The 57,517-nt window shown below is 70.2% G+C and carries 47 protein-coding genes, 1 tRNA gene and 1 pseudogene (1 of these 49 cut by a window edge); 31 read left to right on the forward strand and 18 right to left on the reverse strand.

The window, feature by feature from the left end; all coding sequences use genetic code 11:
• Positions 1-153: 153 nt before the first annotated feature.
• The gene (locus ABZW18_RS13965) at positions 154-1,275 is read right to left on the reverse strand and encodes a glycosyl hydrolase (protein ID WP_356186648.1); all 1,122 of its coding nucleotides are present in this window, start codon (positions 1,273-1,275) and stop codon (positions 154-156) included.
• Positions 1,276-1,478: 203 nt separating this feature from the next.
• On the opposite strand from ABZW18_RS13965, the gene ABZW18_RS13970 reads away from it, so the two are divergent.
• Positions 1,479-2,708 (forward strand): ATP-grasp domain-containing protein, encoded by a 1,230-nt coding sequence (locus ABZW18_RS13970; protein WP_356186651.1) that lies wholly within the window; start codon positions 1,479-1,481, stop codon positions 2,706-2,708.
• Positions 2,709-2,761: 53 nt separating this feature from the next.
• Entirely contained in the window at positions 2,762-3,967 is a 1,206-nt protein-coding gene (locus ABZW18_RS13975; RefSeq protein ID WP_356186653.1) for an NAD(P)-binding domain-containing protein, read from the forward strand.
• A gap of 101 nt (positions 3,968-4,068) precedes the next feature.
• Here the strand turns inward: ABZW18_RS13975 and ABZW18_RS13980 are convergent, their stop codons facing one another.
• Positions 4,069-5,037 (reverse strand): multicopper oxidase domain-containing protein, encoded by a 969-nt coding sequence (locus tag ABZW18_RS13980; protein WP_356186656.1) that lies wholly within the window; start codon positions 5,035-5,037, stop codon positions 4,069-4,071.
• A gap of 261 nt (positions 5,038-5,298) precedes the next feature.
• On the opposite strand from ABZW18_RS13980, the gene ABZW18_RS13985 reads away from it, so the two are divergent.
• Positions 5,299-7,863 (forward strand): ThuA domain-containing protein, encoded by a 2,565-nt coding sequence (locus tag ABZW18_RS13985; RefSeq protein ID WP_356186659.1) that lies wholly within the window; start codon positions 5,299-5,301, stop codon positions 7,861-7,863.
• A gap of 8 nt (positions 7,864-7,871) precedes the next feature.
• Positions 7,872-9,773, forward strand: coding sequence for a family 16 glycoside hydrolase (locus tag ABZW18_RS13990; RefSeq protein ID WP_356186814.1), 1,902 nt, complete (start codon positions 7,872-7,874; stop codon positions 9,771-9,773).
• 215 nt (positions 9,774-9,988) lie between these two features.
• Here ABZW18_RS13990 and ABZW18_RS13995 read toward each other — a convergent pair.
• A tRNA-Leu gene (locus ABZW18_RS13995) sits at positions 9,989-10,076 on the reverse strand.
• Between the two features lie 241 nt (positions 10,077-10,317).
• Here ABZW18_RS13995 and ABZW18_RS14000 point away from each other — a divergent pair.
• From ABZW18_RS14000 to ABZW18_RS14010, 3 genes and pseudogenes are all read left to right on the forward strand, one after another.
• Positions 10,318-11,643: a M20/M25/M40 family metallo-hydrolase gene (locus ABZW18_RS14000; RefSeq protein WP_356186661.1), complete on the forward strand. Its 1,326-nt coding sequence runs from the start codon at positions 10,318-10,320 to the stop codon at positions 11,641-11,643.
• Between the two features lie 196 nt (positions 11,644-11,839).
• Positions 11,840-11,968: pseudogene (locus tag ABZW18_RS14005) on the forward strand (chaplin); the annotation flags it as partial.
• A gap of 197 nt (positions 11,969-12,165) precedes the next feature.
• Complete coding sequence (locus ABZW18_RS14010; RefSeq protein WP_356186663.1) at positions 12,166-12,942, forward strand: chaplin family protein; 777 nt, start codon at positions 12,166-12,168, stop codon at positions 12,940-12,942.
• A 76-nt stretch (positions 12,943-13,018) separates the two neighbouring features.
• On the opposite strand, the gene ABZW18_RS14015 is transcribed toward ABZW18_RS14010, so the two are convergent.
• Positions 13,019-13,207, reverse strand: coding sequence for a DUF5703 family protein (locus tag ABZW18_RS14015; RefSeq protein WP_356186666.1), 189 nt, complete (start codon positions 13,205-13,207; stop codon positions 13,019-13,021).
• Positions 13,208-13,254: 47 nt separating this feature from the next.
• Between ABZW18_RS14015 and ABZW18_RS14020 the strand changes: the two genes are divergently transcribed.
• Positions 13,255-13,935, forward strand: coding sequence for a hypothetical protein (locus ABZW18_RS14020; protein ID WP_356186669.1), 681 nt, complete (start codon positions 13,255-13,257; stop codon positions 13,933-13,935).
• Positions 13,936-13,998: 63 nt separating this feature from the next.
• Here ABZW18_RS14020 and ABZW18_RS14025 read toward each other — a convergent pair whose 3' ends face one another.
• Together ABZW18_RS14025 and ABZW18_RS14030 are read right to left on the reverse strand one after the other, a co-directional pair.
• Positions 13,999-16,497, reverse strand: a complete 2,499-nt coding sequence (locus tag ABZW18_RS14025; RefSeq protein ID WP_356186671.1) for a helix-hairpin-helix domain-containing protein — start codon at positions 16,495-16,497, stop codon at positions 13,999-14,001.
• Entirely contained in the window at positions 16,494-17,477 is a 984-nt protein-coding gene (locus tag ABZW18_RS14030; RefSeq protein WP_356186674.1) for an aldo/keto reductase, read from the reverse strand. Before ABZW18_RS14030 ends, ABZW18_RS14025 begins: the two co-directional genes overlap by 4 nt.
• Before the next feature lie 126 nt (positions 17,478-17,603).
• Between ABZW18_RS14030 and ABZW18_RS14035 the strand changes: the two genes are divergently transcribed.
• Positions 17,604-18,656 (forward strand): LLM class F420-dependent oxidoreductase, encoded by a 1,053-nt coding sequence (locus ABZW18_RS14035; protein WP_356186676.1) that lies wholly within the window; start codon positions 17,604-17,606, stop codon positions 18,654-18,656.
• 56 nt (positions 18,657-18,712) lie between these two features.
• Here ABZW18_RS14035 and ABZW18_RS14040 read toward each other — a convergent pair whose 3' ends face one another.
• Entirely contained in the window at positions 18,713-19,339 is a 627-nt protein-coding gene (locus ABZW18_RS14040; protein WP_356186678.1) for a hypothetical protein, read from the reverse strand.
• 261 nt (positions 19,340-19,600) lie between these two features.
• Between ABZW18_RS14040 and ABZW18_RS14045 the strand changes: the two genes are divergently transcribed.
• The gene (locus ABZW18_RS14045) at positions 19,601-20,389 is read left to right on the forward strand and encodes a ferritin-like domain-containing protein (RefSeq protein ID WP_356186680.1); all 789 of its coding nucleotides are present in this window, start codon (positions 19,601-19,603) and stop codon (positions 20,387-20,389) included.
• A gap of 101 nt (positions 20,390-20,490) precedes the next feature.
• On the opposite strand, the gene corA is transcribed toward ABZW18_RS14045, so the two are convergent.
• Positions 20,491-21,483: a magnesium/cobalt transporter CorA gene (gene corA / locus ABZW18_RS14050; RefSeq protein WP_356186817.1), complete on the reverse strand. Its 993-nt coding sequence runs from the start codon at positions 21,481-21,483 to the stop codon at positions 20,491-20,493.
• Between the two features lie 64 nt (positions 21,484-21,547).
• Here corA and ABZW18_RS14055 point away from each other — a divergent pair, with 64 nt between their 5' ends.
• The 4 genes from ABZW18_RS14055 (at position 21,548) to mshC (ending at position 25,300) form a co-directional block, all read left to right on the forward strand.
• The gene (locus tag ABZW18_RS14055) at positions 21,548-22,249 is read left to right on the forward strand and encodes a histidine phosphatase family protein (protein WP_356186682.1); all 702 of its coding nucleotides are present in this window, start codon (positions 21,548-21,550) and stop codon (positions 22,247-22,249) included.
• Positions 22,250-22,359: 110 nt separating this feature from the next.
• Entirely contained in the window at positions 22,360-22,950 is a 591-nt protein-coding gene (locus ABZW18_RS14060) for a DUF3090 domain-containing protein (RefSeq protein WP_356186685.1), read from the forward strand.
• Positions 22,947-23,828 carry an SCO1664 family protein gene (locus tag ABZW18_RS14065; protein ID WP_356186687.1) on the forward strand — a complete coding sequence of 294 codons (882 nt, stop codon included), beginning with the start codon at positions 22,947-22,949 and terminating at the stop codon, positions 23,826-23,828. The genes ABZW18_RS14060 and ABZW18_RS14065 overlap by 4 nt, the downstream gene beginning before the upstream one ends.
• A gap of 242 nt (positions 23,829-24,070) precedes the next feature.
• The gene (mshC, locus tag ABZW18_RS14070; protein ID WP_356186690.1) at positions 24,071-25,300 is read left to right on the forward strand and encodes a cysteine--1-D-myo-inosityl 2-amino-2-deoxy-alpha-D-glucopyranoside ligase; all 1,230 of its coding nucleotides are present in this window, start codon (positions 24,071-24,073) and stop codon (positions 25,298-25,300) included.
• 148 nt (positions 25,301-25,448) lie between these two features.
• Here mshC and ABZW18_RS14075 read toward each other — a convergent pair whose 3' ends face one another.
• The 6 genes from ABZW18_RS14075 to ABZW18_RS14100 form a co-directional block, all read right to left on the reverse strand.
• Complete coding sequence (locus ABZW18_RS14075; protein WP_356186693.1) at positions 25,449-26,615, reverse strand: PAC2 family protein; 1,167 nt, start codon at positions 26,613-26,615, stop codon at positions 25,449-25,451.
• A 222-nt stretch (positions 26,616-26,837) separates the two neighbouring features.
• The gene (locus ABZW18_RS14080; RefSeq protein WP_356186696.1) at positions 26,838-27,521 is read right to left on the reverse strand and encodes a FadR/GntR family transcriptional regulator; all 684 of its coding nucleotides are present in this window, start codon (positions 27,519-27,521) and stop codon (positions 26,838-26,840) included.
• A 281-nt stretch (positions 27,522-27,802) separates the two neighbouring features.
• A complete protein-coding gene (locus tag ABZW18_RS14085) occupies positions 27,803-29,422 on the reverse strand; it encodes a glycerol-3-phosphate dehydrogenase/oxidase (protein ID WP_356186698.1) in 1,620 nt (539 codons plus the stop codon).
• Between the two features lie 2 nt (positions 29,423-29,424).
• Entirely contained in the window at positions 29,425-30,948 is a 1,524-nt protein-coding gene (glpK, locus tag ABZW18_RS14090) for a glycerol kinase GlpK (protein ID WP_356186701.1), read from the reverse strand.
• A gap of 38 nt (positions 30,949-30,986) precedes the next feature.
• Positions 30,987-31,769, reverse strand: coding sequence for an MIP/aquaporin family protein (locus ABZW18_RS14095; protein ID WP_356186704.1), 783 nt, complete (start codon positions 31,767-31,769; stop codon positions 30,987-30,989).
• Positions 31,770-32,036: 267 nt separating this feature from the next.
• Positions 32,037-32,801 carry an IclR family transcriptional regulator gene (locus tag ABZW18_RS14100; RefSeq protein ID WP_356186706.1) on the reverse strand — a complete coding sequence of 255 codons (765 nt, stop codon included), beginning with the start codon at positions 32,799-32,801 and terminating at the stop codon, positions 32,037-32,039.
• Between the two features lie 245 nt (positions 32,802-33,046).
• Here ABZW18_RS14100 and metH point away from each other — a divergent pair, with 245 nt between their 5' ends.
• From metH to ABZW18_RS14115, 3 genes are all read left to right on the forward strand, one after another.
• Positions 33,047-36,556 carry a methionine synthase gene (gene metH, locus ABZW18_RS14105; protein WP_356186708.1) on the forward strand — a complete coding sequence of 1,170 codons (3,510 nt, stop codon included), beginning with the start codon at positions 33,047-33,049 and terminating at the stop codon, positions 36,554-36,556.
• Between the two features lie 109 nt (positions 36,557-36,665).
• Positions 36,666-37,367 carry an HAD family phosphatase gene (locus tag ABZW18_RS14110; protein ID WP_356186710.1) on the forward strand — a complete coding sequence of 234 codons (702 nt, stop codon included), beginning with the start codon at positions 36,666-36,668 and terminating at the stop codon, positions 37,365-37,367.
• A 425-nt stretch (positions 37,368-37,792) separates the two neighbouring features.
• Positions 37,793-39,397, forward strand: coding sequence for an ABC transporter substrate-binding protein (locus ABZW18_RS14115; RefSeq protein ID WP_356186713.1), 1,605 nt, complete (start codon positions 37,793-37,795; stop codon positions 39,395-39,397).
• Positions 39,398-39,430: 33 nt separating this feature from the next.
• Here ABZW18_RS14115 and ABZW18_RS14120 read toward each other — a convergent pair whose 3' ends face one another.
• Together ABZW18_RS14120 and ABZW18_RS14125 are read right to left on the reverse strand one after the other, a co-directional pair.
• Positions 39,431-40,102 (reverse strand): response regulator transcription factor, encoded by a 672-nt coding sequence (locus tag ABZW18_RS14120; protein WP_356186715.1) that lies wholly within the window; start codon positions 40,100-40,102, stop codon positions 39,431-39,433.
• 13 nt (positions 40,103-40,115) lie between these two features.
• Positions 40,116-41,090, reverse strand: coding sequence for a PD-(D/E)XK nuclease family protein (locus tag ABZW18_RS14125; protein WP_356186717.1), 975 nt, complete (start codon positions 41,088-41,090; stop codon positions 40,116-40,118).
• 124 nt (positions 41,091-41,214) lie between these two features.
• On the opposite strand from ABZW18_RS14125, the gene ABZW18_RS14130 reads away from it, so the two are divergent.
• The 3 genes from ABZW18_RS14130 (at position 41,215) to ABZW18_RS14140 (ending at position 44,284) form a co-directional block, all read left to right on the forward strand.
• Complete coding sequence (locus tag ABZW18_RS14130; protein WP_356186719.1) at positions 41,215-42,438, forward strand: site-2 protease family protein; 1,224 nt, start codon at positions 41,215-41,217, stop codon at positions 42,436-42,438.
• A 44-nt stretch (positions 42,439-42,482) separates the two neighbouring features.
• Entirely contained in the window at positions 42,483-43,463 is a 981-nt protein-coding gene (locus tag ABZW18_RS14135) for a tRNA (adenine-N1)-methyltransferase (RefSeq protein WP_356186722.1), read from the forward strand.
• Positions 43,464-43,630: 167 nt separating this feature from the next.
• Positions 43,631-44,284 carry a hypothetical protein gene (locus ABZW18_RS14140; protein WP_356186724.1) on the forward strand — a complete coding sequence of 218 codons (654 nt, stop codon included), beginning with the start codon at positions 43,631-43,633 and terminating at the stop codon, positions 44,282-44,284.
• Between the two features lie 4 nt (positions 44,285-44,288).
• Here the strand turns inward: ABZW18_RS14140 and ABZW18_RS14145 are convergent, their stop codons facing one another.
• Positions 44,289-44,591 (reverse strand): ferredoxin, encoded by a 303-nt coding sequence (locus tag ABZW18_RS14145; protein ID WP_356186726.1) that lies wholly within the window; start codon positions 44,589-44,591, stop codon positions 44,289-44,291.
• Between the two features lie 241 nt (positions 44,592-44,832).
• Here ABZW18_RS14145 and arc point away from each other — a divergent pair, with 241 nt between their 5' ends.
• The 6 genes from arc (at position 44,833) to prcA (ending at position 50,980) form a co-directional block, all read left to right on the forward strand.
• On the forward strand, positions 44,833-46,599 hold the full coding sequence (gene arc, locus ABZW18_RS14150; RefSeq protein WP_356186729.1) for a proteasome ATPase: 1,767 nt from the start codon (positions 44,833-44,835) through the stop codon (positions 46,597-46,599).
• A 237-nt stretch (positions 46,600-46,836) separates the two neighbouring features.
• Complete coding sequence (gene dop, locus ABZW18_RS14155) at positions 46,837-48,348, forward strand: depupylase/deamidase Dop (RefSeq protein WP_356186732.1); 1,512 nt, start codon at positions 46,837-46,839, stop codon at positions 48,346-48,348.
• Between the two features lie 134 nt (positions 48,349-48,482).
• Complete coding sequence (locus tag ABZW18_RS14160) at positions 48,483-48,701, forward strand: ubiquitin-like protein Pup (RefSeq protein ID WP_356186735.1); 219 nt, start codon at positions 48,483-48,485, stop codon at positions 48,699-48,701.
• A gap of 7 nt (positions 48,702-48,708) precedes the next feature.
• Positions 48,709-49,293 carry an endonuclease VII domain-containing protein gene (locus tag ABZW18_RS14165; RefSeq protein WP_356186738.1) on the forward strand — a complete coding sequence of 195 codons (585 nt, stop codon included), beginning with the start codon at positions 48,709-48,711 and terminating at the stop codon, positions 49,291-49,293.
• A complete protein-coding gene (prcB, locus tag ABZW18_RS14170) occupies positions 49,245-50,090 on the forward strand; it encodes a proteasome subunit beta (RefSeq protein ID WP_356186740.1) in 846 nt (281 codons plus the stop codon). The genes ABZW18_RS14165 and prcB overlap by 49 nt, the downstream gene beginning before the upstream one ends.
• Before the next feature lie 80 nt (positions 50,091-50,170).
• Entirely contained in the window at positions 50,171-50,980 is an 810-nt protein-coding gene (gene prcA, locus ABZW18_RS14175; protein WP_356186743.1) for a proteasome subunit alpha, read from the forward strand.
• A 132-nt stretch (positions 50,981-51,112) separates the two neighbouring features.
• Here the strand turns inward: prcA and ABZW18_RS14180 are convergent, their stop codons facing one another.
• The gene (locus ABZW18_RS14180) at positions 51,113-52,111 is read right to left on the reverse strand and encodes a LacI family DNA-binding transcriptional regulator (protein ID WP_356186820.1); all 999 of its coding nucleotides are present in this window, start codon (positions 52,109-52,111) and stop codon (positions 51,113-51,115) included.
• 337 nt (positions 52,112-52,448) lie between these two features.
• Here ABZW18_RS14180 and ABZW18_RS14185 point away from each other — a divergent pair, with 337 nt between their 5' ends.
• The 5 genes from ABZW18_RS14185 to ABZW18_RS14205 all read left to right on the forward strand — a co-directional run.
• A complete protein-coding gene (locus ABZW18_RS14185; RefSeq protein ID WP_356186746.1) occupies positions 52,449-53,708 on the forward strand; it encodes an MFS transporter in 1,260 nt (419 codons plus the stop codon).
• Between the two features lie 9 nt (positions 53,709-53,717).
• Entirely contained in the window at positions 53,718-55,079 is a 1,362-nt protein-coding gene (pafA, locus tag ABZW18_RS14190; RefSeq protein ID WP_356186749.1) for a Pup--protein ligase, read from the forward strand.
• A 137-nt stretch (positions 55,080-55,216) separates the two neighbouring features.
• Positions 55,217-56,233, forward strand: a complete 1,017-nt coding sequence (locus ABZW18_RS14195) for an FKBP-type peptidyl-prolyl cis-trans isomerase (protein ID WP_356186750.1) — start codon at positions 55,217-55,219, stop codon at positions 56,231-56,233.
• Between the two features lie 64 nt (positions 56,234-56,297).
• Positions 56,298-56,669 (forward strand): FKBP-type peptidyl-prolyl cis-trans isomerase, encoded by a 372-nt coding sequence (locus ABZW18_RS14200; RefSeq protein WP_356186751.1) that lies wholly within the window; start codon positions 56,298-56,300, stop codon positions 56,667-56,669.
• A 285-nt stretch (positions 56,670-56,954) separates the two neighbouring features.
• On the forward strand, positions 56,955-57,517 hold the 5' portion of the coding sequence (locus ABZW18_RS14205) for a WYL domain-containing protein (protein WP_356186753.1). It continues 391 nt past the right edge of the window; 563 of the gene's 954 nt are visible here — the first part of the coding sequence; its start codon is at positions 56,955-56,957; its stop codon lies off the right edge, out of view.

Consider the following 57,517-nt stretch of genomic DNA (forward strand, 5'->3'; position numbering starts at 1 on the left):
TTTCTTTTTTTTTTTGTTTGTTGTTTTTTTTTTCTGTGTTTTTTTTGGTGGGTGTGGTGGTGGGGGGGGGGGGGGGGGGGGGGGGCCCCGCCCCCCCCCCCCCCCCCCCCCGCGCCGACGCCCACTCCCTCGGCGCCGGCCGTCCCGTCCTTGTCAGCCCTCCCGCCAGCTGAAGCGGATGCACAGCCGGCGGCTGCCGAAGAGCGACTCGATCCACGGGCCCAGATCCAGCGTCAGGCAGTCGGCCTGCTGCGGTGACCCGGGCTCCGGCAGGGGCCGGGCGGACTGCACCTCGCGGAACACCTTTGAGGATTCAGGGTTTTCGTGGCAGTCCCACACTCCGTGCGGGCAATAGTCCGTGATGGTGTGGTAGGCGGGCGGATGCTCCTCGATCCACTCCAGCATCCGGCGCATGTATTCAGCGTTGTCGCCGTTGCGGAACAGTCCCCATTCCGGGTACGAGATCGGCTTCTTGTGCTCCTTGGCGAAATCTACCTGGTGCTGAAGCCCGAACGGCTGGTCGATCTGCTCGTCGAAATTGTGCCCGGGCGGTTGATCGTACGAATCCATGCCGATGATGTCCACCACGTCGTCGCCCGGATAGCACTCCGTCCAGCCGATCGCGTCCTGTCCGCGGCTGGGCGCGAAATCGAAGCGGAATTTCTGTCCCGGAATCGAGCGCATGACGCCGACGATCCGCCGCCAGTACGCCTTCCACGCCTCCGGTTTCGGGGCGCAACGACCGGTGTACGTCGTGCCGTTCATCTCCCAACCGAGCACGATCACCGTATCCGGCACACCCAGTGCGACCAGCCGGTCGGCGAGTGTGCGGAAAGCGTCGTCGTACTCACCTGCCGCTCCCTTGTCCAGCAGTCGGGCGACCTCCTCGTCCGGCACGTTGTCCTCGTTGCGGTCGGACATGGGGACATTCAGCACGAAGAGCCGGTCGGCTGCCCCGCGCCGCCACTCGGCCCACGGCTGGAGCAGAAAGGGGTCGCCCTCGATGTCGGACCAGTGGTTGCCCGGCAGGTAGGTGTGCCCCACCTGTATCGGCGTTCCGCCGAGCCAGTCCTGCATCTGAGCGATCCGCTCCACGCCTTCGGGCCCCGAGCCGAGGAACGCACCCCAGGGCACCCCCCGAGCGGGGGCGGGAAGTGGGGTGTGCACTGCGCCCCGTTCGCTGTCCACGGTCGCTATGGCCGTGCCCGTGAGCAGGCTTCCTGCGGTGACCGCTCCGAGGCAGATGGCGGCCAGGTTGCTGGGACGGTGGGACATGGCTACTCCTTCCGGCGTGCCAACCCCCACATTGTGCATATCCCCTGACATGAATTGGGACGTATTTCGCACCAGAGCATCAAATTTCATTCCGATGGTCCGTCCGGGAATTCGTAGCCCGCACGGTTCAATTGATCCGAAGGGGAGCTGTGCACCACGACTCCGCGGCTCACCCCGCTGCGAGCCCGAGGTTCGACACCGGTGTGCCGGCACTACTGATCCGCCTCGACCACAATCCTTTTCACCACGGCACCCTGGGCGCCGTCAGATCCCTCGGCCGGGCCGGAATCGAGGTCCATACCCTCGTCGAATCCCCGGCCAGCCCGGTCAACCGCTCCCGCTATCTGCACCGCGCGCACGAGTGGCCGTCGGGCGGCCCGTCCGCGGCCCTGCTGTTCGAGACGCTCCGTCGGACCGCCGAGCGCATCGGGCGGCCCGCCGTCCTCATCCCCATGGACGATGTGAGTGCCATCGCGGCCGGGGAACTCGCGGGCCGGCTGTCCGGCGCGTTTCTGATGCCGCATCAGCAGCCGGACCTGCCCCAGGAAGTGGCCGACAAGGCGCAGCTCGCGGAGGTGTGCCGGAGCGCGGGCGTACCCCATCCGCTGACGGTGATCCCGGGCAGCGGGGCGGAGGCGGCGGCTGCCGCACAGGACTTGGGCCTGCCCGTCATCGCGAAGTGGAGCCGGCCCTGGCTGCTGCCACGTGCCACCGCGCTGCGCAGTACCACCCTCGTCCGTACCGCCGACGCGGCCCGGCTGCTGTACGAGCAGACCGCGCAGGCCGGCAGTCCGCTGCTGCTCCAGCGGCGTCTGTCCGGTGGGCGCGGCACCGACTGGTTCTTCCACGGCTACTTCGGCGCGGATCCCGGCTGTCTCGTCGGCGGGTCGGGCCGCAAGGAGCTGTCCTGGCCGGTCGGAGCCGGGCTGACGGCGGTCGGCACGTGGCTGCCCAACCTCGAAGTGGAGGCCGCGGCCCGGCAACTGGCCGAACGGCTGGACTACCGCGGGATCCTCGACCTCGACTTCCGGCGCGACACCGCGACCGGCACCTACCACCTGCTGGACTTCAATCCGCGCCCCGGCGCCCAGTTCCGCCTGTTCACCGACCGGACCGGGCTGGACGTCGTCAGGGCCCTCCACCTCGACCTCACGGGCCGGCCGGTCGCCGCGACGCGGCCCGTCCCCGGCCGGATCTTCGTGGTGGAGAACTACGCCCTGCTGTCCGGTCTGGCGGCCGCGGCCGCGGCCCGGCCGTGGACGGCGGAGCGCCCGCCCCGTACCGGCGTCCGGTACCGGAACGCGGAGACCGCCTGGTTCGCCGCCGACGACCCGGCTCCCTTCTCGGCCATGGCCGCGGCCTGGCTGGGACAGGGCGGGCGGAAAGGTCTGCGCCGGCTGCGGCCGTTGCTCCGGCCCGCACCCGCCCGCTGAGGACCGGCGAACCCCTCAGCGCACCATCCTCGAACGAGAGAACGGGATCACCCATGTACGACCTGGTAGTCGTCGGCGCCGGTCCTTACGGACTGTCGATCGCCGCACATGCCGCCGCGGCCGGACTGCGGCTGCGCGTACTCGGCCGCCCCATGGCCTCCTGGCGGGACCATATGCCCGGAGGCATGTTCCTCAAGTCGGAGCCCTGGTCCTCGAATCTGTCGGACCCCCGTGGGGACCGCACCCTGTCCGCGTACTGCGCCTCCCGTGGCCTGCCCGCCGAGCACGGCAACCCGATGTCCATCGATCACTTCACCGACTACGGGATGTGGTTCGCCGAGCAGGCGGTGCCGCGTATCGACGAGCAGACCGTGACGGCCGTACGACCCCGCCGGCAGGGCTTCCTCGTCGACACGGGCGACGGCGAGACGATCCCCGCCCGGACCGTGGCGCTCGCCGTCGGGGTCATGCCGTTCGTCCACCGCCCGGAGCCGCTGGAAGTCCTGCCCGACGGACTCGCCTCGCACAGCAGCGACCACCGCGACCTGTCGCGCTTCAAGGGCAAGGACGTCACGGTGATCGGCGCCGGGCAGGCGGCGCTCGAGACGGCCGCGCTGCTGGCCGAGGAAGGCGCCACGGCCCGGGTCATCGCCCGCGCGGACCGGCTGAACTGGAACACCCGGCCGCAGCCCCTGGACCGCAGCGTTCTGAGATCCCTGCGCGACCCGCACTGCGGTCTGGGCACCGGCTGGCCCAGCTGGGTCTGGTCCGAGGTCCCGTGGGCGGTCCGCCGGCTGCCGGCCGCCACCCGGGTCCGTATCGCGGCGACCGCGCTCGGCCCGGCCGGCGCGTGGTGGCTGCGCGACCGCTTCGAGAGCGGTGTGCCGGTCCTGCTCGGCCACCGGCTGCGGGCCGCGTCACCGGCCGCGGGGGGCGTACGGCTGGACCTCGCCACGCCCGCGGGCGCGAGGACCGCCATCGAGACGGAGCACGTCGTCGCCGCCACCGGCTTCGTCCCCGACCTCGCGCGGCTGCCGCTCCTCGACCGGACGGTGAGTGACGGGCTGTCAAGGGTGGGCGGCGGCCGGGCTCCCCGGCTGAACAGCCGGTTCGAGTCCTCGCACCCCGGTCTCTTCTTCGCGGGTCTGCTGACCGCGCCGTCCTTCGGGCCGTCCATGCGCTTCGTCTACGGAGCGGGCTTCACCGCGGACCGTCTGATCCGCGGGGTGCAGCGGCGGCTCGCGAGACGACCGCACTGACGCAACTGACGCAATTGACGTAACTGACGGACCCACGGCGAGCAGGGTCGCGGTACGGGGCGCCCCCCTTCCGCGGCCCCGCCGACCCGCGGCCAGCGCCCCTACGGGTGCTCGTGCCCCGGCGGGTGGTGCGGGTCGTGGCCGGGGATCGTGCCGTCCGCCTTGGCGACCAGGAAGAGGCCGGCCATGCCCATGTCGGAGTGGCTCTGCACATGGCAGTGGTACATCCAGGCCCCGGCGCCGACGTTTTCTCCGGCGATCACCTGGAAGCCGAAGGAGTCGGCGGGCCCGGTTATCTTGGTGTCGATGACGCGGCTGGGGTCGTCCGGGCCCTGGAGGAGCCCCGTACGGTTGTCCGCCCAGCGGTGACCGTGCACATGGAACGTGTGGTAGTACTCGCCGTGCGTGATCATGATGATCTCCACCCGGTCGCCGACCGTCGCCGTGAAGTCCGGCGTATGTCCCGCAGTTCTGTTGTTGATCGTCATGTCGTTGAAGACGATGGTGAACTGCTTGTCCGGCAGGATGTCGCCCTTCCTGCGCACCACGACGGGCCCGTACAGGCCGTTGCGGATGCCGCCGGTGCCGTGCTCGGTGCCGACCACGTGGTCGTGGTAGTGCCAGTAACCCGCGCTCCCCGGCCGCCAGGTGCCGTCCGTGCGCCTGCCCGGGGCGTGGGTGCGCCACGTGTACGTACGCTTCCCGCCCGGCTCCACCGTGCTCCCGTTGAGCTTGGTGCCGTCGCTGGCGATGTCGTAGTCCACCCCGTGCACATGCAGACTCGCCGCGACGTCCATGGTGTTCTCGAACTCGATGTGCAGGGTGTCGCCCTCGGTCAGCTCGATCAGCGGGCCGGGTATCGAGGCCTTGCCCTTCTGCGCCCCGTAGCCCATCTGCCCGTTGGGCAGCTTCTCCGCGTACAGCTTCAGATGGCGGACCTCGCCCTCGCCCTCCGCCCGTCCCGGCGGTCCCTTCGCCGCCGTGGCGGGGGAGGCCAGTGCCACCGGTCCGAGTGCCGCGGCGGCCGCCCCGCCGGCCAGAAGCCGTCGACTGAAGCTGCGTCTGGGCATGTTTGGGGCTGCCTCGGTCATGGTTCTCCCATCGGGCGGTGGCGGCCTGGTGGCGGCGTCTGCGGTACGAACTCGCCGCGCCCCGGCGGAGACCGGCGGGTCCGGGCGTACCCGGGATCGGCCACACGGTAGCCCTACGATCTTCGTTCATCCACATCCTGGACAAAGTTTGTTGTGTCACGGTCATAGCTCTTGGCGCACTGCGAAAAGAGGTCTAGCTTCATCGGCTGTTCCTGTGACCGGAGAGGGGGCGGGTGCACCATGAGGCAGACACCGCATCACATACCGTCGGCGAGAGCAGGGTTGAGCACCCGGCGGCTGAGCAGACTGCCGCGGCTGGGACTGCGAGGACCGAGGCGCCGGGCGGCGGGGCTGCGCAGCGGTCCGGTAGCCGCCTTACTGGCCGGAGCCCTCGCCGCGGCCGTGCTCGGCGGCACACCGGCCGCGGCCCGGCCCGAGCCGGTCCCGCGACCGGCGCTGGACCTTCCGTCCCCTCCCGGCGGGGAAGCCGTACGGGTCCTGGTCTTCCACGCATCCGCGGGCGAGGAGTCGCCGTCGGTGGACGCGGGCATCGAGGCCATCGAACGGATCGGCGGACAAGGCCCGAGTGCGGAGCACTTCACGGTCGACGCGACGGACGACCCCGTGATCTTCACTCAGGAGAAGCTCGGCGGGTACAACGCGGTCGTCTTCCTCACCGGCGGCGGCGATGTGCTGGACCCGGAGCAGGAGAGCGGCCTGGAGAGCTACATGGAGGCCGGCGGCGGCTTCCTGGGCATCCATGACGCGGCCCGTACGGAGCCGTACTCGACGTGGTTCACGGGCCTCGTCGGCGCACGGCCCGCGGCAGCCGGCGGCTCCGAGAACGTCCAGCGCGCCGTCGTCGAGGTCGGCGACCGGGCCCATCCGGCCACCAAGGACCTGCCGCTCCAGTGGAAGCGCCCGGACAAGTGGATCAACTGGGCGCCCAGCCCCTCCGGCGAAGTCCACACCGTCGCCCGGGTCAGGGAGAACTCCTACAAGCCCGGCGAGGGCGCCAACGGCTGGGACCACCCCGTTTCCTGGTGCCGTGACTACGACGGCGGCCGGTCCTTCTACACCGGCATGGGCGGCACCGCGGACAGCTTCCAGGAAGCGGACTTCCGCTCCCATCTGCGGGGCGCGCTGCTGTGGACGACGCGTCTCGCCCGGGCCGACTGCCAGGCGGCCATCACCGCCAACTACCGGGCGGAGCGCGTCACCCGGCCCAACCAGCCGGGCCAGTCCGACCAGATCGGGGAGCCCCACGGCCTCGTCACCGCCAAGGACGGCCGGGTTTTCTACATCGGCCGTGGCGGCGGCGACGGCGACAGCCCGGTGTCGACCGACTGGAACGACCCCGGCATCGGCAAAGGCCAGGGCACCGTTCACATCTGGGACCCGGCGACCAGGAAGGTCACCTTCGCGGGCGCCGTGACGGTTTTCGGCAACAAGGGCGGCGGCGATGAGCTGATCAAGAACGAGGAGGGCCTGGTCGGTATCGAGCTGGACCCGGACTTCCTCGACAACGGCTGGGTCTACCTCCACTACACCCCGCACGCGCAGATCAACCGCGATACGCACATGGCCGAGCGCCGGGTCTCCCGCTTCACCCTCGACCCGAACACCGACAAGCTCGACCTCGCCTCCGAGAAGGTCCTCCTGAAGTGGCCCGTCCAGATCCACAGTTGCTGCCACGCGGGTGGCGGCATGGCCTGGGACTCCAAGGACAACCTCTACATCGCCACGGGTGACAACAACTCCTCGGGGTTCAGCGGCGGTTACTCCGGCAACAACCCGGAGCCCGACTTCAAGGGCGTCTCCTACGCCGACGCCCGCCGCACCGCCGGCAACACCAACAACCTCAACGGCAAGATCCTCCGGATCCACCCCGAGGACGACGGCACCTACACCCTCCCCGAGGGGAACCTCTTCACCGGCAAGGAACAGGACGAGGGCGGCGGCAAGACCCGCGGCGAGATCTATGTGATGGGCGTGCGCAACCCGGCCCGCATCTCCGTGGACCGGACGACCGACACGCTGTACGCCGGGTGGGTCGGCCCCGACGCCGGCAGCCCCAGCACCGAGTGGGGGCCCGCCAAGTACGACACCTTCGCCGCGATCACCCACGCCGGGAACCGCGGATGGCCGTACTGCATGGGCAACAAGCAGCCCTACCGCGACCGTAACCTCCCCGACCCGGGCAAGCCGCTGGGCTGGTACGACTGCGACCACCTCAAGAACGAATCGCCCAACAACGACGGCCTGGTGAACATCCCGCCGGCGGAGTCCAACACCATCTGGTACTCCCCGCAGGGCGGCGCCCCCGACTTCCCGCGCAACGCCGCCGGCGTCCCCAGCTACAAGCTCGACGAGCAGAAGCTGCTGCTGCCGTGGCTGAAGGGCGGCGGCCAGGCGGCGATGAACGGCCCGGTGTACCGCTACGCGGAGGACGCAGGCGACGAGAAGTGGCCTGCGTACTGGGACGGCAAGTGGTTCGTCGGGGACTTCTACGACGGCGACCAGCCCCGGCACGCGGTGGTGACCGACCCGGCCACCGTCGACAAGGGCGGGCTGCCCGTCCACGCCGAGAGCCTCGACAAGATCGTCCCGGTCGGCGCGGACGGCATCCGCAACCTGATGGACTGGCGCTTCGGCTCCGACGGAGCGCTCTATGTCCTCGACTACGGACGCGGCTTCTTCACCTCCGACCCCAAGTCGGCGCTGTGGCGCGTCACCTACAAGGGCGGCGCGGCCACCCCGCTGCCGCGGGATCTGGCCCGTACGAGCGAAGGGGCGCGGCGGTGAAGCGGGGCATGTGGACAGCGCTGTTGACCGCCCTGCTGATGGTTGTCGGCCTGAGCTCGTCGGCGGCCCAGGGGCAAGGACAGCGGAAACGGCAGGAGCCGGCGGCCGCGGACCAGGTGCTGACCTGGACCGCCGGGGACGACATCACGAAGTACGCCTCCGCGCCCGCCACCGCGGTCGCCGGGAAGACCACGATCGTCTTCGAGAACAGCGCGGCGACCGGCAACACCACCGGCATGCCGCACACCCTGACCTTCGACGTCTCCGACCCCGAGTACAACAACGACGTCAATCTGAACATCCTCGCCAACCCCTCGGACGCCGGCGGCGGCAAGCACACGGCCGAAGTCACCCTCTCTCCGGGCCGATACCGCTACTTCTGCACGATCCCGGGCCACGGCCAGATGCAGGGCATCCTCGTCGTCACCGGCGGCGGAGGCGATGACACCACCGCGCCGGACACCTCGGCCACGGTGTCGGGCGAGAAGAACCCGGACGGCGCCTACATCGGCATGGCCACGGTCACCGTGACCGCGTCCGACACCGGCTCCGGTGTGAACACGATCGAATACGCCGTGGGGGACGGCGCGTTCCAGCCGTACACCTCCCCCGTCATGGTCCACGAGCCCGGCAACCACACGGTCCGCTACCGGGCGACGGACAAGGCAGGAAATACCTCCGAGGTGAAGTCCCTCGGCTTCGCGGTGGTCGCGCCGCCGACGGGCGACACGACACCACCGGAGACCTCCGCCGAGATCGACGGCGCCAAGAACTCGGACGGCGCGTACATCGGCAGCGCGAAGGTGACGGTCACCGCCACCGACGCGGACTCGGGCGTCGAGAGGATCGAATACTCCCTGGACGGCGGCCCGTACCTCGCCTACACCGCCCCCGTCACCGTCGACCGGGTGGGCCGGCACACCGTCAACCACCGCGCGACCGACAGGGCCGGGAACACCTCCGAGGCCGAGCCGGCCGTGTTCAGAGTGGCCGAGGGAGGCGGCGTGCCTGCCCCCGCCTGCCCGGAGTGGGACGTACGCCGCACCGTGATCGTCGGCACGGTCGACACCGGCATCCCCAACCGCGTCACCGGCAACCGCTGCACCATCAACGAGCTGATCGAGGACGAGAAGGACTGGACGTCCCAGGCGGTCTTCCTCAAGCACATGGCCGAGGTGACCGGCAAGCTGCTGGACGACGGCGTCATCGACCAGCGCGAGCACAGAGCGATCGACAAGGCGGCCAAGCAGTCCGGAATCGGCAAGCCCGGTCAGGGCGCGGGCTATCGGGACCTGTTCGACGGCACGAAGAAGTCCTTCGACCGGTGGGAGCACGTCGGCGGTGGTGCCTTCGGCCTGAACCAGGACGGCACGATCACCAGCGGCGGCAGTGTGCCGGGCATGGGCATGCTCTGGTTCCCGGGGCGGAAGTACGACGACTTCTCGCTGAAGCTGCAATTCCGCGACGACGCCCCGGGAACGGGGAACGCCAACAGCGGGGTCTTCGTACGCTTCCCGGACGTGTACGACCACCCGGAGGAGCCCCGCCCGGAGTGGGTGGCGATCACGTACGGGCACGAGCTGCAGATCCTCGACCGGCCCGACGGCGACCAGTACAAGACGGGCTCGGTCTACGGCTTCGACCGGGTGGGCCTCGGCGGCGCGGGCGTCACCCCCAAGGGCACGTGGAACGACTACGAGATCCGCGTGGTCGGCCAGCACTACTCGGTCCACCGCAATGGCGTGCTGATCAATGAGTTCGAGAACGTGGGAGGCCAGGAGTTCTCGCCGCCCCGAGGGGACGACCCGGGTACCGACGGCCGCCGGTACGCCTCCGGGTACCTCGGCCTCCAGACCCACGGCACCACGGATGTGATCTCCTTCCGCAACATCCGGATCAAGGAGCTGTAGCCGGGCGGCAGCGGCGCCGGAACGGTGACCGCCGGCGCTCAGCGCAAGCGCACGAGCGCATGTGTCCACGCGCGCTCGTGCGCTGCCACGGAGCCGTCATGGAGTCGCCGTGGAAGGGGAGAGATACGGCGCTCCGGGCCGGGGCGGGCTTGCGGACGCGGTGCGGCAGCCGGTGCCGGGAAACAGAAAAACCCCAGGTCCACTGGGGTCTCTGCTGGTGTCCGAGGGGGGACTTGAACCCCCACGCCCGATAAAGGGCACTAGCACCTCAAGCTAGCGCGTCTGCCATTCCGCCACCCGGACAAGGTGTCCGCCGGTCGGCCCACGGCCGTTCCGACGGGGAAAACCATAGCAAACATCCGGGCCTGCCCGATCACCCGGCCGGCGGGCGGAACGGCGTCTTCGGCGATCCGCCGTGACGCGCGTATGACAGCCGCATTGCGGCCTTGGGCTGCGGCGTCCGGAGGGGGAGGATGGCCCTGGACCCGGGGTGGAGCGGACCCGTACCCCCGGGCATCGGCGGCAGCGAACCAGAGGAGACAGCGTGAGCGAGTCGACGTCGGCCGCGACGGCCACCGGCGAGGACGAGGTAGTCGACCTGTGCCGGGAACTCATCCGGATCGACACGAGCAACTACGGGGATCACTCGGGGCCGGGCGAGCGGGCCGCCGCCGAGTACGTCGCCGAGAAGCTCGCGGACGTGGGACTCGAACCGAAGATCTTCGAGTCGCACCAGGGCCGGGCCTCGACCGTCGCGCGGATCGAAGGAGCGGACCCCTCGCGCCCCGCGCTGCTCATCCACGGCCACACCGACGTCGTCCCGGCCAACGCCGAGGACTGGGCCCATCACCCCTTCTCCGGTGAGATCGCCGACGGCTGTGTCTGGGGCCGCGGCGCGGTCGACATGAAGGACATGGACGCGATGACCCTCGCGGTCGTACGAGACCGGCTGCGCAGCGGCCGCAAGCCGCCGCGCGACATCGTGCTCGCGTTCCTCGCCGACGAGGAGGCCGGCGGCGTCTACGGCGCGCGGCACCTGGTCGATGAGCACCCGGATCTCTTCGAGGGCGTGACCGAGGCGATCGGCGAGGTCGGTGGCTTCTCCTTCACGGTCAACGAGAACCTGCGGCTCTATCTGGTGGAGACCGCCCAGAAGGGCATGCACTGGATGCGGCTGACCGTGGACGGCACCGCCGGCCATGGCTCGATGACCAACAACGACAACGCCATCACCGAACTGTCGGAGGCTGTCGGACGGCTCGGCCGCCACCGGTTCCCGGTCCGGGCCACCAAGACGGTACGGTCCTTCCTCGACGAGCTGTCCGACGCGCTCGGCACGCCGCTCGACCCGGAGGACATGGAGGCGACGCTCGCCAAGCTCGGCGGCATCGCGAAGATCATCGGGGCGACGCTGCGCAACACCGCGGCCCCGACCATGCTCGGCGCCGGATACAAGGTCAATGTGATCCCCGGGCAGGCGACGGCCCATGTGGACGGGCGCTTCCTGCCCGGGTACGAGGAGGAGTTCCTCGCCGACCTCGACCGGATCCTCGGCCCGCGGGTGAAGCGCGAGGACGTGCATGCCGACAAGGCGCTGGAGACCAGCTTCGACGGAAAGCTGGTCGACGCGATGCAGTCCTCGCTCCGGACGGAGGACCCGATCGCACACGCCGTGCCGTACATGCTGTCCGGCGGGACGGACGCGAAGTCCTTCGACGACCTGGGTATCCGCTGCTTCGGTTTCGCGCCGTTGCAGCTGCCGCCGGAGCTGGACTTCGCGGGGATGTTCCACGGTGTCGACGAGCGGGTCCCGGTGGAGGGCCTGAAGTTCGGTGTACGGGTACTGGACCGGTTCCTGGATCAGTGCTGATCGGCGCGGTCATATGGGCCCTCGCACGGCCCGTCGCATGGCCCCTGCGGCTGAAACGACATACCTCTGATCCGGGATTCGTACGTACTTCGCCGGAAAGAGTGAACGCGCCCACGGTCCCGTAGCCCTGTTCCCCCTTCCTCGTTACAGGCTGTGCAGTCCCGCGCTTGGGGGCGCTCGCCGGCAAGGAGGAAGAATGATCGAAAAGGTTGTCGCTGCTGCGGCTGCCACCGGCCGTCCGGCGCTCCTCGGCGCGGGTGCGGCCGTTGCCGGCTCCGCCACCCGTGGTGCCGGAGTGGGCTCCTCGGGAGGCGTGTCGGGAGACGCCGTTCCGGTGTCCGCCTGCTGAATCTCGGCATCGGCAACACCTGCGTCAACAAAAGACGTTGTGCCGCAACCCGTGAGGGTGTGATCCCGGGCGATTCCGGAGTACGCGCCATGCACTCCGGGACGCTGGTAATTCGCGAGCGGGCAATCGCCCGCGAGCATTCTGAAGGCAATAGGCAGCAGGGGAACAAACCTATGCGACAGGTCGCGAGGAAGAGTCTGATCACGGTTGCGGCTGCGAGCGGTGTGCTCGCCGTGACAGGTGGCTATGCGCACGCGGAAGGCGTGGACGGAAGCGCCCGGAACTCTCCGGGTATCGCGTCCGGCAATACGATCCAGGCGCCGGTGCACATTCCGGTCAACGTGTGCGGCAATACCGTCAGTGTCGTCGGGATTCTCAACCCGGCCATTGGCAACCGTTGCTCCAACGGATCCGCACAGGGGTCGAACGGCAACGGCTCCGGCGCCCGCGGCACGAGCAGCAACTCGGGCGGGCTGGGTTCGGGCAACACGGTCCAGGTGCCGGTCCACACGCCGGTGAACGTCTGTGGCAACACCGGCTCCGGCGGCGGCGTGCTGAACCCGGCCATCGGCAACACATGCACCAACGCCTCCGGGGGCAACAACCCGGGCGGGCCGCAGAACCCGGACAACCCGGATGGGCCCGACAATCCCGATGAGCCGGGTAACCCGGACGAGCCGGGCACGCCCGACAACCCCGGTAACCCGGACAACCCGGGTGAGGAGGGCGACCAGGGCGACCAGGGTGACCAGGGCGACCAGGGTGACCAGGGCGAGGTGGGGCACTCCTCGGGTCACAAGAAGCCGCAGACCGTCACCTCGCCCAAGGGCGAGGAGCAGCTGGCGCAGACCGGTGCCGACGTGCTGGGCTTCGCTCTGCCCGCGAGCGCGGTGCTGCTGCTCGGCGGAACGGTGCTCTACCGCCGTGCCCGCGCGGGGTCGAGGTCCTAGTCCCGGCGTACAACTGAACATCGGATGACGGAGCGGGCCCCGCGGCTGCGGGGCCCGCTCCGTATGTCCCCATTCGTTACCAGGTCGCCTGCAGTTGGCGAATGATCCGGCGCCGCAGCCGCACGCGGCGGCTGCCGTCCGGGTTCAGGCGCAGTCGGTCCAACTCCCAGTGTCCGTACTCGGCATGGTCGGTCAACAGGCGCGTGGCGGCCTTGCGGGAGACCCCTCTCGGCACGTACACGTCGCGAAATTCGTATTCCGGCATCGCATCTATTGTGCGGGCAAGGCCCTGGTGCGGATAGCGTCTGCACTATGTCTGATGCTGCGCAGCCATCCGCTGCCGAGGTACGCGCCGCCGCCGAGGCGGTCAAAGCCGCGCTGGACCGCCACCTCGACGCGGTCGAACGCAGGTCGGGGGAGGACGACCCGACCGTCTATGCCGCGTTCAACGAGTTGGCCGCGGCGGCCGAGGAGTACGACGAGCTGCTCTACGACGCCTACGACGAGGTCACCCCCTTCGAGATCCCGGGGGACGGCACGATGCCCGCGTACACCGGGCCCGATGAGCCGAGCGCGCTGAGTGTGCTGATCCGCCGGGACTATACGGTTCTGGAACCGCAGCGGCTGCTCTCCCAGGCGCAGCGGGTGGCCGACCTCGACCCCGATGTGGAGATCGGCGGCGGGGAGAACGGCGCCGAGGGCGAGGCCCGCAGCAGTGTCCATGCCGCGCTCGGTGTGCTGTTCGGCGAGTTCGAGCCGGACGAGATCGCTTCGCGGCACAAGGAGTTCGGGCTGGAAGAGGGCGACTCCACGCTGTGGGTGGCCGCGGCCGACGAAGCGACCGAGCCGGGGGAGTGGCTGAACGCCCCCTTCGACCAGGCGGACCCCGAGCTGGTCGTGTGCCGCTTCGACGTCAGCGCCGTGTTCGACGACGAGCTCGGGGGCGAGGACGAGGACACACAGGAGCGGCTCACGCTCGACTCCGAGCGCTGAGCGGCTCCTCCCTGTCCTCCGGTCCTTGACCGCCGGTCATCGCCGGTCATCGCCGGCCGGGGCTTACCCGGCCGGCGGTTCGAGCGTCTGCAGCAGTGTGCGCAGCCGTGTCGTGCGCTCCATCACCGGCACCTCGGCGACGGCGCGGGGCAGTGCCTGCTCCGCGCCGTGCACCACGGACAGATGCTGCTCGGCCCGGCCGAAGGCGGTGTAGACCCAGGAGCGGGTCAGCCCTCGGGTGGCGTCGCCCGGCAGCACCACGACGGCCGCAGGCCAGCGCATTCCGGCCGCCTGGTGCGCCGTGAGCGCCCAGCCGTGCCGTACGGTGCCGGCCACGCGGCCGGGCGGCACGACGACCTTCTCGCCGGCGCAGTCCAGATGCAGACCGTCGGCGTCGGCGGAGACCACCGTGCCCGGCAGGGTCCGGCCCGGAGCCGGGACGCAGGCGACACGGTCGCCCGGATCGAAGCCGCCGAAGCGGCCGGGACCGGGGTTGAGCCGCTCCTTGAGCGCCGCGTTCAGCGCCCGCGTCCCCGCGGCGCCGCCGTGTCCCGGGGTGATGACCTGCGTACGGTCCGAGGGCACACCGATGGCACGCGGCACCGAGTCGGCCACCAGCTGGACCGTGCGGTGCACCGCCTCCCCGGCGTCGCGCACCGGGACGATCACGACCTCCTTGCCGGGCGCCTCGACCTGGCTCAGCTCACCGATGCCGATGCCCGACACGAGCTCGCCGATGGGACCGGTGTCCGGGGTGCGCGAGGCGACCTGCGGGCAGGTGCGGGCCGCCAGGACATCGGCGAAGACCCTGCCCGGGCCGGCCGACCACAGCACGCCCGGGTCGCCGCTCAGCACGAGCCGGGCGCCGTCCGGCAGCGACTCGACCAGCATGGCGGCGGTCTCCACATCGAGCTGCGGGGCGTCCAGCACGGCGAGGACGTCGAGCGCGAGCATGCCGTCCTGGTCCCGCCCGGGCCCCTCGGCGCCGGACAGCAGTCCGGCAACGGTGACAGCCGCGTCGCCGGGACCGCTCGTACGGTCGCCGCGGCCGTCCCCCGCCGGTGCCTCGTCGCGCCGGGCCTGGGAATCGGCCGTGGCCGCGTCGCCGGGCCCGGCAGGCCGTCGGAGCGCGGCCTCGCTGTGCACGGCGGCGTAGGCCCGGAGCCCCAGCGCCCGGGCCGCCGCGACGACGGCCTCGGGCTCCGCTCGGGCCGCCTCGCCGCCCGTGTGGACCACCAGGCCGCTCTCCGCCGCGGCACGGATCAGCTCGGCGGCGGAGGGGGACTGCGCGGACCGCGCGGCCGTCTGCCAGTCGGCGGCCGAGGCCCCGGCGGTCGCGTGGGTCGCCTCGGCGTCGGACGCGTCCGTGTCGGCGTCGGCGGGGCGGGAAACCGAACCGCTTTCCGGGGCAAAGGTGTTGAGCAGCCGCGCGAGACCGTCGGCGAGGCTCTCCTCCGCGAGCGCGTATCGGTCGAGGCCCAGCAGGACCCGTACCGGCTGCTCCTCTCCCTCCTCCTCGTCCTCGGACCGTGTCCGCGTCGCACCGGGGGTGTCGAGGGCGTCCTGGAACACCAGCACCCCGCCGTCGGCGATGGCGGTGCGCAGGGCCTCCTCGGGGTCCGGGACCGACTGCTGGGCGAGAGCGGAGCTCAGGGCCGACGGCTCCAGCGCGGTGTGCCCCTCGAGCGCGGCGCGCTCCAGCAGCCAGTGGACGAGGGCCCGGGCCCGTCGTGCGTCGCCCGGTCCGGCCTCCGATCCGAGCAGGGCCCGGGCGAATCCGTCGGCCTGGTCGGGCCGTACGCCGGGGAGGGTGAGCAGCTGCCAGGGGTCCTCGCGCAGCGTGTGTGCCGCGCGCTCGCCGAGCGTCTCGAGGGCGGCGTCGGCCAGCGCCTCGGGCGCACCTCCGGCGGCCAGCACCTCCCGTACCGTCCCGCTCTGCGCCGGATGCCGCGCGGCGGGCGGCCCGGAGCGCGCGGGGCCCGGCCCCGCGGCTGTGCTGAGAGTTTCCGGCAAGTCCCCCCGGACAGGGGCTACGTCGCGCGGACCGGATACCGGCCCCTCCGGCGCGCCTCCCGGAGCGGGGCCCGTCGGCCCTCCGCCGCCGGGCCCGGCGCCGGTTCCGGGCGCGGGACGGACCGGACCGCCCCGGCCTGCCGCGCCGCTGCCCGCGGCCTGCTGTCCGCTTCCGCCTGCGCCGGGCGCGGTCTGGCGGCTCTGCTGCTGGGTGAAGAACGACGCGGCGGGCCGCTCTCCGCGCTCCACCGCCTTAACGGCCGCGGTGAGCGCCTCGGCGGCCGGCCGGCCGGCCCCGCCCTGCTGCCGGCCGTCGTCCGCCGAGCCCTTCGCCGACGACTCGCCGGACTCCGGCGCGGCGGCGGCAGGCGCCGTCGCGTCACCGTGACGGCCCTCGGCCCCGGCCTCCTCGGGGGCCGCCGCGGTCTCGCCGCCGCGCGCGCCCGCCGCGTCCCGCCCGGCGGATTGCGGCCGGTCGTCGCGTGCCGGGGCGGCGTCCTCCGGCGCCGGCGCGGCAGCGCCCTCGCCGACGGGGCGATCCGTGGTCACAGGGTGCTCCAGTCCTGGTCGGGGTAGTGGTGCACGGGCTCTGACACATCGTCCAGTGCCCGGTAGATCTCATCGGGAAGACTAAGCGCCTCCACTGACAATGCCGCCGTGAGCTGCTGCGCGTTGCGCGCTCCGACGATCGGGGCCGCCACCCCCGGCCGGTCCCGTACCCATGCCAGGGCCACCTGGAGCGGCGTGACCGCCAGGCCGTCCGCCGCGGTGGCCACCGCGTCCACGATCCGGCTCGCGGCATCGTCCAGATACGGGGCGACGAAGGCCGCCAGATGCGGCGAGGCGCCCCGTGAATCGGGCGGCGTCGCATGCCGGTACTTTCCCGTCAGCACGCCGCGGCCGAGCGGTGAGGTCGGCAGCAGGCCCACTCCCAGGTCCAGGGCACCGGGCAGCACCTCCCGCTCCACTCCGCGCTGCAGCAGCGAGTACTCCATCTGCGTGCTCGCCAGCCGGGTGCGGGAAACAGGCGCCGCCAGCTGCCAGGTGGCGGCCTTCGCGAGCTGCCAGCCGCTGAAGTTCGACACCCCCACATACCGCGCCCGCCCGGTGCTCACCGCGATGTCCAGCGCCTGCAGCGTTTCGTCGAGCGGTGTGGCGGGATCAAAGGCGTGCACCTGCCACAGGTCGACGTAGTCCGTGCCGAGCCGCTCCAGGGAGGAGTCCAGCGCCGCGAGCAGATGGCCGCGCGAGCCGTCGAAGCGCCGGTCGGGGTCGGGGACGCTGCCCGCCTTCGTCGCGATGACCAGGTCGCGGCGCGGCACCAGGTCCTCCATGAGCTGCCCGAGGAGGTACTCGGCACCGCCGTCGGCGTACACGTCCGCGGTATCGACGAGCGTCCCGCCGGACTCCCAGAAGACCTTCAACTGGTCGGCGGCGTCGTGCTCGTCGGTGTCCCGCCCCCAGGTGAGGGTGCCGAGCGCGATCCGCGATACGCGAAGGCCCGTACGGCCGAGGTGCCTCTGCTCCATGGGCCTTGAGATTACTGGCCAGGAGGCGCGAGCGGTGGCCTGTGGATAACCCGACACTGACGGATCGCCCCACCTCGCGCTAGAGTCCCCGCAACAGGGACGTTACTGAACGGTAAGGAGAGCGGCATGCAGCTCGGGATCAACCTCGGCTACTGGGGCGCCGGAATGGATGCGGACAACCTCGCGGTTGCCCGCGAGGCGGACAAACTCGGTTATGCCGTCTGCTGGGCCGCGGAGGCGTACGGATCCGACGCCCCCACCGTTCTGTCCTGGGTCGCTGCCCAGACCGAGCGGATCGATGTCGGCTCCGCCATCTTCCAGATCCCGGCCCGCGCCCCCGCGATGACCGCGATGACCGCCGCCACCCTCGACTCGCTTTCCGGCGGCCGGTTCCGCCTCGGCCTCGGTGTCTCGGGCCCGCAGGTCTCCGAGGGCTGGTACGGCGTCAAGTTCGACAAGCCCCTCGCCCGCACCCGCGAGTACGTGGAGATCGTCCGCAAGGCGATGTCCCGCGAGCGTCTGACCCACGAGGGCGAGCACTGGACCCTGCCGCTGCCCGGCGGTCCCGGCAAGCCGATCAAGCTCACCGTGCACCCGGAGCGTGAGCACATCCCGCTCTACATCGCCGCCATCGGCCCGAAGAACCTCGAGCAGACCGGCGAGATCGCCGACGGCGCGCTGGTCATCTTCTTCGCCCCGGAGCACGCGGAGGAGACCACGCTCGGCTCGCTGCGCGCCGGCCGCGAGAAGGCGGGCAAGACCCTCGAGGGCTTCGACATCGTGCCGACCGTCCCGCTGGCCATCGGCGACGACGTCAACGCCCTCGCCGATCAGTTCCGCCCGTACACCGCCCTCTACGTGGGCGGCATGGGCAGCGCGAAGCAGAACTTCTACAACAAGCTTGCCCAGCGCATGGGTTATGAGAAGGAAGCCGCCGAGATCCAGGAGAAGTACCTCTCCGGCGATAAACAGGGCGCTGCGGAAGCCGTCCCGCACCAGCTGATCGACTCCACCACGATGCTCGGCTCCGTCGACCGCATCGCCGACCGCATGCAGGCCTACGCCGGGGCCGGCGTCACCACGCTGTCCCTCGCCCCCGCGGGCTTCACGCTCGACGAACGCCTCGCCTCGCTGCGTGCGGGCGTCGAGGCCCTGGAGCGCGCCGGCCTGGCGGAGTAGCGCCCGGGAGGAACAACGGGAGGAGCAAGCGGCCCGGGGCGGCCGGAAGCCGGGATTCAGCCCGGCACCAGCCGCCCCAGCAGCCGTCCGAATGCGACCAGTCGCGCGATCTGCCCCGCACCGCCGTCGTCCAGGGACTTACTGAACCGGAAGGCCTCGGGCCGGAACCGCGCCGCCGTCAGAGGGGCTTCCGGGTCGCTGCCCGGGACCGGATTCAGCTCGTGCGGCGTACCCGTCGCGAGCACCAGATGCACCCCGCGGTCGACGCGCCGGCCCGACACGTCCCGCCCGACCAGCGTGCGCATCCCCACATGCCGGATGGAGCCCAGCGGCAGCACCTGTACGGACGAGTCGAGGACCGTGCTCCCCGGAGAGTTCTCATCCGCCAGCTCCTCGCTGTGCCACAGGATGAGCCGTTGTCCGTCGCAGACCGCGGCCTCCTGCCACACCGAGGTACCGGCCTCGGTCAGGTCCACCACCCGCTCCAGGGTGAAACCCCGCACCCGGCGCCGTCCCAGCACCCCGTCGATCGCGTCCAACGCGACCTCCGCGTGCAGGAAGTAGGCGCGCGCCGCGTCGTCCAGACGCTCGTACGGCGCCCAGTCGGCGCCTGCGGGCCCCAGGCGCCGGGGTGCGGTGCGGCTGCCCCGCGCCGCTCTGCTGAACTTGCCCACCCGTCTCACAACCCCCTCCAGGCTCGGAACAACCCTACCCAGGGGCGGTTGGGGGAGAGGCGAAGAGGTTTCCGCGGCCGTGGTGGGGGCTCGGGGGTCTTCCCCGCCACGGCCGTCATACGACACAACGCGGCGCGCCCCCTCGGGGTTACGCGCCCGAAGTGACCGTGCGCTCCGCCTTTCGGCGCAGTTGTCCGGTCCACGTGTTGCCCGACGACCCGGAGCCCATTTGACTTTCCCCTGGCGGACGCCCGTACGGAGGTGGCAGTGATGCTCTCGGCCCGAAGCCTGTTCCAGGAGATCCTCGACGACGACGAGTCGTTCCGGCTGTTCTGCTCCATCGCCGCCAGCGGCGAGGCGCAGGGCGGCTGGGAGAACGCCCGGATCGCCGCGCTCGTTCCCAAGTCCCGGCGCGAGCTGAGCCCCAAGATCGTCCGGCACGGTGCCGACGAGGACAAGCACGGCCGGATCTTCCAGGCCCTGATGCGCAAGCGCGGACTCGACCCGGTGGACGTCCCCGGGGACACCGACTACACGATGCTGCTGGAGCGGCAGGGCATCGGTCTCGCCCATGAGAAGCTGCGCGCCGACCAGCCGCTGACGGAGCGGGACATCGTCTGCTACCTGGCGCACAGCAGGGTCACCGAGCAGCGGGCCTCCGAGCAGATGCAGCTGCTGTGCAAGCACTTCGCCGACCACCCGGACCTGGGCCGCGCGGTCAGGGTGATCTCGAGCGACGAGGACAACCATCTCGCGTACTGCCACGAGGAGCTGCTGCGTCTCGTCGCTGAGGGGTACGGCCCGGCGATCCGGAAGATCCTGCGGGAGAGCGCGCTGGCCGAGATCCGGGTCTACCGCGATGTGAGTCTCGCCGTGATGGCGCACATGGGGCGCATCCTGGGCTGGTCGAAGCCCAAGGCGGCTGCCCTGGCAGCCGGGATCCACGCGGTGTACGCGTACGAGCGGGTCGCGGGCTGGCGCCGGATGGTCAGCCTGACGATGCCCGAGCGGCGGGACGCGCTCGGCGGTCCCGCGACGACGGCGCCCGAGTTCGCGTGAGGCCGGAGCCGCAGTCGCAGTCGCAGTCGCAGCCCGAGGCTAGGAGACGGGGCCGGTGGCCGGGAATGGGCTGAGCCGGGCTCGGACCGCTGCGGCAGGACCTACAGCCAGCCGCGGTGCTTGAACGTCCGGTAGAGCAGCACCACCGCGCCGGCCATGAGTATCAGCACCGACGGATAGCCCCAGACAGTCGTCAGCTCCGGCATGTGATCGAAGTTCATGCCGTAGACCCCGGCGATCATCGTGGGCACCGCGGCCATCGCCGCCCACGCGGAGATCTTCCGCATGTCGTTGTTCTGCCGCACACCCATCTGCGCCAGGTGTGCGCCCAGGATGTCGGAGAGCAGCCGGTCAAAGCCCTCGACGTACTCGTTGGCGCGCGTCAGATGGTCGTTGACATCGCGGAAGAACGGCTGCGCGTGCTCGTGCACGAACGGCACTCCGGGTCCGGTCAGCCGCAGCATCGGCTCGGCCAGCGGACCCGCGGCCCGGCGGAATTCGACCACCTGTCGCTTGAAGTTGTAGATCTGGGCCGCGGCGTTCTTCGTGTCCGCCCCGGTCGGGGCGAACACATCCGCCTCCAGCTCCTCCAGGTCCACCTGCAGCTCCGCCGCCACCTCGAGGTAGTGGTCCACGACCGCGTCGCACACCGCGTACATCACCGCCGTGGGGCCGTGCTTGAGGACCTCGGGCTCATCCTCCAGACGCTGCCGCACCTGGGCGAGCGGGGCGCCCTCCCCGTGCCGGACGGTCACCACGAACGAGTCGCCGACGAACACCATCAGCTCGCCCGTGGTCACCGTGTCGGCGGCGTCGTCGTAGAGGACCGGCTTGAGGACCATGAAGAGGGAGTCGTCGTACACCTCGAGCTTCGGCCGCTGGTGCGCGGTCAGCGCGTCCTCCACGGCCAGCGGGTGCAGTCCGAATTCGCTGGTCACAAGATCGAACTCCTTCTCGGTCGGTTCATGAAGACCGATCCAGAGAAAGGAGTCCCCCGCGGCGCGGGCCTCGTCGAGGGCGTCGGAGAAGTCGGCGGTGCCCTCGGTGCGGCGCCCGTCGCGGTAAATGGCACAGTCCACGATCACGCCCGGTATTCTCCACTGCCCGTGGGGGGGATGCACGGGGGGCCGGGTTGCGCGGACCCGTAGGGTTTGGGACATGCCCACGCTGATCCTCGTACGGCACGGCCGCTCGACCGCGAACACCGCGAAGGTACTCGCGGGGTGGACGCCCGGAGTCGCTCTCGACGAGCGCGGCGCCGCACAGGCGGCCGCGCTGCCCGGCCGGCTGGCGGGACTGCCGCTGGCCGCCGCCGTCACCAGCCCTCTGCAGCGCTGCCTGGAGACGCTGCGCCCGCTCCTCGATGCCCGCCCCGGTCTGCCGCTGCACGAGGACGAGCGGATCGGTGAGTGTCACTACGGCGACTGGAGCGGCCGCAAGCTCGCGGAACTCGCCGACGAGCCGCTGTGGACCACCGTCCAGCAGCACCCTTCGGCCGCCGAGTTCCCCGGGCCGGAGGGCGAGTCCGTACGGGCCATGCAGGCGCGCGCGGTCGACGCCGTACGGGACTGGAACGCCCGGATCGAGGCGGAGCACGGCGCAGACGCCGTGTATCTGATGTGCTCGCACGGCGACATCGTCAAGTCACTGGTCGCCGACGCCCTCGGTCTGCATCTGGATCTCTTCCAGCGGATCTCCGTCGAGCCCTGCTCGGTCACCGCGATCCGCTACACCCCGCTGCGGCCGTTTCTGCTCCGGCTGGGCGACACCGGAGAGTTCCGCGCGCTGGCGCCGGACGGGAACGGATCGGGCGGCGCCGACGGCGACGCCGCCGTGGGCGGTGCCGCGGGCGCACCGTGATCGCCACGCGCAGTAGGGTGGACGGGCCGCGGCACCGGCACGCGTGACTACGCGGCCGACCCGATGCGCACCGCCCAGACCCCCTGCAGTCGATCACAAGGGAGCAGGACGTGTCCCGTCAGGTGTTCCTCTATGACCCCCCGGACCGGTTCGTCGCCGGTACGGTCGGGCTGCCTGGCCGCCGGTCCTTCTTCCTCCAGGCGACCGGAGCCGGCCGGACCACCAGCGTCGCCCTTGAGAAGACCCAGGTCGCCGCGCTCGCCGAACGGATCGACGAGCTGCTGGACGAGGTCGTGCGCCGTACGGGAGGCAACGCGCCGGTGCCGGCCGTCGCCCCGTCCGAACTCAGTGACTCGGCTCCCCTCGACGCCCCCATCGAGGAGGAGTTCCGCGTCGGCACCATGGCGCTCGCCTGGGACGGCGAGGAGCAGCGCATGATCGTGGAGGCACAGGCGCTGGTCGAGCTCGAAGCGGAGACCGACGAGGACCTCGCCGAGGCCGAGGAGCGGCTTCTGCAGGACGAGGAGAACGGTCCACCGATGCTGCGGGTCCGGCTGACCGGTCCGATGGCCCGTGCGTTCGCCAAGCGTGCGCTCGAGGTGGTCAACGCCGGGCGCCCGCCGTGCCCGCTGTGCAGCCTGCCGCTCGACCCGGAGGGACACGTATGTCCGCGCCAGAACGGATATCGCCGCGGGGCATGACGCCGGCGGAGCCGTCCGGGCCGGACGGCTCCGCCGATGCCGGCCCGGCGGGGAGCGATGCGGCGGACGCGGTGGCGAGTGACGCGGCGAACGATGCGGGGCACGAACTGCTCGCGCTCGGTGAGCTGACGGTCCGCGGGCGGGTCCGGGAGGCGTCGAACGCGGTGCTGCACTGCGCCGTGGAGTTCGACGGGCAGCGGGCCGCCTGCGTCTACAAGCCGGTCGCCGGGGAGCGCCCGCTGTGGGACTTCCCCGATGGCACCCTCGCTCAGCGCGAGGTGGCGGCGTACGAGCTCTGCCGCGCCATGGGCTGGGATCTGGTGCCTCCGACCGTGCTGCGCGACGGCCCGTACGGCGAGGGCATGTGCCAGCTGTGGATCGAGGCCGACCCCGGAACCGAGCTGCTGGCTCTCGTCGACGGAGAGAAGCCGGGGGCCGGATGGAAGGCCATCGGCTTCGCCGAGGTGGGCGAGGGCGAAACGGCACTGCTGGTGCACGCGGACGACGCGCGGCTGCGCAGCGTCGCCGTGCTCGACGCGGTGATCAACAATGCCGACCGCAAGGGCGGTCATCTGCTGCCGACGACCGACGGCCGGCTGTACGCGATCGACCACGGCGTGACCTTCAACGCCGAGGACAAGCTGCGCACGCTGCTCTGGGGCTGGGCGGGGGAGCCGCTCACCGAGGAAGCGCTCGATGCGCTCGGCCGGCTCTCGGCGGAGCTGGCCGAGGACGGCGGGACGGCCGCCCGTCTGGCCGAGCTGATCACGGCCGTCGAGCTGGATGCCGTACGGGCCCGGGTCGCCGGGCTGCTGCGCACCGGACTGCACCCCGAGCCGGGCGGACGGTGGCCCGCGATTCCCTGGCCGCCGGTCTGAGTGTCCAGCCGCCGGTCCGTGTGTTCGAGGCTCCTGGCGGCCCGGTACCGGATGACGCGGCCGGGCGTTGATATCGGCTCGCTCTTCCGGCGCCCGGCGTTCGCCCTCGGCCCGCGCGCGCGGTGGGCGGGTGGCGCGAACGCCCCCAACCATGCTCAGGGGCGATCGCGCAAGGGTGCCGATCCGGCCATCCCTGTGTCTCCGGTTCGTATGCGGAACGCGCATCCGGTTAGGCTCAAGGCATGTATGCCTGGCCCGCTTCTGAGGTACCCGCCCTGCCCGGCAGGGGCCGCGACCTCCGGATCCACGACACCGCGACCGGGGAGACGATCACCCTTGACCCCGGCCCCGTCGCCCGCATCTACGTCTGCGGGATCACTCCGTACGACGCCACCCATCTGGGTCATGCGGCGACCTACAATGCGTTCGACCTCGTTCAGCGCGTGTGGCTCGATACGAAGCGGCAGGTTCACTACGTTCAGAACGTCACCGACGTCGACGATCCGCTGCTCCAGCGGGCGGAGGCCACCGGCACCGACTGGGCCGAGCTCGCCGAGCGCGAGACCGCCCTTTTCCGCGAGGACATGACGGCGCTGCGGATGCTCCCGCCCCGGCAGTACATCGGCGCCGTCGAAGCGATACCCGGCATCGTGCCGCTCGTCGAACAGCTCCGCGACGCGGGCGCCGCGTACGAACTCGACGGGGACATCTACTTCTCCGTGGAGTCCGACCCCGCCTTCGGTGAGGTCTCCGGTCTCGACACCGAGGCCATGAGCGAACTGTCCGCCGAGCGCGGCGGCGACCCGGAGCGCCCGGGAAAGAAGAACCCCCTCGATCCGAGGCTGTGGATGGCCGCCCGCGAGGGCGAGCCGAGCTGGGACGGCGGCACACTCGGACGCGGCCGCCCCGGCTGGCACATCGAGTGCGTCGCCATTGCCCTCGACCACCTCGGCATGGGCTTCGACATCCAGGGCGGCGGCTCCGACCTCGCCTTCCCGCACCACGAGATGGGCGCCTCGCACGCCCAGGTGCTCACCGGTGAACACCCCTTCGCCAAGGCCTATGTGCACGCCGGCATGGTCGCGCTGAACGGCGAGAAGATGTCCAAGTCCAAGGGCAATCTGGTCTTCGTCTCCGCTCTGCGCCGTGACGGGGTGGACCCGGTGGCGATCCGGCTCGCCCTGCTGGCCCACCACTACCGCGCCGACTGGGAGTGGACGGACGCGGTGCTGGACGAGGCCTTCGAGCGGCTCGGCCAGTGGCGAGCGGCGGTTTCCCGGCCCGACGGGCCGCCCGCCGACGCACTTGTCGAGGAGATCCGTGAGGCCCTCGCGAACGACCTGGACGCGCCGGCGGCGCTCGCCGCGGTCGATCGCTGGGCTGCGGCACAGCAGTCCGCGGGCGGCACCGACGAGGGAGCACCCGGCGTGGTGTCGCGCGCCGTCGACGCGCTCCTCGGCGTGGCTCTGTAGCCCGAAACGGCCCGCACGCCCTGTGGGAGAGGGGCGCTCCTTCGCCGAAGGAGCGCCCCTCTTCGTATGCGGGGGTGAGCAGTTGAGCCTGCCCTTGGGCGGTGGAGACGCGCGCCGCGCCGCCCGCGCGGATTACCGGCTACTCGTCCTACTCGTCGCCGGAGCCGGATGCGGAGCCTGAGCCGCCTGTCTCCGTGCCGGGGCCGGAGCCCGAGCCGGTATCCGTGCCCCCGTCAGTCCCGGTGCCGGTCCCGGTACCGGTGTCCTTGCCCGGCCCTGAGCCGGTCTCGGACGCCGGTCCGGTGTCCGTCTGGTCGTCCTCGTTCCTGGCGTCCTTGGCCGGAGGCTTCGGCGGCCGCCTACGCCCGCCCGAGGTGCCCCGGCGATACGAGCCGGCGTCCCGCCCGGCATCCCGACCGTCGGCCGTCCCGCCACCCTCGGTCGCGTGCCCGCCCGGCTGCGCGGGCCCCGGCTGCCCGTCCCGCCGCCGCAGATAGCGCTCGAATTCACGGGCGATGGCCTCACCCGACGCCTCCGGAAGCTCCGCCGTGTCGCGCGCTTCCTCCAGCGACTGGACGTACTCGGCGACCTCGCTGTCCTCGGCCGCCAGCTGGTCCACCCCCAGCTGCCACGCCCGGGCGTCCTCCGGCAGCTCGCCCATCGGGATCCGGATCCCGATGAGGTCCTCCAGACGGTTGAGCAGCGCGAGCGTCGCCTTGGGGTTCGGAGGCTGCGAGACGTAGTGCGGTACGGCCGCCCAGAGGCTCACCGCGGGCACGCCCGCGTGCGTGCACGCCTCCTGCAGGATCCCCACGATGCCGGTCGGCCCCTCGTAGCGGGTCTCCTCCAGATCCATCGTCCGGGCCAGATCGGGGTCGGAAGTGACGCCGCTGACCGGGACCGGGCGGGTGTGCGGGGTGTCGCCGAGCAGCGCGCCCAGGACGACCACCATCTCCACGCCCAACTCATGGGCGAATCCCAGGATCTCGTTGCAGAACGAGCGCCACCGCATGCTCGGCTCGATGCCCCGCACCAGGACGAGATCCCGCGGTTTCGGGCCGCTCACCCGGACCACCGACAGCCGTGTGGTGGGCCAGGTGACCTTCCGGACACCGCCCTCCAGGAATACGTTCGGCCGGTTGACCTGGAAGTCGTAGTAGTCCTCGGCGTCCAGCGCCGCGAAGACCTCGCCCTTCCATTCCCGGTCCAGATGCCCGACCGCGGTGGAGGCGGCGTCGCCGGCGTCGTTCCAGCCTTCGAACGCGGCCACCATGACCGGGTCGATCAGCTCGGGAACCCCCTCGAGCTCGATCACCCAGCGCCTCCTTCCGACCGGGCTGGTCGTCTGGGACCCCCCGGCTGCCGTTCCATTGCGTGCGCCCCCAAGCCTACGGCTTCGCGGTTCCTCGTCCGCAGCCCCCTGCAGAGAGTCGCCAGCAGATTCATCCGAGCTGTTCCGGGCAACTTCCGGCAGACCGCTGGACGCTGGCGCCCTATCGAGGCTATACATCGGACCACCGGGAAAGGTCCGATGTTCTTACGCCTGTGTCCGGAGGGTCGAGCGAAGCCACTGCTCCACGCTCGCGATGTGCACCGTCGCCCAGGAGCGAGCCGCCTCCGCGTCGCGGTCCCGCAGGGCGGCCAGGATCGCGCGGTGCTCGTGGAGTGTCCGGCTCACCGCGTCCTCCTGGGTCAGCCCGCGCCAGATACGGGCCCGGGTCGTGGGCCCGGACAGCCCGTCGAGCAGCGAGCACAGCACCGAGTTGCCGCCGGCCTGCACGATGCCCCGGTGGAACTCCAGGTCACTCGCGACCAGTTCCTCCACCGAGGGGTCCGGCCCCAGCGCGTCCAGCTGGGCGCCGAGCCCATCGATCTCCTCGGTGCTGATGCGGGTGCTGGCCAGAGCGGTCGCCGCGGGCTCCAGCATCCGGCGGACCGCCAGGAACTCCAGTGCGGTGTCGTCGCGGTGGAAGTCCACCACGAAGCTCAGTGCCTCCAGCAGCAGTTGGGGATCGAGGCTGGTGACGTACGTGCCGTCGCCCTGCCGCACATCGAGGATGCGGATGAGGGAGAGTGCGCGCACCGCCTCGCGCAGCGAGTTGCGTGACAGCCCGAGCTCCGCCGCGAGTTCGCTCTCCTTCGGCAACCGGTCGCCGGGGCGCAGCGCGCCGGAGACGATCATTCCCTTGATCTTCTCGATCGCCTCGTCGGTGACGGCCATGAACGCCTCCTCGTCCGGGGTCAGGCTCTCTTCAGGGCCGAGACCTCCGATGTATCGGCTCATTATGCCCGGTGCGCCACGGCTCACGGACGTCGCTTGCACGACGGACCCGGCCGTGTGGTTGCCGCCGCCGTGGTTCCCCGCCCCGCATACGCCTGATCCAAGTGACCGGAATCCGCCCGTGAACGCGGGCCCCGGTCGACGCCGGGCCCCGCCCGCAGCGAGAAGGGCAAGGCAAAGGGGGAGAGGCCCCCATGGCCTCTCCCCCCTCGATCCCGCGATCAGGCCTTCTCGGCCAGCATCTCCTTGACCCGGGCCCGTACGTCCTCGCTGTCCTGGCCGCGGATCGTCAGGGTCGTACGGCGGCGCAGCACGTCGTCGACCGTCTCGGCCCACTCGTGGTCCCGGGCGTAGACGACCTGCGCCCAGATCTCCGGGCCGTCCGGGTGGATGCGCTCACCCAGCGCCGGGTCCTCGTTGACGAGCCGGGCGATGTCGAAGGACAGCGAGCCGTAGTGGGTAGCCAGCTGACGGGCAGTCAGCGGATCCATCCGTACGCCCGGCTCGCGGTCCACCAGCAGCCGGTGCGCCACCGCGTTGGGGTTGGCTATCCCGGGCAGCGGCACCCGCCGCGGCAGCCGGGAGAGCGGCTCCATGTCCTCGTTCAGCGGCGTGCCGGGCAGCTGCGCGAGCTTGTTCATCACCGTGCGGCCGATGTGCCGGTACGTGGTCCACTTGCCGCCGGCGACCGACAGCATCCCGCCGCGGCCCTCGCTCACCACCGTCTCGCGCTTCGCCGACTCGGTGCCGCCCGGCCCGCCGGGCAGCACCCGCAGACCGGCGAAGGCGTAGGTGATCAGGTCGGGTGAGAGGTTCTCGTCGCGCACCGAGAAGGCGGCCTCGTCCAGTATCTGCTGGATGTCGGTCTCGGTGGCGCGCACGTCCGCCGGGTCGCCCTCGTACGCCTCGTCGGTGGTGCCCAGCAGGAGCTGGTCCTCCCACGGCAGTGCGAAGGTGATGCGGTACTTGTCGATCGGGGTGGCCATCGCGGCCTTCCACGGCGCCTTGCGCTTGAGCACGATGTGCGCGCCCTTGGAGAGGCGGATGCTCGGTGCCGCGCCCTTGTCCTCCAGCTTGCGCAGGTGGTCCACCCACGGGCCGGTGGCATTCAGCACGACCCGCGCGTCGACACCGAACTCGGTGCCGTCCAGGCGGTCCTTGAGCTCCGCGCCCGTCACCCGGCCGTGCGTGAAGCGCAGCCCGGTCACCTCGGCGTGGTTGAGCACGACGGCGCCCGACTCGACGGCGGCGCGGACCGTCATGACGGCCACCCGCGAGTCGTTCATCTGGTGGTCGTAGTAGACCGCGACGGCCTTGAGGTTCTCCGTACGCAGCCCGGGGTTGCCGGCCAGGGCCTTGGCCGGGGAAATGACCTTGCCGACGCCGTCGCCGAAGGCGGACAGTGCCGAGTAGGCGAAGACGCCGGCGCCCAGCTTGGTCGCGCCGACCGGTCCGCCCTTGTAGACCGGCAGATAGAAGGTGAGCGGGTTGACCAGGTGCGGGGCCACGTCCTTGGCCAGCACCCGCCGCTCGTGGTGGTTCTCCGCCACCAGCTTGACCGCGCCGGTCTGCAGGTAGCGCAGACCGCCGTGCACCAGCTTGGAGGAGGCGGAGGAGGTGGCGCCGGCGAAGTCGCCGGCGTCCACCATCGCCACCCGCAGCCCGGACTGCGCGGCGTGCCAGGCCACCGAAGTGCCCAGGATTCCGCCGCCGATCACCAGGAGGTCGTACGTGGCCTTCGAGAGCCGTTCCCGGGTCTCGGCGCGGCGAGCGTGGGATGTACCACGTGAACCGGCAGCCGGGTGCGTCCCGAGGCTCGGGACGCTCTGCAGGGTGCTCATGTTTACTCCTCGTCCTCGATCCAGCTCATGGTCCGCTCGACGGCCTTGAGCCAGCTCTTGTACTCGCGGTCGCGTACGTCCGCGTCCATTCGGGGTGTCCACTCGGCCGCCCGGCGCCAGTTGGCGCGCAGGGCGTCGGTGTCGGGCCAGAAGCCGACGGCCAGGCCGGCGGCGTAGGCAGCGCCGAGGCAGGTGGTCTCGGCGACCATCGGCCGCACCACGGGTGCGTCGAGGACGTCGGAGAGCGTCTGCATCAGCAGGTTGTTGGAGGTCATACCGCCGTCGACCTTGAGCGCCTGGAGCTCGACGCCCGAGTCCTTGCTCATCGCGTCGACGATCTCGCGGGTCTGCCAGGCGGTGGCCTCGAGCACGGCGCGCGCGATGTGCGCCTTGGTCACATAGCGGGTCAGGCCGGCGATCACACCGCGGGCGTCGGAGCGCCAGTACGGGGCGAACAGGCCGGAGAAGGCGGGTACGAAGTAGGCGCCGCCGTTGTCCTCGACCGAACTGGCCAGGGTCTCGATCTCCGCGGCGCTGTTGATCAGGCCCATCTGGTCCCGCATCCACTGCACCAGCGAGCCGGTGACCGCGATCGAGCCCTCGAGGGCGTAGACCGCCTTCTCGTCGCCGATCCGGTAGCCGACGGTCGTCAGCAGGCCGCTGTAGGAGTTGATGGCCTTGTCGCCGGTGTTCATCAGCAGGAAGGTGCCGGTGCCGTAGGTCGACTTGGCCTCGCCCTCGGCGAAACAGGTCTGGCCGAACAGCGCCGCCTGCTGGTCACCGAGCGCGGAGGCGACCGGGACGCCCTCCAGGACGCCCTTGGCGGCGCCGTACACCTCGGCGGAGGAGCGGATCTCCGGCAGCACGGCCGCCGGGATCTCCATCGAGGTAAGGATCTTGTCGTCCCACTGCATGTCGTGCAGGTTCATCAGCATGGTGCGGGAGGCGTTGGTGACGTCCGTGACGTGGACGCCGCCCTCCGTGCCACCGGTGAGGTTCCAGATGACCCAGGAGTCCATGGTCCCGAAGAGGATCTCGCCGGCTTCCGCTCGCTCGCGCAGGCCCTCGACGTTGTCGAGCAGCCAGCGGATCTTCGGTCCTGCGAAGTACGCGGCGAGGGGGAGGCCGGTCTCGCGGCGGAACCGGTCCTGGCCGACGTTGCGGCCGAGCTCCTTGCACAGGGCGTCGGTACGGGTGTCCTGCCAGACGATGGCGTTGTGCACCGGCTCGCCGGTCGCCTTGTCCCAGAGAACGGTCGTCTCACGCTGGTTGGTGATGCCGATGGCCTTGATGTCGTCGCGGGTGATACCCGCCTTGTCGAGGGCGCCGGCGACGACCTGCTGGACATTGGTCCAGATCTCGGTGGCGTTGTGCTCCACCCAGCCCGGCTTCGGGAAGATCTGCTCGTGCTCCTTCTGGTCGACGGAGACGATCCGGCCGTCCGTGTCGAAGACGATGCAGCGGCTGGAGGTGGTGCCCTGGTCGATGGCGGCGATGAACGGGCCGGCGGTGTGCGCGTCGGTCACGGTGTGCTCCTGGAAGTGAAGAAGACGTCAGGGAGGGCTTACGCGAAGGCGAGCTCGTACAGACCGCCGGCGAGAGCGCCGCCGATCAGCGGTCCGGCGACCGGGATCCAGGCGTAGCTCCAGTCGGATCCGCCCTTGTTGGGCAGCGGCAGCAGGGCGTGCACGATACGCGGACCGAGGTCACGAGCCGGGTTGATGGCGTAGCCGGTGGGCCCGCCCAGCGAGAGGCCGATACCGACGACCACGAGCGCCACGATCAGCACACCGGTGCCGGAGACGCCCAGGCCCTTGGTGAGACCGAGGGTGAGAATCGCGAGGACCAGCACCGCGGTGCCGATGATCTCGGTGGCGAGGTTCTGTGCCACGTTCCGGATCTCCGGGCCGGTGGAGAAGACACCGAGAACCGGGCCCGCAGTGGGGGAGACGCTCTTGTCGACGAGACCTTCCTCGTCCTCCTTCGCGACGATCTCCGGGTCGGTCAGGTGGGCGTGGAACTGGCCGTAGTACGCAAGCCAGGCCAGGGTGGCACCGATCATCGCGCCGAGCATCTGACCCGCGAAGTAGACCGGCACATCGCCCCACTCGCCGCTGGTGATGGCGATGCCGACGGTGACCGCCGGGTTGAGGTGCGCACCGGAGAGCGGGGCGGATATGTAGGCGCCGGTGAGGACGGCGAAGCCCCACCCGAAGGTGATGGCGAGCCAGCCGGCGTTGAGGGCCTTCGAACGCTTCAGGATAACGGCGGCGACCACGCCGGCGCCGAGCAGAATGAGAACGGCGGTACCGATGGTCTCGCCGATGAAGATGTCGGAGCTGGACACCCGCGACTCCTTTTCCTTCGTCCAGGGAAAGGCGGGCCACGGGGTCCCACCCGTTTGGCCCGCGCCCTCGGTGAGGGCGGTGACCGGTCCGCAGCAGAAGCCCACCATAGCGAAAATTATCGGCAGGTGTTCGACAATGCCGACCGGTGAACGGCAGTTTTCTTCACGGCCAAGACCCCGTCAAGAGTCGCGCCACGGCAATCTCGTTCCGTTGTCCAAGCGTGACGCGCAGCCCGGACGCCCCCGGTGACAGGCGGCAACGCAGGGTCAGAAACGACCCGCGCCCAGATCCCGTGACACCGCGCGTGCGCAGTCCCGTACGGCCGCGACCAGCGACGATCGCAGCTCGCCGGCATCGCAGACCCGCTCCACCGCTCCGGTGATGCCCACCGCGCCCACCGGCATCCGGCGCCGGTCGTGGATGGGGGAGGCGACCGAGGCGACGCCGTCCCAGGTCTCCTCGACGTCCGCCGCCCAGCCGCGCGCCCGGGTGAGGTCGAGAACGCCCTCGAAGTCGCCGAGGCCGGTCACCGTATGGGCCGTGAACGTCTTGCGGTCCGCCTCGATCACCTGGCTGTGCGCCACCGGGTCGTACGCCGACAGCGCCTTGCCCAGCGCCGTGCTGTGCAGCGGCTGCATGGCGCCGACCTCCAGCACCTGCCGGCTGTCGTCCGGCCGGAAGACGTGGTGCACGATCAGTACGCCCTGCTGGTGCAGCACGCCCAGATAGACGCTCTCGCCGCTGGAACGCGCCAGATCGTCGGTCCACACCAGCGCCCGCGCCCGCAGCTCGTGGACGTCCAGATAGCTGTTGCCCAGGCGCAGCAGCTCCGCGCCGAGCTGGTAGCGGCCGGAGGTCGGGTCCTGCTCGACGAAACCCTCCTGCTGGAGGGTGCGCAGTATGCCGTGGGCCGTGCCCTTGGCCAGGCCAAGAGCGGTGGCCACATCGGACAGGCCGAGCCGGCGCTCCCCGCCGGCAAGCAGCCGCAGCATCGCAGCCGCTCGCTCGAGCGACTGGATCGTCCGCGCCATACGGGCAACCTCCTCCACCACCAAGGGTTCGACAATGCTGAACACTATCGGTGAATGCCGACCTCGTGGTACCGCCGGAGTGTCCCCAAACTGCACCGAACGGCTGCCCACCACCGGAGTTACCCGCGGCTGTCCGCCCGCTGGAACACCCTGAGCGGTAATGCCGCCGAAGGTTACGCTTGCCGGGTGCGCCCTCCACCGGTGGGCGCAAAGCCGACAGCCGTCGCACTCCAGGGAGCCCTTCCATGGCCTCGTACGAGCCATCAGACGCCGCCATCGCCCGAGCCTCCGCACTGCGTGAGGCGCTCGCCACCCGAGTGGTGGTCGCCGACGGAGCGATGGGCACGATGCTCCAGGCGCAGGATCCGAGTCTGGAGGACTTCCAGCAGCTCGAAGGCTGCAACGAGATCCTCAACGTCACCCGTCCCGACATCGTGCGCTCCGTCCACGAGGAGTACTTCGCCGTTGGCGTGGACTGCGTGGAGACCAATACGTTCGGTGCGAACTTCGCGGCGCTCGGCGAGTACGACATCGCCGAGCGGATCTTCGAGCTGTCGGAGTCGGGCGCCCGTATCGCCCGCGAGGTGGCCGACGGGTTCGCGGCGGGGGACGGGCGGCAGCGCTGGGTGCTGGGCTCGATCGGCCCCGGCACAAAGCTGCCGACGCTGGGCCACGCCCCCTTCAAGGCACTCCGGGACGCCTACCAGCAGAACGCCGAAGGGCTCATCGCGGGCGGCGCGGACGCGCTGCTGGTGGAGACCACGCAGGACCTGCTGCAGACCAAGGCCTCGGTGATCGGCGCCAAGCGGGCGCTGAAGGAGACCGGGATCGATCTGCCGCTGCTGGTCCAGGTGACGGTGGAGACGACCGGCACCATGCTGCTGGGCTCGGAGATCGGTGCGGCGCTGACCGCCCTGGAGCCGCTGGGCATCGACATGATCGGCCTGAACTGCGCGACCGGCCCGGCGGAGATGAGCGAGCACCTGCGCTATCTCGCCCGGCACGCCCGCACCCGGGTCTCGGCGATGCCGAACGCCGGCCTTCCCGTGCTGGGCAAGAACGGAGCGCACTACCCGCTCACGCCCGAGGAGCTGGCCGACGCGCACGAGGCGTTCGTCCGGGATTACGGCCTGTCGCTGGTCGGCGGCTGCTGCGGTACGACGCCCGAGCATCTGCGGCAGGTCGTGGAGCGGGTCCGTGACACCGCGCCCACCGAGCGGCAGCCGCAGCCGGAACCGGGTGCCGCCTCGCTCTACCAGACCGTCCCCTTCCGCCAGGACACCTCGTACCTGGCCATCGGCGAGCGGACGAACGCCAACGGCTCGAAGAAGTTCCGGGAGGCCATGCTGGCGGGCCGCTGGGACGACTGCGTGGAGATGGCCCGCGACCAGATCCGCGAGGGCGCCCACCTGCTCGACCTCTGCGTGGACTACGTGGGCCGCGACGGCGCGGCGGACATGGAGGAGCTGGCCGGGCGGTTCGCCACCGCGTCCACGCTCCCCCTGGTGCTGGACTCCACCGAGGTGGACGTGCTCCGCGCCGGGTTGCAGAAGCTGGGTGGCCGCGCGGTCATCAACTCCGTCAACTACGAGGACGGGGACGGGCCCGAGTCGCGCTTCGCGAAGGTGACCGCTCTGGCGGTCGAGTACGGTGCGGCGCTGATGGCGCTGACCATCGACGAGGAGGGCCAGGCCCGTACGGCCGAGCACAAGGTCGCCATCGCCGAGCGGATCATCGCCGACCTGACCGGCAACTGGGGGATCCAGGAGTCGGACATCCTCATCGACTGCCTGACCTTCACCATCTGCACCGGGCAGGAGGAGTCCCGCAAGGACGGCGTCAACACCATCGAGGCCATCCGCGAGCTCAAGCGTCTCCATTCGGAGGTGCAGACCACCCTCGGCCTGTCCAACATCTCCTTCGGCCTGAACCCGGCCGCCCGCATCGTCCTGAACTCCGTCTTCCTGGACGAGTGCGTCAAGGCCGGCCTGGACTCGGCGATCGTGCACGCATCCAAGATCCTTCCGATTGCGCGGCTGGAGGAGGAGCACGTCCAGGTCGCCCTCGATCTCATCCACGACCGCCGCCGCGAGGGATACGACCCGCTGCAGCGCTTCCTGGAACTCTTCGAGGGCGTGGACACCAAGTCCATGAAGGCGGGCAAGACCGAGGAGCTGCTCTCCCTGCCGCTGGACGAGCGGCTCCAGCACCGCATCATCGACGGCGAGAAGAACGGCCTGGAGGCCGACCTGGAAGAGGCGCTGGAGACGCGCCCCGCCCTGGACATCGTCAACAGCACCCTTCTGGAGGGCATGAAGGTCGTCGGTGAGCTGTTCGGTTCCGGCCAGATGCAGCTGCCGTTCGTTCTCCAGTCCGCCGAGGTGATGAAGACCGCGGTCGCCTACCTCGAGCCGCACATGGAGAAGACCGACGACGACGGCAAGGGCACCATCGTGCTGGCCACCGTGCGCGGCGACGTCCACGACATCGGCAAGAACCTGGTGGACATCATCCTGTCCAACAACGGCTACAACGTCGTGAACCTCGGCATCAAGCAGCCCGTCTCCGCGATCCTGGAAGCCGCCGAGGAGCACAAGGCCGATGTGATCGGCATGTCCGGACTGCTGGTCAAGTCCACCGTGATCATGAAGGAGAACCTGGAGGAGCTCAACCAGCGCAAGCTGGCCGCAGAATTCCCGGTCATCCTGGGCGGCGCGGCCCTCACCCGGGCCTATGTCGAGCAGGACCTCCACGAGATCTACGAGGGCGAGGTCCGTTACGCACGCGACGCCTTCGAGGGCCTGCGGCTGATGGACGCCCTGATCGCGGTCAAGCGCGGCGTGGCCGGAGCGACCCTGCCCGAGCTCAAGCAGCGCCGGGTCGCCGCCCGCCCCGCGGCGGTGGCCGAGCAGCCGGAGGACGAGGGCGCGGTGCGCTCCGACGTCGCGGTCGACAACCCGATTCCCGACCCGCCGTTCCGGGGCACCCGGGTGGTCAAGGGCATCCAGCTCGCCGACTACGCCTCCTGGCTCGACGAAGGGGCCCTCTTCAAGGGCCAGTGGGGGCTGAAGGAGTCCCGCAAGGGCGGCGGGCCGACCTACGAGGAGCTGGTCGAGACCGAGGGCCGGCCCAGGCTGCGCGGCTGGCTGGAGAAGCTGCACACCGAGAATCTGCTGGAGGCGGCGGTCGTCTACGGCTACTTCCCCTGCGTCTCCAAGGGCGACGACCTCATCCTGCTCAACGACGACGGCAGCGAGCGCACCCGCTTCAGCTTCCCGCGCCAGCGCCGCGGCCGCAGGCTGTGCCTGGCCGACTTCTTCCGCCCGGAGGAGTCGGGGGAGACCGATGTGGTCGGTCTGCAGGTGGTCACGGTCGGCTCCAAGATCGGCGAGGCCACGGCCGAGCTGTTCGCCGCCGACTCCTACCGCGACTACCTCGAGCTGCACGGTCTGTCCGTACAGCTGGCCGAGGCCCTCGCCGAGTACTGGCACGCGCGGGTGCGCGGTGAGCTGGGCTTCGCGTCCGAGGACCCGGCCGCTGTCGCAGACATGTTCGCCCTGAAGTACCGCGGCGCCCGCTTCTCGCTGGGCTACGGAGCCTGCCCCGACCTGGAGGACCGGGCGAAGATCGCCGACCTGCTCCAGCCGGAGCGGATCGGCGTCGAGCTCTCCGAGGAGTTCCAACTCCATCCGGAGCAGTCCACCGACGCGATTGTCATTCACCACCCCGAAGCGAAGTACTTCAACGCTCGGTAACGGAGATCGACGTACACTGGTCGGTCCGGTGAAGGCCGGTCGGCGCCCCAGCCGGGGCGGCGGCCGGCCCCTTTGTCCCTCCGGGGCGAACCTGACGAGAGGAGCGCGGATGACCAGCATCATTCCCGTACTCGACACCCGTACGGCCGAGGGCTCGGCCCTCCAGGCGGTGCTCCTCGACATGGACGGCACGCTCGTGGACACCGAGGGCTTCTGGTGGGACACCGAGGTCGAGGTGTTCGCCGAGCTCGGCCATGTGCTCGCCGAGGAGCACCGCGAAGTGGTGGTCGGCGGCCCCATGACGCGCAGCGCCGCCTATCTGATTCAAGCCACCGGCGCCGACATCGCCGTACCGGATCTGACCCTGCTGCTCAACGCGCGTTTCGAGGAGCTGGTCGACCGCGGTGTGCCGCTGATGCCGGGTGCGGCCCGGCTCCTCGCGGAGCTGGCGGCCCACGATGTGCCGACCGCTCTGGTGTCCGCCTCGCACCGCCGCATCATCGACCGGGTCCTGAAGTCCATCGGCTCGGAGCACTTCGCCCTGACGGTCGCCGGGGACGAGGTGGCGCGCACCAAGCCCCACCCGGACCCGTACCTGCTGGCCGCCGCGGGTCTGGGCGCCGACCCGGCGCGCTGCGCGGTCGTGGAGGACACGGCCACCGGGGTGGCGGCGGCCGAGGCCGCGGGCTGCTGTGTGGTGGCCGTCCCGTCCGTCGTGCCCATCGAGCCGGCCGCCGGGCGTACGGTCGTCCGCTCGCTGGAAGAAGTCGACCTCCCCTTTCTCCGCAGCCTCATCCCAGGGGTGCGCTGATCCGGGCGGGGTGTGTGTTCCGGGGAATTCCGGAACGGAGCACGGCAGCGCCGTGGCGCTCATTCTCCGTGACGAAGAATTCGGCTGAATCTGGCCCGTTGGTGAAAAGTTGAACAAGTGACGTTTCTCACCCTGTGGGGGGTCGACAGCGGGGCGTTCGCCTGCCCTCGGGGGTCCTTTTCGAAGTGATCATGCGCCCTTCTGTCCCCATTGGTGAGGTGAGGCGCGAATCGTTCCGCAGTCCGGATGCTGGACAGTGGTCGGCCGTTATAGGGGCGTGATATCGCCTCAACCTCACTGTGTTCCGGCACTGCTTGCCCCGCCCATTAATCTCGTCGCGAGAAGTTTTTCGCCACCCCTGTGACCAGTTCACCCCCACGTCGGTATGGTCCCGGGACCAATCGCGCAGCAGGAGACCGCCGACGATGAATCGCAAGACCTTGGTGCTACCGCTCGTAGTGGGTCTGCTGGCTCCGGTGATTGCCGCCTGCGGGGGTTCGGACGAGGACGGGGAGGCCGGTGCCCCCGTCGTCGTCGGTACCACGGACGCGTTCGTGGTGGCGAAGGACTATCCGGCTCCGTTCGACCCGGCCCTGGCCTACGAGGCCGGTGCGTGGAACATTCTGCGCAACACCTTCCAGACGCTGATGGCGCTGCCCCGCTCCGGCGGCGAGCCGGTGCCCGAGGCTGCCACCCGGTGCGGGTTCTCCGACCGGCAGAACGAGCAGTACCGCTGCACCCTGCGCAGCGGCATGAAGTTCGCCAACGGCCACGACCTCAGCGCCGAGGATGTGAAGTTCTCCATCGACCGGACGCTGAGGATCAAGAACCCGAACGGTCCGGTGTCGCTGCTCTCGAACATCGACGCGGTCGAGACCCCCAACGACGGCGAGATCGTCTTCCACCTCAAGTCCCCGGACGCCACCTTCCCGCACAAGCTCGCCACCCCGGCCGCGGCCATCGTCGACAGCGAGAGCTACGCCAAGGGCAAGCTCCGGGAGGGCTTCACGGTCGACGGCTCCGGCCCGTACAGCCTGAAGACCAAGGAGCAGAACGGCCAGGTCGTCTCGGCCGTCTTCAGCAGGAACCCGCACTACGAGGGTGGGCTGAAGCTGAAGAACGACAAGGTCGAGATGCGCTTCCTGCCCGACTCGGAGGCCATGGAGAGCGCCCTGAAGAAGGGCGACATCGACCTGATGACGCGGACCATGTCGCCGCAGCAGGTCGGCCGGCTCGAGCGCGGTGTCGCCGAGAACATCGAACTCGTCGAGATGCCGGGCCAGGAGATCCGCTACCTCGCCTTCGACACCGACGACCGCACCGTGGGCAAGAAGGCCGTACGCCAGGCCATGGCCCAGGTCATCGACCGCCAGGCGCTGGTGCGCGATGTCTACGAGCGCACAGCCGAGCCGCTGTACTCGATCGTGCCCTCCAGCGTCGGCTCCCATGTGAACTCGTTCTTCAACAAGTACGGCGAGCCCGATGTGACCGAGGCGCGCAAGATGCTGAGCGCGGCCGGTATCAGCACACCGGTGCGGCTCAAACTCACCTATACGACCGACCACTACGGGCCCGCCACCGGCAAGGAGTTCAAGACACTCCAGGCCCAGCTGAACCGGAGCGGGCTCTTCGACGTCACGGTCGAGGGCGTGCCGTGGAAGACCTTCCGCCCGGCCCAGTCCGAGCGTGAGTACGCCGCCTACGGCATGGGCTGGTTCCCCGACTTCCCCGACGCCGACAACTTCATCGATCCGTTCTTCGCCAAGGACAACTTCCTCAACACCCCCTACCGCAACGACACGATCCGCACCCAGCTGATACCGCAGACCCGTCAGCAGGCCGAGCGCAGCGCGGCCGCGAGCGGCTTCCAGGAGGCGCAGGACATCGTCGCGGACGAGGTGCCGGTGCTGCCGCTGTGGCAGGGCAAGCAGTACGTCGCTGCGCGCGACGACGTCACCGGTGTGGAATGGGCGCTCAACGCCTCCTCCGTGCTCCAGCTCTGGGAGCTCGGGCGCGGCGTGACCGGCTGAACGAACCCGGGACCGCGTCACGGCCCGGCGTGCTCACTGCGCGCCGGGCCGTACCAGTCCGCTCTCGTAGGCGTAGACCGCGGCCTGAACCCGGTCCCGCAGACTCAGCTTGGTCAGCACATGCCCGACATGAGTTTTGACGGTCGTCTCGCTCACGAACAGGTCAGCCGCGATCTCCGCGTTGGAGAGCCCCCGCGCGACCAGCTTGAGCACCTCGACCTCGCGGTCGGTCAGCGTGTGCAGGGTGTCCGGCACCGGATCCTCGCCGGACGGCAGCTTTCCCGCGTACTTGTCGAGCAGCCGCCGGGTGATGCTGGGCGCCAGCATCGCCTCGCCGCCCGCGACCACCCGGATCGCCTGCACGAGCTCGTTGGCCGGCGCGTCCTTGAGCAGAAAACCGCTCGCCCCCGCGCGCAGCGCCTCCACCACGTACTCGTCGAGGTCGAAGGTGGTGAGGACCAGGACCTTCGCGGGCCCGTCCCGGCCCGGACCGTTGATCTGACGGGTCGCCTCGACACCGTCCATACGCGGCATCCGGATGTCCATCAGCACCACATCGGGCTGCAGGGCGCGCACTTGGTCGAGAGCCTGCAGCCCGTCGCCCGCCTCGCCGACCACGGCGATGTCCTGCTCGGCCTCCAGGATCATCCGGAAACCGGTGCGCAGCAGCGGCTGGTCGTCGACCAGTAGGACGCGGATCGCCACAGGAACTCCTTTGCTAGACCTGCCCCATTCTGCCCTGGACCTCCCCGGCGCCCACCTCCGGGACCGTGTCCGCCGGAAGCGCCGGAGCCGGGATCAGCGGCAGCGGGTACGGCGGGGGAGTGCCGCCGAACTCCGGGCAGAACGCCTGGTGGTCGCACCAGCCGCAGAGCTTGCTGGGGCGCGGTCGCCAGTCGCCGGTCTCCGTCGCCCGCCGGATCGCCTCCCACAGAGCGTGCAGCTTGCGCTCCACGGCCCGCAGATCGCTCTCGACCGGGTCGTAGCTGAGCACATCGCCGCTGCCCAGATAGACGAGCTGGAGGCGGCGGGGCACCGACCCGCGCAGCCGCCACAGCACCAGCGCGTAGAACTTCATCTGGAACAGGGCTCCGGAGGCGTACTCGGGCCGGGGGGCCTTGCCCGTCTTGTAGTCGACGATCCGCACATCACCCGTCGGTGCGACATCCACCCGGTCGATGATGCCGCGCAGCTTCAGTCCGGAATCGAGCACGGTCTCGACGAACAGCTCGCGCTCCGAGGGCTCCAGCCGTGTCGGGTCCTCCAGTGTGAACCACCGCTCGACCAGCTGCTCCGCCTCGGACAGCCAGCGCGCCAGCCGCCCCTGGGCGGCGCCGCCGCGTCCCTCGCTCCGCCCGTCCTCCCCGCTCTCCCCGTCCGCGGCGCTCTCGGCGAACAGCTCAGCGAGCTCGGGCCGCGCCGCCAGCAGCCGCTCCCACTCGCCCGCCACCATGGAACGCGCCCGCGCGGCCGTACGGTCCACCGCCGGATCGTCGAAGAGCCGCTCCAGCACCGCGTGCACCAACGTGCCCCGGGTCGCCGCCTCGCTCGGCTTCTCCGGAAGCCGGTCGATCACCCGGAACCGGTAGAGCAGCGGGCAGGTCATGAAGTCGCCCGCCCGCGACGGAGACAGCGATGACGGCCTGTCCGGGCCGGTCTTCCCGCCGCCCGGTTCCTCGGTCCTGGTTCCCATGGAGCAGACCCTACGGCCCGTCACTGACATCAAGCCGCATACCATCGACGACAGAGCCCCTCGCACAGCATGATCGTGGATCGCACCAAGTGGGAGCGAGGGCCGACATGAACGAGAGGACACCGTGGACGACAGCGGCGAGAGCGGGAAGCCGCTGGGGGAACCTCCCGGCGGTAGCGGGGGGCGCCCCCGCGAGACCGGCGGCGGCCTCCTCATGGGCCGGCCCTTCGGGGTCCCCGTCTACGTCGCCCCCAGCTGGTTCCTGGTCGCCGCGCTCATCACCTGGGTCTTCGGCGGCCAGCTCGACCGCATCCTGCCCGAGCTGGGGAACCTGCGCTACCTCGTCTCGCTGTTCTTCGCCGTGGCCTTCTACGCCTCCGTACTCGTCCACGAGCTGGCCCACACGGTGGCTGCGCTGCGCTTCGGGCTGCCGGTGCGCCGCATCCAGCTGCAGTTCTTCGGCGGGGTGTCGGAGATCGAGAAGGAGTCCGAGACACCGGGCCGGGAGTTCGTCCTCGCCTTCGTCGGTCCGCTGCTCTCCCTGGCCCTCGCCGGCGTGTTCTACGTGGGCGTCGAATCCGTGGAGCCCGGCACCGTCCCGGGCGTGCTGCTCGCGGGCCTGATGATCTCCAACCTGATCGTCGCCGCCTTCAACCTGCTGCCCGGCCTGCCGCTGGACGGCGGCCGGATGCTGCGCGCCGTCGTCTGGAAGCTCAGCGGCAAGCCGATGACCGGCACTGTCGCCGCCGCCTGGACCGGCCGCGCGCTGGCTGTCGCAGTCCTCGTCGGACTGCCGCTGCTCACCCACACCGGCGCCCTCGGCAGAGCCACCGACGACATCAGCGGTGTCGACACCATCACCGACGCCCTGCTCGCCGCCATCCTCGCCGCCATCATCTGGACCGGCGCCGGCAACAGCCTGCGCATGGCCCGGCTGCGTGAGCGCCTCCCCGAGCTCAGGGCCCGGGCCCTCACCCGTCGCGCCGTACCCGTCGAGTCCGCCACCCCGCTGTCGGAAGCGCTGCGCCGGGCCAACGAGGCCGGAGCGCGGGCGCTCGTCGTCGTCGACGGACAGGGCAAGCCCACCGCAGTGGTCCGCGAGACGGCCATCGTCGGCGTACCCGAGCACCGCCGCCCCTGGGTCGCCGTGAGTGGTCTCGCCCAGGACCTCAAGCCGGGTATGCGGGTCTCCGCCGAGCTGTCGGGCGAGGAGCTCCTCGACACCCTCCGCGCCACCCCCGCGACCGAGTACCTGGTCGTGGAGGAGACGGGCGAGATCTACGGGGTCCTGTCCACCGCCGATGTCGAACGCGCCTTCGTGGCAGCCATGGCGCGGCCCGCCTCCTGACTCCCCCGGCCTTCGGCACGGGAGACCCCGGGTAGGCTGGTCACATGTCCGAACCGACCGGTGCCGCCCGTCGTCGCGGCCCCTTCCAGGTCGGGGACCAGGTCCAGCTCACCGACCCCAAGGGACGCCACTACACCTTCACGCTCGAGGCCGGGAAGAGCTTCCACACCCACAAGGGTGCCTTCCCGCACGACGAGCTGATCGGTGCTCCCGAGGGCAGTGTTGTCCGTACCACGGGGAACGTCGCCTACCTCGCGCTGCGCCCCCTGCTCCCCGACTACGTCCTGTCCATGCCGCGCGGCGCAGCCGTGGTCTACCCCAAGGACGCGGGGCAGGTGCTGGCCATGGCCGACATCTTCCCCGGCGCCCGCGTTGTGGAGGCGGGCGTCGGCTCCGGATCGCTCAGCACCTTCCTGCTGCGCGCCGTCGGTGACCAGGGCATGCTGCACTCCTACGAGCGCCGGGCCGACTTCGCGGAGATCGCCGCCCAGAACGTCCGCCGCTACTTCGGCGAGGACCACCCCGCGTGGCAGCTCACCGTCGGTGATCTCCAGGACAACCTCTCCGACACCGACGTCGACCGCGTCATCCTGGACATGCTCGCCCCCTGGGAGTGCCTGGAGGCCGTCTCCAAGGCTCTCGTCCCCGGCGGTATCCTCTGCGCCTACGTGGCCACCACCACCCAGCTCGCGCGGACCGTCGAGGAGATCCGGGAGCACGGCACCTTCAACGAGCCGACGGCGTGGGAGACCATGGTCCGCACCTGGCACGTCGAAGGCCTGGCCGTACGCCCCGACCACCGGATGATCGGCCACACCGGGTTCCTGCTCACCGCCCGCCGTCTCGCGGACGGCGTCGAGCCGCCGCTGCGCCGCCGCCGCCCCGCGAAGGGCGCCTACGGCGAGGACTACGCAGGGCCGGGGGGCGGGAGCGGAGGAGCACCGGGCGGTGGCGGCGGCGGAGCGTCCGCCGGCGGAGGCCGTGGGGGGCCGGCCGGCTCGGGCGGTTCCGCCGAGCGCAACTGACAGCAACCTCCAAGCGCCGCTGCCGAGTTCCCCCGCTGGGGACGTCGGCGGCGGCGCTTTCGTGTGCCCGTCACGGCCCGGCCGGCCCCGCCCGTTCCGGCCAGGTGTGAGATGTGGCACCATGCTGGCCACCCCCATCGGCTCCGCTCTCACAGGAGACATCCCGCGTGCAGCCCTCGGCAGGCTCTGTGTCCTCCCCGCCGCCCCACTCCGCGTCCCTCTCCGCAAGTCGGCAGGTGTGTCCGCACACCCGCTCCCGTCCGGTGCACTGGCTCGTCACCGCCACGGCGCTCGCCGCGGTGGTGGGCGCCTCCGCCCTCGTACAGCCCTCGGACGCCACCGCGACGCCCCCTCTGGCGACCGCGGACGCTCCCGGCAGCGCCGCTCCAGGTCCGGCAGAGTCCGTTCCGCAGGGCGGCCCCGATGCCGGGAAGGCGACGTATCCGCTCGACTGCGGACCGGAGTCGACCGAGGTGGTCCGCGAGCGCTCGGCGGACCTCGACGGCGACGGCCGGCAGGAGACCGTCGCGGTCGTCCGCTGCAAGACCGGCTTCGGCACTCCGCCGAGCGGTATCTACGTGCTCGCGCACCCACCCTCGGGGAAGGGCCGCCCGCAGGTCGTGGAGACCTTCCTCGACCCCAAGGAAGGGCTGAGCATCTCGGACTTCACCGTGCGCGGCCGTACGGTCTCCGCGACCCTGCTCGGCTACTCCTCGGAGGACGTGCCGCGCTGCTGCCCGGACAAGCAGCGGAAGGTCAAGTGGCAGTGGCGCGAGGGGAAGTTCAGGCTCACCGCGCTTCCCGTCGCGGGGAGTGTGTGATCCATCACTCCGCGTCGGGGCCGTAGACCTCGGTCCGGTCCGAAACGCGTCGTACATGGATGCAGTCGCCCGGGCACTCCTTGGCGGAATCCACCACGTCCTGGAGCAGCGGGAGCGGTACGGGGGTTGTGGCCCCGGGCTGGGAGAGCAGCTCGGCCTCCTCCCCCTGGGCGGCCGCTCCCTTCACATACGCCAGGCCGTCGATGTCGAGCTCGAAGACCCCCGGTGCGTACTGCGCGCAGATCCCGTCGCCGGTGCACAGATCCTGATCGATCCACACCTCGAGGGCCTCGTTCTGAGCGGTCATCTCGCCTGCCGTTCCTGCGTACGCGAACCAATTGGAGCCAGCCCTGACGGGTGTTGACGGTCCCGACCATACAACCGGCCGCTTTCCGATGTTGTTCGGTGGGTATTCCCCTGGCGTGAGGACGTACGCAAGGGTGAAGATCGGACACAGCCCGACCGTCTTTGTGATCTAGGGGTTTCAAGGAGCACCGGCCCAGGTAGGGTCAGGAAGCGTCCAGCTCCCCTTGGAGGAGGTGAGGACCGTGGCAGCCCACGACGATGACATCAACCGCGGCATCCGGCCCGGGCGGGGGTCCGAAGACCCGGCCGGCCAGGTTGCCTATCTCGAGCAGGAGATCGCCGTCCTGCGGCGCAAGCTCGCCGACTCTCCGCGTCACACGAGGATTCTCGAAGAGCGGATCGTCGAGCTGCAGACGAATCTGGCCGGCGTATCGGCGCAGAACGAGCGGCTCGCCAACACGCTCCGTGAGGCGCGGGACCAGATCGTGGCCCTCAAGGAGGAAGTCGACCGGCTCGCTCAGCCGCCGGCCGGGTTCGGTGTATTCCTGCAGGCGAACGAAGACGGTACGGCGGACATCTTCACCGGTGGCCGGAAGCTCCGGGTGAACGTCAGCCCGAGCGTCGAGCTCGACGATCTCCGCCGCGGCCAGGAGGTCATGCTCAACGAGGCCCTCAATGTGGTCGAGGCCATGGAGTACGAGCGGGCCGGGGAGATCGTCACCCTCAAGGAGATCCTCGAGGACGGCGAGCGCGCCCTGGTGGTCGGGCACACCGACGAGGAGAAGGTGGTGCGGCTCGCCGAGCCGCTGCTGGACGCCACCATCCGCTCCGGTGACGCTCTGCTGCTCGAGCCCCGATCCGGCTACGTCTACGAGGTCGTGCCGAAGAGCGAGGTCGAGGAGCTCGTCCTCGAAGAGGTCCCGGACATCGACTACGACAAGATCGGCGGTCTGGGCAACCAGATCGAGCTGATCCGGGACGCGGTCGAGCTCCCGTACCTCTACCCCGACCTCTTCAAGGAGCATGAACTGCGGCCGCCCAAGGGCGTGCTGCTGTACGGCCCACCCGGCTGCGGCAAGACGCTCATCGCCAAGGCCGTGGCCAACTCCCTTGCCAAGAAGGTCGCCGAGGTGACCGGGCAGCCCGCCGGGAAGAGCTACTTCCTCAATATCAAGGGACCCGAGCTCCTCAACAAGTACGTCGGCGAGACCGAGCGGCACATCCGCCTGGTCTTCCAGCGTGCCCGGGAGAAGGCGAGCGAGGGCACACCCGTCATCGTCTTCTTCGACGAGATGGAGTCGCTCTTCCGCACCCGCGGATCCGGTGTCAGCTCGGACGTGGAGAACACCATCGTTCCGCAGCTGCTCGCCGAGATCGACGGTGTGGAGGGCCTGGAGAACGTCATCGTCATCGGTGCCTCGAACCGCGAGGACATGATCGACCCCGCGATCCTGCGGCCCGGCCGGCTCGATGTGAAGATCAAGATCGAGCGTCCGGACGCGGAGGCCGCGAAGGACATCTTCCAGAAGTACCTCAAGGCGTCGCTGCCCCTGCACGCCGATGACCTGGCCGAGCACCGGGGCTCCCCGGAGGCCGCGGTCGCCGGCATGATCCAGTCGGTGGTCGAGCAGATGTACGCGGAATCCGAGGAGAACCGCTTCCTCGAGGTCACGTACGCGAACGGCGACAAGGAAGTTCTGTACTTCAAGGACTTCAACTCGGGCGCGATGATCCAGAACATCGTGGACCGGGCCAAGAAGATGGCCATCAAGGCCTTCCTCGACCAGAACCAGAAGGGTCTGCGGGTTTCCCATCTGCTCGCCGCGTGCGTGGACGAGTTCAAGGAGAACGAGGACCTGCCCAACACCACGAACCCGGACGACTGGGCCCGGATCTCCGGAAAGAAGGGCGAGCGGATCGTCTTCATCCGCACCTTGGTCACCGGAAAGCAGGGCGCGGACACCGGTCGGTCCATCGACACGGTGGCGAATACCGGCCAGTACCTCTGAATGGCAGTCCGGCTGCGGGAGCCCCGTGCGGGCACCCGCAGCCGGGTGCTTTCCTGGGGTATGAGCCCGACGCAGCAATGACGAAAATGATCTCCCCACGACCGCGAAGGCGTTCTAGGCTCTTCGTTACCGCCGAGTCGCGCAGTGCGGGGACGGGCACACCGCACACGCCTCGGAGAAGAAGCGGTACTTGAGCGCCTACCCCATCCGGGGGCGGCGCCGGGCAAGGAGGGCCGCATGACCGTACGGCGAGTAATGGGTATCGAGACGGAGTACGGGATCTCCGTCCCCGGTCACCCGAACGCCAATGCCATGCTCACCTCGTCCCAGATCGTCAACGCCTACGCGGCGGCGATGCACCGGGCGCGCCGCGCCCGCTGGGATTTCGAGGAGGAGAACCCGCTGCGGGACGCCCGTGGATTCGACCTCGCCCGCGAGTCCGCGGACGCCAGCCAGCTCACCGACGAGGACATCGGGCTGGCCAATGTGATCCTCACCAATGGCGCCCGGCTCTACGTTGACCATGCGCACCCGGAGTACAGCTCCCCCGAGGTCACCAATCCGCGGGACGCTGTCCTGTGGGACAAGGCGGGGGAGCGGATCATGGCCGAGGCGGCCGAGCGCGCCGCCCAGCTCCCCGGCGCCCAGCCCATCCACCTCTACAAGAACAACACCGACAACAAGGGCGCCTCCTACGGCACGCACGAGAACTACCTGATGAAGCGGGAGACCCCGTTCTCGGACATCGTGCGCCACCTCACCCCCTTCTTCGTCTCCCGGCAGGTCGTCACCGGGGCGGGCCGGGTGGGCATCGGCCAGGACGGCCATGAACACGGCTTCCAGCTCAGCCAGCGTGCCGACTACTTCGAGGTCGAAGTGGGCTTGGAGACCACGCTCAAGCGGCCCATCATCAACACCCGCGACGAGCCGCACTCGGACGCCGAGAAGTACCGCCGGCTGCATGTGATCATCGGGGACGCCAATCTCTCGGAGATCTCCACCTACCTCAAGCTCGGCACCACCTCGCTGGTGCTGTCCATGATCGAGGACGGCTTCATCGCCGTGGATCTGGCCGTCGACCAGCCCGTGCGCACCCTGCACCAGGTCTCGCACGACCCGACGCTGGGGCGGCTGATCACGCTGCGCAACGGCCGGACACTCACTGCCGTGCAGCTCCAGATGGAGTACTTCGAGCTGGCCCGGAAGTACGTCGAGGACCGCTACGGGGCGGACGCGGACGAGCAGACCAAGGACGTCCTCACGCGCTGGGAGGACGTGCTGAACCGGCTGGAGCGCGATCCGATGAGCCTCTCCGGCGAGCTGGACTGGGTCGCCAAGCGGGAGCTGCTCGAGGGCTACCGGCGCCGTGACGGTCTGGACTGGGACGCGGCCCGGCTGCACCTGGTGGACCTGCAGTACGCGGACGTCCGCCCCGACAAGGGCCTGTACAACCGTCTGGCGGTCCGCGGCAAGATGAAGCGGCTGCTGGACGAGAGCGCGGTCGAGCGGGCCGGGACGAAGCCGCCGGAGGACACGCGCGCGTACTTCCGGGGCCGCTGCCTGGAACAGTACGCGGACGACGTCGCCGCCGCCTCCTGGGACTCGGTCATCTTCGATCTGCCCGGCCGTGACTCTCTGCAACGGGTTCCCACGCTGGAGCCGCTGCGCGGCACCCGGAACCACGTCAAGGAGCTGCTGGACCGCTGTCGTACCGCCGAGGACCTGGTGCGGGTGCTGTCCGGGGGCTGAAAGGTGGCCGATCAGGGAATCATCGAGGTGGCTCCCGGACGTTGAGCCAAGGACAGGGCCGATGTCGGACCCTGATTGTAGGGTCTGATCTTGTACGTCGAATCTTGTACGTCGAACCGAGCGGGGTGAGGTATATGGCGACCAAGGACACCGGTGGCGGGCAGCAGAAGTCGACGCGTTCCACCGAGGAGGCCGAGGAGACCGCGCAGGACGCACAGGCCACCGAGGACCTCAAGGAGCGGCAGGAGAAGCTGTCGGACGACGTGGACTCCGTCCTGGACGAGATCGATGACGTCTTGGAAGAGAATGCGGAGGATTTTGTTCGAAGCTTTGTCCAGAAGGGCGGCGAATAGTCCATAGATGGCCGAATCGCGCCGAAACAGGAAATGCTCCAGGTGTCAACGGATATTGCGGCGGGATAACTTCGCAAGCAATAAGTCCGCGCCCGATGGCCTGCAGGCCTACTGCCGGGAGTGCTCCGCGGAGTACTACCGGCAGCGCCAGGAGGCCAAAGGCCGGAGTGTCCGGCAGAAGTTTGGGGTCCCGTCGGGCCACAAGAGATGCAGGGAGATCAAGCCGCACTCGCTCTGGTCACGCAACAGCAGCGCATCGGACGGTCTCACCACCTATTGCAAGGCGTGCCATGCAGTAGAGAGCAGAGCGAGGCATCCCAAGATCAAGTACGGGATGACGGAAGCCGAGCGAACCCGGCTGGATGCTGAACAGATGGGTGTCTGCGTTATCTGCCCAGCGGCTCTGCCGGAACATGTGGATCACTGCCATGAGACGGGTAGGGTCCGGGGCGTGCTGTGTTTCAGCTGCAACGCAGCACTTGGACAGTTCAAGGATCGGCCTGAAGTGAAGCGCCGGGCCGCCGCATACGTGGAAGGAAACGTGTGGAAGCCAACACTCGTAGCACGGGGCGTCTGCCGGCTGCCTTCCTGACGCCCGGCTCATCGTCGTTCCTGGACTTCCTGTCCGAGCATTCGCCGGAACTGCTTCCCGGGAAGCGGCCCTTGCTGCCGGTGCAGGGGGCGGTGGAGATCCCGCACGGCACGACGATCGTCGCCTCGACCTTCCCCGGCGGCGTGGTGCTCGCCGGTGACCGTCGGGCGACGATGGGTAATGTCATCGCACAGCGCGACATCGAGAAGGTCTTCCCGGCGGATGAGTACTCCGCGGTGGGCATCGCGGGCACGGCCGGCCTCGCCGTGGAGATGGTCAAGCTGTTCCAGCTGGAGCTGGAGCACTTCGAGAAGGTCGAGGGTGCTCAACTCTCCCTCGAGGGCAAGGCGAACCGGCTGTCCACGATGATCCGGAGCAATCTGGGAATGGCCCTGCAGGGCCTCGCCGTCGTCCCGCTCTTCGCGGGCTGGGACGTGGACCGCGACAAGGGCCGGATCTTCTCGTACGACGTCACCGGCGGCCGGTCGGAGGAGCGCGGGTTCGCGGCCACCGGCTCCGGCTCTGTCTTCGCGCGCGGCGCGCTCAAGAAGCTGTACCGCGAGGATTTGACCGAGGGCCAGGCCACCACCCTGGTCGTGCAGGCTCTGTACGACGCCGCCGACGACGACTCGGCCACCGGCGGCCCGGACATGGCCCGCCGTATCTACCCGATCGTCACGGTCATCACCGACGAGGGCTTCCGGAAGCTCACGGAGGCCGAGTCCTCCGAGATCGCCCGCGCCATCCACGAGCGGCGGCTCGAGGAGCCGGACGGCCCGAAGGCCGCACTGCTCTGAGGCGGCGGGCCGGGCGGAATGCTCCCCCAGCTACCGCTGGGAGGTGCTCCCAGTCACTGACAGAAAGGGACGGATAGCCGGTGTCGACGCCGTTCTATGTCTCACCCCAGCAGGCCATGGCCGATCGGGCCGAGTACGCCCGCAAGGGCATCGCGCGCGGCCGCAGCGTCGTCGTGCTGCAGTACACCGACGGCATCCTCTTCGTCGCCGAGAATCCGTCCCGGGCGCTGCACAAGGTCAGCGAGATCTACGACCGGATCGCCTTCGCGGCGGTCGGGAAGTACAACGAGTTCGAGAACCTGCGCATCGGCGGCGTCCGTTACGCCGATCTGCGCGGCTACACCTATGACCGCAACGATGTGACGGCCCGTGGCCTCGCCAACGTCTACGCGCAGACGCTGGGCACCATCTTCTCCAGCGCCGGCGAGAAGCCGTACGAGGTCGAGCTGATCGTCGCCGAGGTCGGCGACGCACCCGAGGACGACCAGATCTACCGGCTGCCGCACGACGGCTCGATCGTCGACGAGCACGGCTCGGTGGCGGTCGGCGGCAACTCCGATCAGATCGGCAGCTACCTCGACCAGCGGCACCGGGACGGGATGACCCTCTCGGAGGCGCTGAAGCTGGCCGTCGAGTCCCTGGCCCGGGACAACAACGGCGGGGAGCGGGAACTCACCGCCGAGCAGCTGGAGGTCGCGGTCCTGGACCGTAACCGGCCGCAGAAGCGGAAGTTCAAGCGGGTGCTGGGGCGTCAGTTCTCCCGGCTCCTGGAGGCGGAGGGCGGTTCGTCCTCCGCCGGGAAGGGGGCCGAAGCGGAGGAGGACGGGGATGCCTCCGCGGAGTCGGGTCCGAAGTCCGGCTCCGACTCCGGTACCGATTCGGACGAATAGCCACGTCGAGCGTCCCACCCCGCCCCGGTCGGCGACTGCCCGGCCGGGGCGCGGTGAGTTCGGGGGCGGGCACGGTACGTTCGGGCCCGTTGTGCGCGTGGCCTGACGCCCGCACCTCTCACGCCGTGGGCATCACACCGCCGGTGGCGGGGCCGTCGAGCCGCGGGACATCAGCTCCACCGGGACGGCCGCGGCTTCGGCCGGGCGGCCGTCGAGGACGGCCAGCAGTGCCGCCATACCGCGTTCCCCCACCTCCTCGGCCGGAAGCCGTACCGTCGTCAACTCCGGCTCCAGCGCTGTCGCCAGAGCCAGATCGTCGAAGCCGGTGACCGACACGTCCTCCGGCACCCGCAGCCCCAGCCGCCGCACCGCCTTGCAGGCCCCCGCCGCCAGGATGTCGTCGTCGCACACCAGCGCCGTGGGCCGGTGCCCCGGGCCGGAGAGCGCCCGCTCCGCCGCATGCCGCGCGGCGTCCACGTCCAGTGCGGCGTGCTCGGTGCGTACGACCGCCTCCGGTACGGACCCCAGCGTCTCGGCCAGCGCCCGCGAGCGCACCCGGAAGGTCCAGGAGTCCACCGCGGAGGCGAGATGCACGAAGCGGCGGTGACCGAGGCCGAGCAGATACTCCGTCATCCGCCGCATACCGTCGGCGATATCGAGGTTCACCGTGGCCGCAGCCTCCGGGTCTGCCGGATCGCTGTCCAGCATCACCAGCGGCAGCCCGCCGCCGCCCCGCATCGCGGCGAGTGCGTCGGCGGCCATGGACGAGGCGATGACCCCGTCCAGCGAGGCCCGCGCCGAGTCGAAGGGGTCACGCGCCGGTCCCACGCCCTCCGGGGACGGGTAGAGCACCACACCGAAGCCGTTCTCGGCGGCGACCCGGGCCGCGCCCGTGTAGACCCGGGCGAAGAACTCGTTCGTGAGGGCGGGCACCACGAGCAGCGCGGTCCTGGTGCGGCCGAGCCGCAGATTCCGTGCCGCCAGATTGGGCCGGTACCCGAGCTCCTCCGCGGTCGTCCGCACGGCAGCGGCCGTACGCTCGGAGACCCGGCCGCGCCACTTGTCCCCGAGGACGAGCGAGACCGTGGCCTGCGAGACGCCCGCAGCGCGTGCCACGTCCCGGCTCGTCACCCGCCCGGCCGCGGGGGGCGGGCGAGCGGCTTCGTCACGGGCCGTATCACTGGCCGCGGCACCGGACGCGTCGCCGGCCGTGGCTCCGGCCGCCTCACCGGCCGCGGCCGCTCCCCGGCCGCTCCGTCCCCGACCGGCCGGCGGGCTTGCGGTGCTCACCGAGCTCGTCTCCCTTGACGCACCGTCGCCGTTGGCGATCGTCACGTGATCCTCCGCCGTATTTCATCGCTGTCCATCGCACGTTATGAGGTGGACTCGCGGACACCGGCCATGGTACGTATGACCCTGGACGTTATACGTAAAACTTTGGGTGGACCGGGGGAGAGAGGGGCGAGCGATGGCGGCGGGCTATGCGGAGCTGCTACGGACGCGGCACGCGGCGCGGCTGCTGGCGGGCACGCTCATGGGCCGGTTGCCGAACGCTGTGGCCGCGATCGCCATCGTGCTCTTCGCCCGGTCCGAGGGCGGCAGCTACACCCTCGCCGGGGCCCTCTCGGCCGTCTACGGCCTGTCCACCGCCCTCGGCCAGCCGCTGCTGGGCCGCGCCGTGGACCTCTACGGCCAGCCGCGCGTCATGCTGCCCGCCGCCGTGCTCTCCGCACTCGGCATCGTGCTGTTCACCGTCGTCGGGCTGGAGCCGCTGCCCGTCGCGTACGCGGCCATGCTGGTCGCCGGCATCTTCACCCCGCCGCTGGAAGGCGGTCTGCGCGCCCTGTGGCCCAGTGTCCTGGGACGCGAGGACCGGGTACACGCCGCGTACGCCCTCGACGCCGTGGCGCAGGAAGTGATGTTCACGGTCGGCCCCCTGCTCGTCACCCTCTCCGTCGCCGTCTGGTCGGAGGCCGCCGCGCTGCTGGTGCTCAACGGGATAGGCGTCCTCGGCGCGCTGTCCGTCGTCGTCTCGGAGCCGTCCCGGGCCTGGCGTTCCGCTCCGCGGGAGGCCCATTGGCTCGGCGCGCTGCGCTCGCCCGGCCTCCTCGCGCTGCTCGGCTCGTTCCTCTTCGTCGGCATCGCGCTCGGCTCGATCACGGTCGCCGCCCTCGCCTACTCCGACCAGCTGGGCCGTGACGCGGTCTACGGCGTGCTGATGGCCGCGCTCGGGTTCGGCGCGCTCGTCGGCGGCGTGTTCTACGGAGCCCGGCAGTGGCCGGGGCAGCCGGAACGGCGGCTCCGGATGCTCGTGGCGCTGCTCGCCCTCGGCTACCTGCCACTCGCCCTGACCCCGGGAGTGGCCGGGATGGTCGTCCTGGCCACAGTGTCCGGAGTCTTCCTCGCACCGGCTCTCGCCTGCGCGTTCGTCGTCGTCGACCGCCATGCGCCGCGCGGCACCGTCACCGAGGCGTTCTCCTGGCTGGTGACCACCTTCACGGTCGGTGCATCCGTGGGAACGGCCGCGGCGGGACCGGCCGTAGAGCACAGCGGGAGCGCCGCGGGTTTCGCGGTCGCGGGGGCCGGTGGGCTCGTCGCGCTGCTCGTACTTGTCGCCACCCAGCGGGTCCTCGCAGCTCCCGGACGTGCAACGGATGGTGAAGCGCAGACAGAAAATGATCGAAACGGTGCCCCCGAACCCGGTTTCAGAGCAGGGCATCAGGCGTAATGTTCAGTCATGGACCGCCGCATCTTCGGGCTGGAGAACGAGTACGGCGTCACGTGCACGTTCAGGGGACAGCGCCGACTGTCACCTGACGAAGTGGCGCGCTACCTCTTCCGCCGTGTTGTTTCCTGGGGCCGCAGCAGTAACGTCTTTCTGCGCAATGGCGCCCGCCTCTATCTCGACGTCGGCTCGCACCCGGAATACGCAACTCCCGAGTGCGACAACGTGACCGAGCTGGTCACCCACGACAAGGCGGGCGAGCGCATTCTCGAAGGCCTGCTCGTCGACGCCGAACGCCGCCTGCACGAGGAGGGAATCGCGGGCGACGTCTATCTCTTCAAGAACAACACCGACTCGGCGGGCAACTCCTACGGCTGCCACGAGAACTACCTCGTGGCGCGGCACGGAGAGTTCTCCCGGCTCGCGGACATCCTCATCCCGTTCCTGGTGACCCGCCAGCTGCTGTGCGGCGCGGGCAAGGTGCTGCAGACCCCGCGCGGCGCCGTCTACTGCGTCAGCCAGCGCGCCGAGCACATCTGGGAGGGCGTCAGCTCGGCCACCACCCGCTCCCGGCCCATCATCAACACCCGGGACGAGCCGCACGCCGACGCCGAGCGCTACCGCCGGCTGCATGTCATCGTCGGCGACTCCAACATGTCCGAGACGACCATGCTGCTCAAGGTCGGCGCGACCGATCTCGTACTGCGCATGATCGAGGCGGGCACGGTGATGCGCGATCTCACCCTGGAGAACCCGATCCGGGCCATCCGCGAGGTCAGCCACGACATCACCGGGCAGCGGAAGGTGCGCCTGGCCAGCGGTCGTGAGGCCTCCGCGCTGGAGGTGCAGCAGGAGTACTACGAGAAGGCCGTGGACTTCTGTGAGCGCCGTGGCATCGTCACCGGAACGGTCGAGCGGGTCCTGGAGCTGTGGGGCCGTGCACTCGAAGCCATCCGGGAGGAGGACCTCGACCGGATCGGCACCGAGATCGATTGGGTGATGAAGTACAAGCTCATCGAGCGCTACCGGGCCAAGAACAACATCACCATGTCCCATCCGCGCGTCGCCCAGATAGACCTCGCGTATCACGACATCCACCGTCGCCGCGGGCTCTACTACCTGCTGGAGAAGCGCGGCCAAGCGGCCCGGATCTGCAACGACTTGAAAATCTTCGAGGGAAAGTCGGTGCCGCCGCAGACCACCCGGGCGCGGCTGCGCGGTGACTTCATCCGGCGCGCGCAGGAGCAGCGCCGCGACTTCACCGTCGACTGGGTGCACCTCAAGCTCAATGACCAGGCGCAGCGCACCGTGCTCTGCAAGGACCCTTTCCGATCGGTTGATGACCGGGTGGAGAAGCTGATCGCCGGAATGTGACAGTTCATACGGGGAAGGCTGCGCGCCGGGGCCGGAGGGCTCCGGCGCGTGACCGTGTCAGACGCCACAGTCCTCTTGGTTCCAGGTCGTAGAGTGGCGGGCACTGCCCGCAGACCCCACTAGCGCGAGTTGGACTGATGCTGAAATCTTCCGGGGGACGACCCCCGTACCCCCGTTTCTCCACGAAGAACACCCGCCGCATCGCCGCGGCGCTCGCGGTGCCTGTCCTGCTCTTCGCCGCCGCGTGCGGGTCCGACGACGGCGACTCCGACAACGCCGGGGTCGTCACGGTGGAGGGCAAGGCCGGAGAGAAGCCCGAGATCTCCGTACCCAAGGACGCCAAGGCGCCCGACAAGGTCGTCGTGAACACGATCACCGAGGGCAAGGGCGCGGAGGTGAAGAAGGGCGACTTCATCCGTCTGGACTTCGCCGGGGAGACCATGAAGGGCGGGCAGGACCTCGGCAACACCTGGGCCAAGCGGCCCGGCGCGGACCCGAAGGCACCCCGTACCCAGGTGGTCCAGGAGCTGGGCCAGCCGAGCCAGACTCTGCCGCCCAAGGTGCTCGACGCGCTCGCCGGCAAGAAGGTCGGCGGCCGTGTCGAGGTGGAGGGGACTGCCAAGGCGCTGATCGGCGGGCAGCTGAACCCGCAGTCGGGCATCAAGCCGCAGGACGGCCTCGTCTGGGTGGTCGACATCGCGGCGGCGAAGAAGGTCGACAAGAAGGGCGAGGCGAAGGGTGAGCAGGCCGCGCCCGCGCCCGGGATGCCGGTGGTCAAGGCCCCGTCGCAGAAGCCCGCCGTCATCACCGTCCCCAAGGGTGAGAAGCCGCCGAAGGAGCTCAAGCAGCAGGTCCTGATCAAGGGCGAGGGCCCGAAGATCAAGGCCGGCGAGGGGTTGATCGCCCAGTACACGGGTGTGAAGTGGGAGGACGGCAAGCTGTTCGACTCCTCCTGGAAGCACGGTGGTGCCACCGCGTTCCAGATCGGCACCGGCTCGGTCGTCCAGGGCTGGGACAAGGCCCTCGTCGGCAAGAACGTCGGCGACCGCGTACTGATGGTCATCCCGCCGAAGCTGGGCTACGGCAGTCAGCCGCAGAACCAGCTGGCGAAGAGCACCCTCGTCTTCTCGGTCGACATCATCGGCACTGTGTGATCGTCGCGATCACCGTCTGCGAGACTTGCACCTTCCGACACGATCCATGCGTAGGAGCACTGCAGTGAGTATCGAGAAGCCCGAGATCGACTTCCCGGGCGGCGAGCCCCCGGCCGACCTCGAGATCAAGGACATCTGGGAGGGCGACGGCCCGGTCGCGAAGGCCGGGGACACTGTCGCCGTCCACTACGTGGGCGTGGCCTTCAGCACGGGCGAGGAGTTCGACGCGAGCTGGAACCGGGGCACCCCGCTCCGCTTCCAGCTGGGCGTCGGCCAGGTCATCACCGGCTGGGACCAGGGCGTGCAGGGGATGAAGGTCGGCGGCCGCCGGCAGCTGACCATTCCGGCGCACCTTGCGTACGGCGACCGCGGCGCGGGCGGCCGCATCAAGCCGGGCGAGACGCTGATCTTCGTCTGCGACCTCGTCTCGGTCTGAGACACCTGTAGAGCGTGAGGGCCCATGCCGTCCGGCATGGGCCCTCACGCTCTATGACCCTCTGCCGCGGTGTGCGGCACCGCGCTTCGTTCCGCCGCCTCCGAAGGATGACGCCAGCCCCGGGCAAGGGGCGTCCCCAGAACGGAGGGTCCGGCCTCCTGCGACGGGCCGTGTCCGGTCGGCCGCGCGCCGGTTGGGTCAGGGGCGGCAGGGCTGCTCGCTTTTGCCCCCGGTCCCCGGACCGGTACGGTCATCGGTGCGGAAACACAACCGGAGAGGGCTTCGATGGCCATTGCCAAGGCCGAGCGGCTGATGAATCTGGCGCTGTGCCTGCTCGGGACCGGCCGGCCGCTCAGCAAGCGTGAGCTGCGGGCGTCCATCGAGGCGTACATGGAGGCCGCGAGCGACGACGCCTTCAACCGCATGTTCGAGCGCGACAAGGACGACCTGCGCGAACTCGGCCTCGTCATCGAGACCGTCGAAGGCCTCGACAACGACACCGGCTATCTCGCCCGCCGGGACAGCAACCGCCTCCCGCCCGTCGCTCTCGACGCCGAAGAGGCCGCCGCCCTCGGCCTCGCCGCCAAGGTCTGGCAGCAGGCCCGGCTCGCCGGAGCCGCCAGCGGCGCCCTGCAGAAGCTGCGCGCCGCCGGTATGCCCCTCGCCGAGGACCCGTACGAGGGACACAGCGCCCTCGAACCGCGGATCCCGGCTCATGAGAGCGCCTTCGAACCGCTGATGCTCGCCTGCCGCGACCGCCGCCCCGTCGTCTTCGACTACCGCAAGGCCACGGCGGCCCGCCCCGGGACCCGGCACGTCGAGCCATGGACCCTGGAGTGCTGGCGCGG

The sequence above is a fragment of the Streptomyces sp. NPDC004647 genome (assembly GCF_040609575.1).
Lineage (GTDB): Bacteria > Actinomycetota > Actinomycetes > Streptomycetales > Streptomycetaceae > Streptomyces.

What these genes read in the sequence shown, in the direction of transcription:
- pafA (WP_356186749.1), top strand. Translation starts at nt 53,718, where the DNA reads ATGGACCGCCGCATCTTCGGGCTGGAGAACGAGTACGGCGTCACGTGC.
- ABZW18_RS14015 (WP_356186666.1), bottom strand. Translation starts at nt 13,207, where the DNA reads ATGCCGGAATACGAATTTCGCGACGTGTACGTGCCGAGAGGGGTCTCC.
- ABZW18_RS14065 (WP_356186687.1), top strand. Translation starts at nt 22,947, where the DNA reads ATGACGCCGGCGGAGCCGTCCGGGCCGGACGGCTCCGCCGATGCCGGC.
- ABZW18_RS14020 (WP_356186669.1), top strand. Translation starts at nt 13,255, where the DNA reads ATGTCTGATGCTGCGCAGCCATCCGCTGCCGAGGTACGCGCCGCCGCC.
- ABZW18_RS14035 (WP_356186676.1), top strand. Translation starts at nt 17,604, where the DNA reads ATGCAGCTCGGGATCAACCTCGGCTACTGGGGCGCCGGAATGGATGCG.
- ABZW18_RS14030 (WP_356186674.1), bottom strand. Translation starts at nt 17,477, where the DNA reads ATGGAGCAGAGGCACCTCGGCCGTACGGGCCTTCGCGTATCGCGGATC.
- ABZW18_RS14145 (WP_356186726.1), bottom strand. Translation starts at nt 44,591, where the DNA reads ATGACCGCTCAGAACGAGGCCCTCGAGGTGTGGATCGATCAGGATCTG.
- ABZW18_RS13975 (WP_356186653.1), top strand. Translation starts at nt 2,762, where the DNA reads ATGTACGACCTGGTAGTCGTCGGCGCCGGTCCTTACGGACTGTCGATC.
- dop (WP_356186732.1), top strand. Translation starts at nt 46,837, where the DNA reads ATGACCGTACGGCGAGTAATGGGTATCGAGACGGAGTACGGGATCTCC.
- ABZW18_RS14195 (WP_356186750.1), top strand. Translation starts at nt 55,217, where the DNA reads ATGCTGAAATCTTCCGGGGGACGACCCCCGTACCCCCGTTTCTCCACG.
- ABZW18_RS14165 (WP_356186738.1), top strand. Translation starts at nt 48,709, where the DNA reads ATGGCCGAATCGCGCCGAAACAGGAAATGCTCCAGGTGTCAACGGATA.
- ABZW18_RS14100 (WP_356186706.1), bottom strand. Translation starts at nt 32,801, where the DNA reads ATGGCGCGGACGATCCAGTCGCTCGAGCGAGCGGCTGCGATGCTGCGG.
- ABZW18_RS14085 (WP_356186698.1), bottom strand. Translation starts at nt 29,422, where the DNA reads ATGAGCACCCTGCAGAGCGTCCCGAGCCTCGGGACGCACCCGGCTGCC.
- metH (WP_356186708.1), top strand. Translation starts at nt 33,047, where the DNA reads ATGGCCTCGTACGAGCCATCAGACGCCGCCATCGCCCGAGCCTCCGCA.
- ABZW18_RS14135 (WP_356186722.1), top strand. Translation starts at nt 42,483, where the DNA reads ATGTCCGAACCGACCGGTGCCGCCCGTCGTCGCGGCCCCTTCCAGGTC.
- ABZW18_RS14010 (WP_356186663.1), top strand. Translation starts at nt 12,166, where the DNA reads ATGCGACAGGTCGCGAGGAAGAGTCTGATCACGGTTGCGGCTGCGAGC.
- ABZW18_RS14055 (WP_356186682.1), top strand. Translation starts at nt 21,548, where the DNA reads ATGCCCACGCTGATCCTCGTACGGCACGGCCGCTCGACCGCGAACACC.
- ABZW18_RS13980 (WP_356186656.1), bottom strand. Translation starts at nt 5,037, where the DNA reads ATGCCCAGACGCAGCTTCAGTCGACGGCTTCTGGCCGGCGGGGCGGCC.
- ABZW18_RS14185 (WP_356186746.1), top strand. Translation starts at nt 52,449, where the DNA reads ATGGCGGCGGGCTATGCGGAGCTGCTACGGACGCGGCACGCGGCGCGG.
- ABZW18_RS14080 (WP_356186696.1), bottom strand. Translation starts at nt 27,521, where the DNA reads ATGGCCGTCACCGACGAGGCGATCGAGAAGATCAAGGGAATGATCGTC.
- ABZW18_RS13965 (WP_356186648.1), bottom strand. Translation starts at nt 1,275, where the DNA reads ATGTCCCACCGTCCCAGCAACCTGGCCGCCATCTGCCTCGGAGCGGTC.
- ABZW18_RS13990 (WP_356186814.1), top strand. Translation starts at nt 7,872, where the DNA reads ATGTGGACAGCGCTGTTGACCGCCCTGCTGATGGTTGTCGGCCTGAGC.
- ABZW18_RS14125 (WP_356186717.1), bottom strand. Translation starts at nt 41,090, where the DNA reads ATGGGAACCAGGACCGAGGAACCGGGCGGCGGGAAGACCGGCCCGGAC.
- ABZW18_RS14110 (WP_356186710.1), top strand. Translation starts at nt 36,666, where the DNA reads ATGACCAGCATCATTCCCGTACTCGACACCCGTACGGCCGAGGGCTCG.
- ABZW18_RS14160 (WP_356186735.1), top strand. Translation starts at nt 48,483, where the DNA reads ATGGCGACCAAGGACACCGGTGGCGGGCAGCAGAAGTCGACGCGTTCC.
- ABZW18_RS14045 (WP_356186680.1), top strand. Translation starts at nt 19,601, where the DNA reads ATGCTCTCGGCCCGAAGCCTGTTCCAGGAGATCCTCGACGACGACGAG.
- ABZW18_RS13985 (WP_356186659.1), top strand. Translation starts at nt 5,299, where the DNA reads ATGAGGCAGACACCGCATCACATACCGTCGGCGAGAGCAGGGTTGAGC.
- ABZW18_RS14115 (WP_356186713.1), top strand. Translation starts at nt 37,793, where the DNA reads ATGAATCGCAAGACCTTGGTGCTACCGCTCGTAGTGGGTCTGCTGGCT.
- mshC (WP_356186690.1), top strand. Translation starts at nt 24,071, where the DNA reads ATGTATGCCTGGCCCGCTTCTGAGGTACCCGCCCTGCCCGGCAGGGGC.